Consider the following 57671-nt stretch of genomic DNA (forward strand, 5'->3'; position numbering starts at 1 on the left):
CCGCGTGAATTCGGCTTCCGGCACCATGGGTGTCGCGCTGACCAGCTGCATCGTGCCGGCCGCAGGCAAGCCGACGTTCGATCTGGGCGAAGGCGAGATCGAGATGGGGGTCGGCATCCATGGCGAGCCCGGACGCCGCCGCGAAGCGCTGAAGCCTGCCGATGCGATCGTGGGAGAATTCGTCGAGACGATCCTTGCGGACCTGAAGCCGGCCTCGGGTGAGGAAGTTCTGGTCCTGGTGAACGGCATGGGCGGAACGCCCTTGATGGAGCTTTACCTGGTCTACGATGCCGTCGCCCGGCAATGCGCGGAGCACGGGCTCAAGATCGAACGTTCGCTGGTCGGCAACTACTGCACATCGCTTGAGATGCAAGGCTGCTCGGTGACGATAACCAAGCTGGATGACGAGATGAAGTCACTGTGGGACGCGCCCGTCAGGACCGCCGCGTTGAACTGGGGCAATGGCTAATCATTTTGCCGGGTCCGTGACCTGACGCTTGTGATGGGCGCGTCGGGTCAGGCCGGCCTCCACTCGAGCGAAGGCGAGGCTCTTGCGGTCATAGGCTGAAAGGTCGATGCCATACGCCTCTGCGGTCTTTACGACTGCGGGAAGCGGAACGGGGTCGGCCTTTCGCCAGAAGGGGCGCAATTCGCGCAGGAAAATATTGGCGGTAACCGGGCCGATGCCGTGAAACGCGCAAAGGCGTGTTTCGAGCTCGGCGCTGTCGGCGGCAGCTTCCTCAATCCGGGAAACCTGCCCACCGTAATCCTCCATCAGCCTTGCGCAGTTGCGTAGGAGTTGTCGTGATTTGCTTTCGTCATAGCGCACGTAACTGCCCTCGCGCATGACCGGATCGACGAGAAAATCCCACCCGGCGGCGATGATTTTTTCGGGCGTCAGGAGTTTGTGACGCTCGAATGAACGGTAGGTTTTTTCCGCGATAGCGCCGGATATGCGGCCACCGTAAAGCTGGCTCGCCAGGAACCAGCGGAAATATGCATCCTCGCTGCCCGCACTCAGATCGATGCCGAGAGCTTCTGAATAAAGCTCGCTCTCTTCCAGCGCTTCGAGATCGATTTGCCCCTTGGTTTGCGTCATGTCGATGCTCTCGGGGACGTAGGAAGCTTCAGCCGGCGTTCCTCGCTCTCGTGTGTGCGGTCAATGCGAAAGCAGGAGCGGCACGTTGCTGTTTTCCAGCATCTCCCTGGTCGTGCCGCCTAGAATATTCTGGCGGAACCTGGAGTGACCGTAGGCACCCAAGACCAGCAGGTCGACGTCGAGGTCTCGTGCCTTTTCGAGAAGGACCTGCGAGACGGGCCGGCCCGCGGAGGCGACGCTCGATACGCTGACATTCAGCCCATGCCGGGAAAGGACTGCCGCGATATCCGCACCGGGTTCTTCCCCATGATCGTCGTCTCCGACAACCGGATCGACAATCAGGACATTGACAACCCCGGAGCTCATCAGGAAGGGCAGGGCGTCGGAAGTCGCGCGTGCGGCCTCGCGATGGGCATTCCAGGCAATCAGCGCGCGTTCGCCCAAGGTGATCGGGCCATCGGTTTGCGGGACGAAAAGAACGGGTCTGCCGGATTCGAACAAGGCACCGTCGATCGCCTTGGCTTCCACCGAATTCAGTTCGCCCTTTCGGGAACGCAGGACGATTGCTAGATCGCAGTAGATCGCATGGCGTGCGATGAGGTTGTCTTCAGATTCGGGATGAGACAAATGGGGGCGTATGTCGAAGGACAGGCCTTCGCGGGCAAGCCTCGTGTTCATCTCTTCGGCGGCGGCCTTCAAAACCGCCTCGCGCTGCTTGCACTCTTCAGCCCATATATCGACATATCCATGCCCGCCATAACCGTAGAACGGCAGATGCGGGACTTCGCCCACGATCAAAACCGAAAGATGCGCGGCATTTTCCCTTGCGATCGAAATGGCGGGTTCAAGGTGGGCCGGTCCGGTTTCGATCTCCGTCAGCGCCAGCAGGGTCTTGAACGGCATCCTCGTAATCTCCGGAAGGTAAAAGCTCCAGAAATGCAGTATCGCGCGCATCCCATGCTTCAAACAAGATGAATTGAGGTCGCCGGATCAGGCGGAAATGCGCTCTTTCCAGCGGCGCATATAGTTTCTCCCGCCGCTCAGCGGCGTCACCGGCTGCTGCGAACCGGTGACGATTGATTGCGAGGCCGGGAGAATCAGCAACGCAGCCCCCACGCTCGTGCCAGTTGCCGAGACGGACGCATGAACCGGCGCATCCGTCGCGGCGGCGAGCATCGCCAGGTAGGCGTCGTTGCGCGAGAACGCGCCTTCGACCACGATCTCGCCCCGATGGCCGATCAGATCCAGGCAATGCGCTGTCATCAACGCCAGATAGAAGGCAAGCGCCGCGGAACGCTTGCCCGAACCTTGTGCCGGTTCCTCCGGGGCCCATGATGCCGTCCTTCCGATGAAGGGGCCAGATCCGGTATCGACGGAGGGAAGCAGCATGATGTCGTTGTTCAACACCTCCTCGATATCTGCCGGGGTCGGTTGGACGTTCGCGTCCCCTCCCATCAGCTCGTATTCGCGCCCGCCCATGAAGCGGGCGGATGGAACCGGATCGCCGAAAGCGTTGATGTTCATCAGGCAGTCGCGCGCGGGGTCGAGGTGGACGGTCCGCCCGCCGATCGCCATGGCGATCACCCAGGTGCCTGTCGAAACGACCGAGAAAGGTGCTTCCCGGCTCTTGAGGTGAAGGAGCAGCGAAGCGTTGGAATCGTGAATTCCGCAAAAGACAGACGTATCGGCGGATAGGCCCGTCTTCCCGGCAACACCCGGCAGGACCCGGCCCAGGCGGTCGCTGGCCCTGCGAAGCGGCGCCATCTTTTCCTCAAGCCCAAGCTTCGCGACGATCGAGGAAAAGCGCTGCTCCCGGTGGTTCCAGAGGTCGGTATGCGCGCCGAGCGGCGTCATCTCGTTCGCCGGCACGCCGCAGAGGCGATAGGCCCAGTATTGCGGATAGGTCATCACCGTCGCGGTTCGTTCCCGCAGGGCGGGAACCGTGGCGAGAAGCCAGTGGAACTGTGCCGCGAGATTGAGGCCGAGCGGCAGGCGCGGAGAGCCCGTCTCGGCGAAATCGGGGCGTATCGCGTCATACTCGGCGGCCAGATCGTCGGGGCCTTCATACTCGTAGTCGAGAACGGGGGTGGCCAACTCTCCGGCCTCATCCAGCATCACGCCGGATGCGCCGTGGGTCGTGACGGTGATCGCATCGATCCGCCCGCCGCTGTTGAGTTCGCGCAAGCCTTCCAGGATGAATTGCCAGATGCCTTCGGTGTCGTAGTGGGGGTAGGGCGGGCCGTTCAACACGGTGTTCGCCCGCGTGATGACGCTCGTCTCCTCAAGGTTTTGGAGGTCGACGGCCGCAAGCTTCACGTTTGTCTTGCCGATGTCGACAACCGCGGCATGGCGGATTTCGGAAAGTTCTTTCATTGCATATGAAACATCGTTTCGAGCGGAATCGCGACAGGCTCGCCATCCGGTTTCGTTTCCATGATATCCGCCATATGGTCCCACCAGCGCCGCATGACCGGATCGAGCGGCAGCCGATCCATCGTGTGACCGTCCCACCGCCACAAGACGGCGAAAAGGGTTCCGGTTTCCCGGTCGAGGTGGATGGAATAGTCGGATATGCCGGCTTCTTTCAGGAGCGTGACGAGTTCAGGCCAGATCTCGTCGTGGCGCTTTCGATATTCGTCCTCGCAGCCTGGACGAAGCTTCATCTTGAAGGCGTATTTCTCCATCGTTCAGGCCCTCGTGCCCTTGGAGATGCGTCTCCAGATGCGCGGCAGTGCGATGACGGCGATCAAAAGCGCGCCGATGAAGATCGACATGACGATGCCCGGTACGTTGAGAAGGCCGAAGCCGAAGGTCACCATGCCCATGACGATGGCCGCGAGCACGACGCCCGGGATGGTGCCGGATCCGCCGAGTATGTTGATGCCGCCGAGCACGACCATGGTGACGACTTCCAGTTCCCAGCCAAAGGCGATGGATGGTCGTGTCGAGCCGAGCCGCGAGGTCAGGCAGATGGCGGCGATGCCGGACATGAGCCCCGTCAGCAGGAACAGGATGAATTTCACGCGGCCCACGCGAATGCCGGAAAAGAGCGCTCCGGTCGGATTGTTGCCGATTGCGTAGACGGCGCGGCCGAAGTTCGTCTTGTGAAGGAGGACCGCGAAGATCACGGCAAGCGCCGCGAAAAGCGCAAGCTCGAACGAGAACACCCACCAGACATAGCCTTGCCCGAAATAGGCGAAGCTCGAGGGGTAGCCGGTATAGGCCTGATCGCCGAGCACGATATAGGAAATGCCCCTGAAAAGGCTCATCGTGCCGATGGTGACAACGATCGACGGCAGGCCGAGGCCGGTCACCAGCGCGCCGTTGAAGGCGCCGCAAACAAGGCCGACTAAAAGGCCTGTGGCGACAAGTGCCGACGTATCGAAACCAAGCTGGACGGCAAAGCCCATGGCGGTGGAGGCAAGCGCGATGATCGAGGCGACGGAAAGGTCGATCTCGCCGGAGATGATCAGCAGCGCCATGGCGAAGCCGATCATCGCCTTTTCGGTGAAGTTGAACGTTGCGTCGGAAAGGTTCCACGGATCGAGGAAATAGGGCGACGCCATGGTGTTGACGAAGAACACCGCGATGGCGACCGCCAGAAGCAGAGTTTCCCAACTGCCGGTGAGACGCTGAATGGGTGAAGAAAGGCGATCGGGAATCTCGCGGGGGCCGGCGGCGGTTTCGCTCATGTCGCGTGCTCCGCTGTCTTGAGGATGACGCGGCCCTTTTGCCGTTGGGCGCGGGCATTGAAGGCGATGGCGATGATGATCGCGGAGCCCGAGATCGCCAGTTGCCAGAAGGGTGAGATGTTGATGACGGGAAGGGCGTTCTTGACGACACCCAGGAAAAGCGCGCCCAAAACCGCCCCCGCGACGGAGCCGATGCCGCCGGCGATCGAAACGCCGCCGATCACGCAGGCCGCGACGACCTCAAGCTCGAACCCGCCGGCGATATCGACATAGGCGACCGCGTAACGCGCGACCCAGAGATAGCCGGTCAGGCCGGAAAGGGCGCCCGCGAAGACATAGGCCATGAAGCGGGTAAAGCCGACGTCGATGCCCGTATAGACGGCGGCATTGGGGTTGCCGCCGACGGCGAAGAAAGCACGACCCAGAGGCGTGCGGGCGACAATCACCGCAAACAGCGTGATGCACAGGATCGCGATCCATGAAAGCACGGGCAGGCCGGCTATCGTCGCGCGGGGAAAATGCTTGAAGGGCTCGCTCATTTCATGGGCGTTGATCCATTGGCCTTCCGAGACGAGGAATATGATGCCCCGGTAGATCGTCATCGTTCCCAGCGTCACGACGATCGGCGGAATATCGAGCTTCCATACGAGGATGCCGTTGAAGGCGCCCAGCAACGCGCCGAGAGATATTGCGATCGCGATGATGAGCCCTATCGGGATGTCGGGCGCGACGGTGTTGATGGTGGCGACGATCATGCCGGTAAGTGCTAGGTTCGCGGCAACCGAAAGGTCGATGCAGCGCGTCAGGATGACCACCATCTGGCCGAGCGCAAGGATGATCAGCGGTGCCGTGTCGTTGAAGACATTCGCGAGGTTGGCGGGACGAATGAAACCCGGAAAGCGGGTCGCGATCAGGCCCGTCATGGCGAGGATGGCGAGCGCCAGGATAGCCTCGCGCGATTTGACGGCGTTTTGGATCATTTCGCGGCCTCCGCAATTCCCGCCGCGGCGCGTACGAGGCTTTCCGGGTTCATGCCCTCGCCCGTCAGTTCGGCTGCGATCCGCCCTTCCTTCATCACGATCACCCGGTCCGACATGCCGAGGATTTCCGGAATTTCGGAAGAGACCATGACGACCGCGAGACCGCTCGCCGCCAGTTCGCTCATGAATTCGTGCACGGCGGCCTTGGAGCCGATGTCGATGCCCTTCGTCGGCTCGTCGAGGATGATGACGCTCGGCTCCGTGGCGAGCCACTTGGCGATCACCACCTTCTGCTGGTTGCCGCCGGACAGATTGCCGACGTCCTGATCGAGCGAGGCCGCGCGAAGGTCGAGCCGCGAGGTGTATTTGCGCGCGAGGCTGAATTCCTCGGCGAGGCGAATGAAACCGTGCCGCGATGTCCTGGAAAGAGAAGGCAGCGTCACGTTCTCGAAGATCGGTAGGCCGATGACGGTGCCCTGCCTTCCGCGATCCTCCGGAACGTAGACGATGCCTTCACTGATCGCATCGGCAGGCGAGTTGATCGTGATATTCCGTCCTTCGATCGAAACGGTGCCGCGCGAAGGTTTCGTAATGCCGAAGAGCGCCTGCATGAACTCGCTGCGCCCGGCGCCGACGAGCCCGTAGAAGCCGAGGATTTCGCCCTTGCGCAGGGAAAAGCCGATGCTGTCGAACTCGCTCGGGTGGCAATAGTCGCTGACCCGCAGCACTTCCTCGCCAAGCGCCACCTGCTGCTTGGGGAAGATCTGATCGACGGAACGGCCGACCATCATGCGCACCAGTTCGTCTTCGCTCACATCCGCCATCGTGCCCGACCCGGCAAGTTCGCCGTCGCGGAACACCGTGTAGCGGTCGGCGATGCGGAATATTTCGTCGAACTTGTGGGAGATGAACAGGATTGCCTTGCCGTCCGCCTTGAGCTTCTCGACAAGGTCGTAGAGTTCCGAGATTTCCTTGTGGGAGAGGGCTGCCGTCGGCTCGTCCATGATGACGACGCGCGCATCGACCGAGAGCGCGCGGGCGATGGCGACGAGGTGCCGGTTTGCAATGCCGAGGTCGCGCAGGCGCGCGCCCGGATCGATGGTCGCGCCGATGCGTTCGAGCAGGGATTTCGCGTCGCGGTGCATCCGCGCGGTGTCGATCAGGCCGAAGCGTCCCTTCGGCGCATGACCGATGAAGATGTTTTCGGCGACCGTCAGTTCGTCGAACAGCACGGTTTCCTGGTGGATGGCGGTAATGCCGGCGTCGGACGCCGCGTGGGCGGTTGGAAAGAAAACCTCCTCGCCGTCTATCGTTATCGTTCCGCCGTCGGGTTGATATATGCCGGTCAGTATCTTGACGATCGTCGATTTTCCGGCCCCGTTCTCGCCGACCAGAGCCGTCACTTCGCCCGGATAAAGATCGAGCGAAACCTCCGACAGCGCCCTGACGCCGGGAAATTCCTTGGAGATGCCGCTCAGCGACAAGAGCAGCTTGCCGGGCACGGCCGTGGCGTTGCCATCCTCTGCGGCGATGGCCTGCGAACTGGCGAGCATAACCTCCCCCCGGCGCAATTCCTGATTTGGTCTTTTCGCTTCTCCGGCGCGTCAACCTGTCGACGCGCCGGATTTTTTCACCGATGTGGCAGGGTCAGAAGATGTCCTTGAACTCGTCGATGTTCGACGCGTCGTAGACGAAGGGATCCGCCATGGCGCCCTCGTTGTTGTCGTCGAGCTTCACGCTGCCCATGCGCCCCATCGGGATTTCGGCGCCGGGCTCGGCTTTCGCCTTATCCGTCGCGAGGTTGTAGGCGATCATCGTTGCCGAGTAGCCAAGGTCGATGGGGTTCCAGATCGCGAAGGACTTGGAAGCGCCCGATTTCACGTGCCCCGCCATTTCGGAGGGGAGACCGAGGCCGGTCACGTTGATTTCGCCTGCCTTTTCGGCGTCCGTCACGGCCTGTGCGGCGGCGACGATGCCGACCGATGTCGGAGCGATGATCGCCTTGAGGTCCGGGTACGTCTGCATCAGGCCCTGCGCTTCGCGGTAGGACTTGTCGGCAAGGTCGTCGCCATAGACGGTCGCTACCACGTTGATGCCGGGGTAGTTGTCCTTGACCTTGTTCATCTCCTCAATCCAGGTGTTCTGGTTCGTGGCGGTGGCGGAGGCGGATAGTACCGCGACATCGCCGCCATCGGGCAGGTGATCGGATGCAAGCTTGATGATCATGTTGCCGATCAGCGCGTTGGACGACGGGTTCAAGTGCATCTCGCGGCCTTCCGGCGCGACGCCCGAATCCCAGGAAATCACTGTGATGCCGCGATCCATCGCCTTCTTCAGGGCGGGGACAAGCGCATCGCGGTCATTGGCGGATATCGCGATGGCATCCACGCGCTGGGCGATGAGCGAGTTGATGACCTCGATCTGCCCTTCGGCCGTGGTGTCGGTCGGGCCGGTGTAGATGATCTCGACGTCGCCCAGTTCCTTGGCGGCTTCCTCCGCGCCTTTCGCGGCAGCCTCGAAAAAGCCGATGCCGAGCGCCTTGACGACAAGGGCGATCCTCTTGTCTTCCGCATGGGCGGAACCCGCTATCGCCGTAGCGGTGGCCGCGATGACGGCCGATGTCAGCAGTTTCTTCAGAATGCTCATATCTTCCTCCCTTGAGCGTTCATCCGGACTTTCAATTCTTCGAACGGTGTCAGCCGGCGGCCGGCGCCTGCGTTTCCCGTTCCTGCCCGATCCCGCTTTGAGCCACGATCAGGCGAACTTCTGCATCTTCCAGCATCTGCGCCGCGCGATCGGGGATGCCTTCGTCGGTGATGACGGTCGTAATCCTCGTCAGCGGGCACAGGATCAGGCTCGAGCGTTTCTTGAATTTCGAGGAATCGACCAGCACGACCAGTTCGTCGGCCTGTCCGATGAGCTTCTGCTCCGCCTGGATCAAAAGCGGGTCGGCCTCCATCAGCCCGAGGGGGCCGAGCCCTTGCGCGCCCATGAACATTCGCTTCGCATAGAAGTTCCGCGTCACGTCGTTCTCGAACGGGCTTAGGATGATGTTCTGTTCGCGGTAGATCGCACCGCCCGAAAGCATGATCGTGTTCTTGGAGTGCTTCAGCAGGTGTTCTGCGATCGGGAATGAATTGGTGAAGATCTGCATGCGCCGGCTGGCGAGAGGATGCACCATCTGGAACGTCGTGGTGCCGCCGTTGATGATGATCGCCTCGCCATCCTCGCAAAGTTCGACGGCCTTGCGGGCTATTGCGCGTTTTTGAGCAATGTTGATCGCTTCATTGACGCGGAAGGGGCGTCCGGCGAGGCCGACGAACTGCGGCGGATTGATCGATTCTGCGCCGCCTCGAACCCGGCGCAGCTTCTTCTGGACGTGGAGGGTGGCGATGTCACGCCGGATCGTGGCCTCGGACGCGCCGGTCAGCGACACGAGTTCGAGAACCGTGGCGACCGGCCTTTCCTGAATGGCCGACAGAATGATCCTGTGACGTTCCTTCTCGTGCATTTCCGTCCTCCCGGTCGCCGAGACTTCCACTCAATTCAAGCAGTGTCAATCACAAATGATCATTTTCAATCGTGCACTGCGATATGTTGATCAAGTATGATCGAAAATGATTGACATCCTGACGCATATTCGCGAGCTTACGGGCAAATGCGAAAGCGCCCGGGCATTTTTCCGAGGTAGGTCTCGCGTTCGGCAGCGTCGCAAGCGGGATGCGCCGGGGCTTTGAAAGAAATCGGCTTATGGCGTTCGGTTGCACATGCGAATGCCAGTCGATGCAGGGAGGACATCATGCTGACGACCGCCGCCGCTTCCCGCCTGAATATCGCGTGGGATGAAGCAAGGGCCGCCGGAATGAGCGAGCCTGAGTTGCTGCTCTACCGTTCCAATCTTCTGGGCTCGGACAAGCGGGTTACCAACTACGGCGGCGGCAATACTTCGGCGAAGGTCATGCAGAAGGATCCGCTGACGGGCGAGGACGTCGAAGTCCTCTGGGTCAAGGGATCGGGCGGCGATGTCGGCACCATCGCGATGGACGGCTTCGCGACGCTTTACATGGAAAAGCTGAGGGCACTGAAGGGTATTTACCGGGGCGTCGAGTTCGAGGACGAGATGGTGGGCTATCTGCCCCACTGCACCTTCAACCTGAACCAGCGCGCCGCTTCCATCGACACGCCGCTACATGCCTATGTGCCGAAGGCGCATGTCGACCATATGCACCCGGATGCGATCATCGCGATTGCGGCTGCCGAAAACAGCCGCGAACTGACGCGGGAGATTTTCGGGCGGGAAATCGGCTGGCTGCCGTGGAAGCGTCCCGGCTACGAGCTTGGCCTTTGGCTGGAAAAGTTCTGCCAGGAAAATCCGGATGCGCGCGGCGTCGTGCTTGAAAGCCACGGGCTGTTCACTTGGGGCGACACGGCGCGCGAATGCTTCGAAACGACAGTCGAGATCATCAATCGCGCGATCGAATGGTTCGAGGGCAAGGGCGAGGGCAAACCGGCGTTCGGTGGCGCGAAGCACCAGCCGCTCGATGCCGCTGCACGGCGCGAAATCGCGGGTGCGCTGATGCCGGCCATTCGCGGCATGGTCAGTTCCGACCAGCATATGGTCGGGCATTTCGATGACGGCGAGCGCGTGCTGGAGTTCGTCTGTTCCAGCCGGCTTAAGGAGCTTGCAGCACTCGGCACCAGCTGCCCGGATCATTTCCTGCGCACCAAGATCCGCCCGCTCGTGATCGGCTTCGATCCCGCAAGGCCTGACACAAGCGCGACCCTTAAGGAGCTTTCGCAGGCGATCGCCCGCTACCGCGAGGATTATGCGGCCTATTACGAGCGCTGCAAGCGCCCGGGCAGCCCGCCGATGCGTAATCCCAATCCGGTCGTTTTTCTCATTCCCGGCGTTGGCATGATCACTTTCGCCAAGGACAAGGCGACGGCGCGCATTTCCGGCGAGTTCTATACCAACGCGATCAACGTCATGCGCGGTGCTTCCAGCGTGTCGACCTACCGCGGACTGCCCGAGCAGGAAGCTTTCGACATCGAGTACTGGCTTCTGGAGGAAGCAAAGCTTCAGCGCATGCCGAAGCCGAAAAGCCTTGCCGGGCGTATCGCGCTTGTCACGGGTGGCGCCGGCGGTATCGGCTCGGCGATCGCCGACCGGCTGTTGAGGGAAGGGGCCTGCGTCGTGCTCGCCGATATCGACAGGCAGGCGCTTGGCGAAACGGCGGAACTGCTTTCCGGCAGATATTCGAATGATGTCATGCGCGCCGTCGCCATGGACGTGACGCGTGAGGACGCCGTGGAAGCGGCCTATCTCGCGGCGGCCGTGGAGTATGGCGGTGTCGATATTCTGGTCTCGAATGCGGGTATCGCATCCTCCGCGCCGGTGGAGGAAACCTCGCTCGACCTTTGGAACAAGAACATGTCGATCCTTTCGACCGGATATTTCCTGGTCTCAAGGGCGGCTTTCAGGATCATGAAGGCGCAAGGGATCGGCGGTTCGATCATCTTCATCGCCTCCAAGAACGGCCTTGCCGCCTCTCCGGGCGCAAGCGCCTATTGCACAGCCAAGGCGTCCGAAATCCATCTGGCAAGGTGTCTCGCGCTCGAAGGCGCGCCGGAGGGTATCCGCGTCAATGTGGTCAATCCCGATGCGGTGCTTAAAGGCTCCAAGATCTGGTCGGGCGACTGGCTGAAGGAGCGTGCGGACGCCTACGGCAAGGACACGTCGGAACTTGAGGAGCACTATCGCCAGCGCTCGCTCCTGAAACGGTCCGTACTGCCTGAGGATATCGCTGAGGCAACCTATTTCTTCGCCTCTGAGGCATCCGCCAAATCGACCGGCAATATCGTCAATGTCGACGCTGGCAACGTTCAGGCCTTCACCCGCTAGAAGTCACTCAGGCGGCTATGGCCCGAACGAAAACCAATCCAGGGAGGCGGATATGGCGATGATGGACAGGGGCGTGATCGCGCGCGAAAACGAGACGCGCATCGCGGATCTGAAAAGGGACTACGAGACGCTTGGCGAGCGGCTATCCCGGCGCGGTATCGAGATCGGGGAGATCAAGGAAAAGGTCAAGGCTTACGGCGTCGCCATTCCTTCATGGGGCGTGGGCACCGGCGGAACGCGCTTCGCGCGCTTTCCGGGCGAGGGCGAGCCGCGCGATATCTTCGACAAGATGGAAGATTGCGCGGTCATCCAGGAACTGACGCGGGCAACGCCTCGCGTTTCGCTCCATATCCCGTGGGACAAGGCGGATCCGGGGGAGCTTCGCGCCAAGGCCGCCGAACTCGGCCTCAATTTCGATGCCATGAACTCCAACACATTCCAGGACCAGCCGGGACAGGAGCATTCCTACAAGTTCGGATCGCTCTCTCACACGGATGCCGCCACCCGCAGGCAGGCAGTGGAGCACAATCTGGAGTGCATCGAGATCGGCAAGGCGATCGGCTCGAAGGCGCTGACGGTCTGGGTAGGGGACGGGACGAACTTTCCGGGTCAAGCCCATTTCACGCGCCAGTTCGAGCGTTACCTGGACTCCGTCAAATCGGTCTATGCCGCTCTGCCGGACGACTGGCGCCTGTTCACCGAACACAAGATTTACGAGCCGGCGTTCTACTCGACGGTCGTTCAGGACTGGGGCACCAATTATCTGGTCGCCCGTGAAGTCGGCGACAGGGCCTATTGCCTTGTCGACCTCGGCCACCACGCGCCCAACGTGAACATCGAGATGATCGTCGCCCGCCTCATCCAGTTCAAAAAGCTAGGCGGCTTTCATTTCAACGACAGCAAGTACGGCGACGACGATCTGGATACCGGAGCGATCGATCCTTACAGGCTGTTTCTGGTCTTCAATGAGTTGGTCGACGCGGAAAAGCGCAATGCTCCGGGCTTCGACCCGGCGCATATGCTCGATCAGTCGCATAACGTGACGGATCCGGTCGAAAGCCTGATGTCGAGTGCGATGGAGGTTCAGCGCGCCTATGCGCAGGCCCTCATCGTCGATCGTGACGCGCTTGAAGGCTTCCAGCAGGACAACGACGCGTTGATGGCGTCAAGCACCCTCAAGGCCGCCTACCGTACCGATGTCGAGCCCATACTCGCCATGGCCCGGTTTGAAAAAGGCGCTGCCATCGATCCGGTCGGCACATACCGGGCATCCGGTTATCGGGCGAAGGTCGCGATGGAACGGCCTGCGGTCACCGGTGCAGGCGGGGGCATCGTATAGAGCGTATTCCCGGACTGGGAAATAGCCCCGGAACCAACGTCCTGAGCATATCCTTTTCGCCGGATCTGAACCGGATTTCGTCACAAGGAAATTATTTAAGATATTGAATTAAAGTCATTTTCTACGATGTCGGCATTTCGTCGAAGCATCGGCGGCCGGATGATCGTTCATTCGACGGGCGGAGTTTTTCTGCCCCCTAAAGCCTGACCTCTCTAATTCCCTGCCGAATATTTTTCGTAAGGTTCATCGCCCCGCCGCGCCCCTGCGGGCAAGGCCGGCCCGGGTTGGCCGCTCGAAGGCAAAATGGTTATCCGAGATAATAGTTATTGACTATAACTATAATTCGAGTATTGTTCACCTAACGGGAGGATGATGATGTCGTTCGATGCAATGCCTCGGAATGGCGATGGCGAGCTACCTCTGGACGAAGGCGCCGTTCGCGAGTTCGTCGGCTACAACCTCAAGCGGGCCTATATGGTTCTCTACCCCGCGGCCCAGGCTGCGGTGGCGGAACTCGACCTTCGCATTCCCACCTTCAGCGGCCTGTCGGTGATTGTCCGCAATCCCGGCATCGCGCCTTCGGAGCTGGCGGAACGGCTCAGCATGGAGCGTTCGAACATCGTCGTCGTGATCGACGAACTGGAAACGCGGGAGCTTGTCACCCGTACCAAGTCGAAGACGGACCGCCGCAGGTTCGCGTTGACCGCGACGATGCGGGGCAAGCGTCTGCTCGACAAGGCTGTAGCGGCCATACGCCGCTCGGAGGAGCGCCTGCTTCAACGGCTCACTGCCGAGGAACAGGCAAAACTGGTCGAACTGCTGAACAAGATAGAGGCCGCTTCGACTGACTAGCCCAGGAGGGCCATCCGCGCAAAGGCGGGACTTTTCTCAGGGAGGAAAGCATGATTAGCAGGATTGCTGCGCTGGCGATTGCCGGCACGATGGCGCTCGCCAACTCGGAGGCCGGTGCCGAAACGATACGCGCAACCAGCGGCTTCGGGCCGTCGCACCCCATTGCCGTGCACGTCTATCCGGAAATCAGCACTAGGCTCAGCGAATTCACGAATGGCGCCTGGGACCTGCAGGATACGCCCTCGGGCCTTGTCGCGCCGAACGAGATGAGCTCGGCCCTGCGCGATGGCGTGACCGAGTTTGGCGCGCTTCTGATGCCGTATTTCCCGGCCGAATTTCCCGACGCCGCCTTGCCGTCGGAGGTCTCGATCATCGGCTCCAACAATCTGGTGATCTCGTCGGCGGTAACGGAATACATCGCAACTTGCGCCGAATGCCAGGCGGAATTCGCAGCGAACGGGCAAGTCTATCTCGGTACCGACGCGACGCCACCTTACAACCTGCTGACCGTGAAGCCGGTGCGCAGCGTCGCCGATATGGCGGGCATGCGAATCCGGACCGGGGCGCCGCTCTACGCGGGGCTGGTCGATGCGCTTGGTGGCGAGGCCACGCAGATCCCGTCGTCCGAACTTTTTGAATCGCTCAGCCAGGGCGTGATCGACGGCACCTTCAGCGCCAACCACGAGATCATCGCCAACCGGCTCGGCGACGTTGTCAAATACGTCACCGAGATGGAAGAGGGCGTATTCAACGGCGCCGCGATAACCACCGCGAGCCGCATTCTTTGGGATCGCATGTCGGCGGAGGACCGGGCCGCGCTTGCCCGCGCTTCTCAGTACGGCGTGGCGAAAGGCCTTTTCGGGTTCATTGATGATGCCGCAAAGGCACGTGAGACGGAAGGCATCGAATTCATCGCGATGGACGAAACGCTTTCCGAAGCCAAGGCCGCCTTCAACAAGGCGCAGCTTGCCAAGGCGGCGGAAACCCTGAGCGGGCGCGGCGTTGCCGACGCGCAGGCAAAGATCGACCGATACACGGCTCTCGTCGAAAAGTGGGAAGGCCTCATCACCCCCGGCATTACCGCCGAGGAACTGGGCGAGCTTCGCTACAACGAAATTTTCGCAAAGCTTGACATGAACGCCTACGGGCAGTGACAGCGGCGCGCCCCGGTAGCGGGGCGCGTCCCCATCAAAGCATTTTGAATCCGGAGCGATTTCCGATCGCGAAAACGCTCCAGGGCCCAGGGGAGCCGGTCATGAGATCGCTCGAAACATGGATCAGCCGGATCAGCATGGTGCTGGCCTCGCTCGTCCTCCTCGCCATGATGCTTCAGGTCGTCGTCGACGTCTTCATGCGCAGTTTTCTCGGCGCGGGCTTTCCGGCGACCGCCGACCTTGTCGGGCGCTACTACATGGTCGCGATCAGCTTTGTGCCGCTTGCCATGACCGAGATAGGCCGCCGCCATATCGAGGCGACGATCTTCACCGACGGCCTTCGTGGAACGGCAAGGCAGGCCGTGGCACTCGCCGGCTTTTGCATCGGGCTCGTCGTCTTCGGGTTTCTCACCTGGGGATCGGCCGTGGAGGCGCTCTCCCAGACCGGGCGTGGCGCCTATGTGGAGGCGGGAACCATGCACTTCCTGACTTGGCCGAGCTACTGGATCCTGCCGGTTTCCTTCGCGCTGATGGAACTGGTGCTTGCGATCCGCGTCATTGAGGTTCTCACGGGCCGGTTCGAACTGAGCCTTCACGATCCCCTTGAGGAAATCGACTCTCACGCCGGGGAGGCCATGTGATGGACCCGATCGTCATCGGGCTTCTCGCCCTTGCCGGCCTGCTCTTTCTGATCGGCTTTCGCGTGCCGATAGGCATCAGCCTGATTTTCGTTTCGTTCCTCGGCATCTGGGGCATCGCCGGCGTGCGTCCCGCGATGAGCATGCTGTCGACCATACCCTACACCTCGTCGGCGAACTGGACGCTGAGCTCGATCCCGATGTTCCTGCTCATGGGCTATCTTGCCTATCACTCCGGGTTGACGCGCGGCCTGTTCGAGGCGGCCCGCGTCTGGTGGGGCTGGCTGCCCGGCGGGCTCGCCATCGCATCGCTTGCCGGGGCGGGCGGGTTTGCCGCCGTGTCGGGGTCGTCCGTGGCCTGCTCGGCGGCGATCGGGCGCATCGCCATCCCCGAGATGCAGCGGCAGGGTTATGATCTGCGCGTCTCCACCGGTTCGGTGGCGGCGGGCGGTACGATCGGCGCGCTCATCCCGCCGTCGATCATCCTGATCCTCTTCGGCATCCAGTCGAACAGCTCGATCAACGCGCTTTTCGCAGGCGGGCTGATCGTCGGCCTGGCGTCGCTCTTGTTCTATGTTCTCGCCGTGCTGGCGGTCTGGTTGCGCGCTCCGGAGCGGCTGCCGCGCGCCGAGCCGTACACGATGGGCGACCGTTGGGCCAAGACGCTGGAAATCTGGCCGGTCCTGTTGCTTATCGTTGCCGTTCTCGGCGGCCTCTTCGCAGGCTTCTTCACGGCGACGGAGGCCGGTGCCTTCGGTGCTTTCATGGCCCTTGTGCTCGGCATCCTGCGCCGCTCGCTCACGTGGTCGGGCTTTCGCGAAAGCCTGATCGACACTCTGCTCGCCTCGGGCGCGCTCTTCATCATCGCCATCGGCGCGAATCTTTTCACGCGCCTTGTCGCGATGTCCGGCCTTTCGGCCGAGATCGGCGGCCTGGTCGAGGGGATGGGGCTCGGCACCACGGGCCTCCTGATCGTCATCACGCTGATCTACCTCGCGCTCGGCATGTTCCTGGAGCCCATCGGCGCGCTCTTGCTCACACTTCCGCTGTTCCTGCCCCTGATCGGCGTGCACGGCGTGGACAAGATCTGGTTCGGCGTCCTTGTCGCGAAGCTTCTGGAGATCGGGATGATCACCCCGCCGGTCGGATTGAACGTCTTCGTCATTCACTCGGTCGCGCGCGATTACGTTCGCCTTGAACAGGTCTTTGCCGGGATCGTGCCGTTCCTTCTCGCCGATCTGGCGCTGGTCGTCGCGATGTTGCTGACGCGTGGGTTTTTCTGAGGAGAGCGAAAATGGAAATCGACGGACGGATTGCGCTGGTCACGGGCGGCGGCAGCGGCCTTGGCGAAGCAACGGCCCGGCGCCTTGCTGCCAAGGGTGCGCGCGTGGCGGTGGTCGATCGCAGTGCGGAGGCGGGCGAACGTGTCGCGTCCGAGATCGGCGGGGTCGCGCTGTCGGCGGATGTGACCGACGCGGCTGCGGTCGAAGCCGCGTTCGACCGGTGTGCCGGGGTGTTGGGCGGCGCGCCGCGCATCGTCGTCAATTGCGCGGGGATCGGCACTGCCGCCCGCATCCTGTCGCGCGATGGCAGCCTCTCGCTCGATGTTTTCGAGCGCACGATCCGCGTGAATCTCATCGGCACCTACACGGTAATGAGCCTTGCCGCCCGCGCGATGTCCGGCCTCGATCCGCTCGATGCGGATGGCGCGCGGGGCGTGATCGTGAACACGGCCTCGGTCGCCTATCAGGACGGGCAGATCGGGCAAGCGGCCTATGCGGCCTCCAAGGGCGGCGTCGCTTCGCTGACCCTGCCTGCCGCGCGTGAGCTTGCCCGGTTCGGCATCCGGGTGATGACGATTGCCCCCGGCCTGTTCGAGACCGCGATGAGCGCCGGCCTTGCGCCTGAAGTTCGCGCGTCCCTGGAAGCGGGCCTTCCGTTCCCCTCGCGTATGGGCAAGCCCGGGGAGTACGCGCTGCTGGTTCAGCAGATCGTCGAGAACCCCGTCCTGAACGGGGAAGTCATTCGTATCGACAGCGCCGTTCGCCTGGCGCCGAAGTGAGGAGGTTGTCGTGAAAGGCAGCTACACCGAAGCCTCTTTTGACGGTCAGATCGCGGAACTCGCGCTGATCCGGGAGGACAAGCGCAACGCCATGTCCGACGGCCTTCTTGCCGAGATCGAGGCGTTCTACGCCGATCTGCCCAGGGACGTTCGCGTCGTGATCCTGCATGGGCGGGGCGGGCATTTCTGTTCCGGCCTAGATTTGGCCGAGCACGTTTCGCGCAGCGCCGAAGCCGGCGTCTACCACTCGCGCAACTGGCACCGGGTGATGGACATGATCCAGTTCGGCGGTCCGGTCACCGTCAGTGCCATGACCGGCGCGGTGATCGGCGGCGGACTGGAAATGGCGACGGCGACCCATGTGCGTATCGCCGAACCCTCGGTCATCTTCCAGTTGCCCGAGGGCCGGCGCGGCATCTTCGTCGGCGGTGGCGCGACGGTCAGGGTCGGGCGGATCATCGGCCCGGACCGCATGACCGAGATGATGCTGACCGGGCGCAAATACAATGCCGAAGAAGGGCTTCGGCTCGGCCTCACGCATTATGCCGTGGGCGAGGGCGAGGCTCTGCCGATGGCGCGCAAACTCGCCGCGAAGATCGCCGAAAACGCGCCGATGTCGAACTATTTCATGGTGCAGGCGCTGGCGCGGATCGGGGATATGCCGCGCGCCGACGGGCTTTTCACCGAAAGTCTTGCCGCTGCACTCGTGCAGACGACGCCGGATGCCGAGGAGGGGCTGAAGGCGTTTCTGGAAAAGCGCGAACCGAAGTTCCGCTGAGACGGGAGGAATGAGATGACCCCGACGGACCTGCCGAATGCGCCGAGCGGATCTGCCGAACGCGCGGACTGGGCGCGGGCAAACACGCTGACCCGCTTCGTCCCGCACAAGGTGGTGCGCGAGGACCGGGCGGACGGAACGATCATCCTGAGTTCGGGATACGACATGCCGTCCGTCGCGCCGAACACCGGTGCATGGCTCCACGATTGGGCGAAACGCGCGCCAGAGCGGATCGCGGTATCGGAGCGCTGGAGCGATGGCGAAGGCTGGCGCGATGTGACCTACGCCGAGCTTCTGGCGCAAGTGCGCGCAGTCGCCTCGTCGCTTCTCGCGAGGGGTCTGGGCCAGGCGGATACCATCGCGATCATGTCCGGCAACGGTGTCGATCACCTGATCCTATCGCTTGCCGCGCAATACATCGGTGTTCCGGTCGTGCCATTGGCCGAGCAGTATTCGCTCATCGTCGAGGCGCACCCCCGGCTGACCTTCGTGCTCGACAAGGTGCGCCCGAAGATGGCCTTCGTCGACGATGCCGCCCGCTATTCGGCGGCCCTTGCACTCCCCGAACTCGATGGCGTGGAGGTCGTCGCGGCGCGTGGCGAAGGTCCGCGCAAGGTGACGCCGATGGCGGAGCTTCTGAAGGGCGATCCTTCGGTCGATCTCGACGCGGCGCATGCGAAGGTCGGACCGGATACGCTGGCGAAGATCCTCTTTACCTCCGGCTCCAGTTCGGACCCCAAGGGGGTGCTGACTACGCACCGGATGATGTGCGTGAACCAGGCGCAGATGGGCGTCGTTCTGCCGTTTCTCGATGATCGGCCGCCCGCGACGACCGACTGGCTGCCCTGGAATCACGTCTTTGGCGGCAGCCACAACGTCAACATGATGCTGAGCCACGGCGGCACGCTGATTGTGGATAGCGGCAAGCCGACAGGTCCGGGCTTCGCCACGACGCTGAAAAACCGGACCGACCGGCCCGGCACGCTCGTATTCAACGTTCCCGTGGGCTTTGGAATGCTCGTCGAGGCGCTTGCCGACAAGCGCGAGCAGCGAGAGAAAATCTTCGGCGATCTGGACCTGATCTTCTATGCCGGCGCTTCTCTGCCGCAGGAGGTGTGGGAGGGGCTGGAACGCTACTGCCTGGAAGTGCGCGGGGGCTTGCCGTTGATGATCTCGAGCTGGGGCCTGACGGAGACGGCGCCCGCCTGCCTCATGGTGCATGAACCGATCGGCCGTTCCGGCGTGGTCGGCGTGCCGTTGCCCGGCGTTTCGGTCAAGCTGATCCCCGATGCGGACATGCGCTGCGAAATCCGGGTGAAGGGGCCGAACGTGATGCCCGGTTATTTCAACGATCCCGACAAGACGAAGGCTGCCTTCGACGAGGAAGGCTTCTTCATCACCGGCGATGCGGTGCGGTTTGTGGATCCGCAGGATGCAGAACGCGGCCTGATCTTCGACGGGCGCGTGTCGGAGGATTTCAAGCTCGACACCGGAACCTGGGTTCAGGCGGGCAATCTCAGGATGGCCGCCTTGAAGGAACTGACGGGCCTTGCCCAGGACGTTGTGATCTGCGGTCATGACCGGGGCGAGGTGGGGCTCTTCGTCTTTCCCGCCCCCGGAGCGGCCAATCTGGACGAAGTGGCCGGCGGCGCGGTGGCGGATGCGCATTTGATGGCGCGCATCGAGGAGCGGCTGCGCGCGATGAACTCCCGCGTCACCGGCTCTGCCAAGCGGATCACCCGCGCGCTGATCCTCGCCGAGCCGCCCTCGCTCAAGGATCACGAGATCACCGACAAGGGCTCGCTCAACATCAGGAAGGTTCTCACCCGCCGGGCCGATCTGCTGGAGCGGCTCTACGACAATGAAGACCCGGCGTTGATCCGGGTCTGAAGGGGGAAGACATGGTCGACTTTTCCAAGGTCCGCGCGATCGACTTTCACACCCATGCCGAAGAGCCCTGCGGCTGCCATGCCGATGACGGCTATGACGATCTGCAGACCACGATGGCGAAATATTTCGGCGCGCCCTGGGTCCATCCGCCGACGGTCGCCGAGACCGCGGCGCATTACCGCGAGATGAACATCGCTGCCGTCATCTTTCCCGTCGATGCGGAGCGCGAGACAGGCTACCGCCGCTACAAGAACGAGGAGGTGGCCGAACTCGCCGCCGAGAACGACGACGTCCTGATTCCCTTCGCCTCGATCGATCCGGCCAAGGGCAGGCTCGGCGCGCGCGAGGCGCGAAACCTCGTGGAAAATTACGGCGTGCAGGGTTTCAAGTTCCATCCGACGATGCAGGGCTTTTATCCGAACGACCGCATGGCCTACCCGCTTTACGAGGCGATCGCCGAAACGGGCAAGCCGGCGTTGTTCCATACCGGGCAGACGGGGGTCGGCTCTGGCATGCCGGGCGGCAACGGGATGCGCCTGAAATACTCAAACCCCATGTATATTGACGATGTGGCGGTGGATTTCCCCGATATGCCGATCATCCTCGCACACCCCTCCTTCCCCTGGCAGGAAGAGGCGCTGGCGGTCGCGCAGCACAAGCCGAACGTCTACATCGACCTTTCGGGCTGGTCGCCGAAATACTTCCCGAAGATCCTTGTCCAATATGCCAACACGATCTTGAAGAAGAAGATGCTCTTCGGTTCCGACTGGCCGATGATCGCGCCCGAGAAGTGGCTCGGCGCTTTCGAAAAAGCCGATTTCCGGGACGAGGTGCGCCCGCTCATCCTCAAGGAAAACGCCATGCGCCTTCTGGGGGTGTCATGAGCGATTTTCATGCTCCTGTCGACGATATCCTGTTTTCGCTTCGCCATGTCGCGCGGGCCGACCGCCTGGCGGATTGGGACGATGAGCTTGCGGGTGAGATCATCGGCCATTTCGCAAGCTTCGCCGAGGGGCGCATCGCGCCGCTCGATGCAAGCGGCGACGCGCAGGGCTGCAGGCTTGAAAACGGCCGCGTGCGGATGCCGGACGGTTTCGCGGAAGTTTATGCGGAACTTGCCGGGCAGGGCTGGCAGGGGCTGTCCGCGCCGGAGGAATTCGGCGGGCAGGGCCTGAACGGCGCGGTTCGTGCTGGTGTCAGCGAAATATTCTCCGGCGCGAACCATTCGTTGCAGATGGTCACCTCGCTGGTGCCGGGCGCGATCAGCGTGCTTATGCGTTTTGGAACCGATGAGCAAAGGGAAGCATATATCCCGCCCCTGGCCGTGGGGCGTTGGCTTTCCACCATGGCGCTGACCGAGCCCGGCGCAGGGTCGGATCTTGCCGCGATCCGCGCACGCGCCGTGAAAGACGGCGATGCCTGGCGGATCGACGGCGAGAAGATCTTCATCTCGGGCGGCGATCAGGACATGAGCGAAGGTGTTTTCCATCTCGTTCTCGCCCGTACGGGCCCTGCGGATTCCGGTGTGCGCGGTCTTAGCCTGTTCGCCTGCCTGTCGGACCTGCCGGACGGATCGCGCAACGCAATCGGCGTCACCCGGATTGAGGAAAAACTCGGCCTGCACGCTTCACCGACCTGCCAGCTCGCCTTTGACGGGGCGGTCGGCGAGTTGATCGGCGAAGAGGGCGGCGGGCTGAAGGCGATGTTCGCGATGATGAACCACGCACGCCTCGACGTGGCGCTGCAAGGTGTCGCCCATGCCGCCCGTGCGGCTGATCTGGCGCGTAGCTATGCCGCCGAGCGCAAGCAGGGGCGTGATGCGAACGGCAGGGAAATCACCATCGATCAACATCCCGACGTTGCGCGCATGATCGAGGAATGCGATGCGCTGGCCATTGGCGGCCGGGCACTTTGCCATATCGCCCTGGTCGCCGAGGAACTGGGCGCCGCGCATGACTTCGTCGAGTTCATGACGCCTGTCTGCAAGTATTTTTGCACCGAGGCCGGGACGCGTGCTGCCGACCTCGCGATACAGGTCATGGGCGGTTACGGGTATCTGCGGGAATACGGCGCGGAACAGAATTGGCGCGATGCTCGGATCTGTTCGATCTACGAAGGCACGAGCGGCATTCATGCCCGCACCACGGCAACACGTTCGCTCTCGATGAATGGCGGCGCCGGCGCGCGCGCCTTCGCCGGTTTCCTGCGCGAAAGCGGTGGGGACTTCGCCGGACTGGCCGAAAAGTGGGAGGCGGAGGCCAAACGTGTCGCAGCCAGCGACGATGCCGCCGCCGAAGCTCACGGCTTCATGGAACTGACCTGCGATTTTGCCTGGCGCGCAGCGCTCGCCCGGGTCGCACGTGCCTCGGAAGCCGCCCCCGCGATTTCGGATCGGATTGATCGGGTATGTGAACGTTTTGGAATTGCCACATGATCTGAGGCCGGGCTCTATTCGAGCTCCTGCGACAGAGCCTGCCTCGCAAAAGCCAGGAACTGCTTGCGCTCCGCATCGTCGAGGTTTGATAAAATCTCCGTCTGCAGCATGCGCACGACGGGCAGGGCGCTTTCCACGACGCGGCGTCCGCTTTCGGTAAGGTTGAGGATGCGCGCGCGGCGGTCGCTTTCGCTGACGGCCCTTTCGACAAGGCCCTTGTGCTCCAGCCGGTCGATCACGCCGCCGATCGTTGCGCGGTCATAGGCGATCATCGCGGAAAGGCTTGCCTGGTCGATGCCGGGGTTTGTCCGCAGCACCTCAAGCGCTGCGAACTGCACGGGTGTCAGGTCGAACCCCGCCTTCTGCATCTCGCTCTGGAACACCTGAGTGGATCTTTGATGCAGGCGCCGGATCAGATGGCCTGCCATTTGCTCGAGCATGGACCTGCTTCCTTCTTGTTGCCGCAGCCGGCATATCATATCGATTGACAACATACTATATGTATACATATAATAAGTATACATACTTTAAATACGAATGGGAGGATACGAAGATGCAGTTCCACCTCAACGGGTTCCGGGCAGGCAATCCTGAAATCCTGCCGGCTGAAGGGCGCGAAACGACGGGCGATACGCTTCCGAAAAAAGTCGATGTGCTGATCGTCGGAAGCGGGCCGGCCGGCCTGACCCTTGCCGCGCAGCTCTCCTCCTTTCCCGATATCACCACCCGCCTGATCGAACAGAAGGACGGGCCGATGGAAAAGGGGCAGGCGGATGGTGTGTCCTGCCGCTCGATGGAAATGTTCGAGGCTTTCGGTTTTGCGGACCGGATCAAGAAAGAGGCCTATTGGGTCAACGAGACGACATTCTGGAAGCCGGACCCGGCCCGGCCCGAACACATTGCCCGCAACGGGCGGGTGCAGGATGTCGAGGACGGCCTGTCCGAAATGCCGCATGTGATCCTGAATCAGGCGCGGGTCCATGACATGTACCTGGATTTCATGCGGAACTCACCATCGCGGTTGGTCCCGAACTATTCGTGCCGGCTGGTTGATGTTTCGGTCGACGAAGATGCCGGCGAATATCCTGTCTCTGTCAGGATCGAGCGGACGGACCCGGAACACGAAGGCCGGATCGAGCATGTGCGCGCACGCTATCTGGTTGGCTGCGACGGTGCCCGCAGTGCCGTGCGCAAGGCTATCGGGCGTGAGCTTCGCGGCGATTCCGCCAATAAGGCCTGGGGCGTCATGGATATTCTCGCCGTCACCGATTTTCCCGATATCCGGCAAAAGACGCTGATCCAGTCCAAGGACAAGGGAAGTGTGCTGATCATCCCGCGCGAGGGTGGCTATCTCGTGCGGATCTATGTCGAGATGGACAAGTTGGCTGAGAACGAGCGTGTGCGAAGTAAAAACATAACCGTGGAGAATTTGATTTCCGCCGCGCAACAGGTCTTTGAACCCTACAGTCTCGACGTGAAGGACGTGGTCTGGTGGTCGGTCTATGAGATAGGCCAGCGGCTCACCGACAAGTTCGACGACGTGCCCGAGGATATGGTCGGCAGCCGCCTGCCGCATGTCTTCATCGCGGGCGATGCATGCCATACCCACAGCCCGAAGGCCGGGCAGGGGATGAACGTTTCCATGGGCGATACGTTCAACCTCGGCTGGAAGCTCGTGTCCGTGCTTCAGGGTCGCTGCCCGCCGGAACTGTTGCACAGCTATTCAACTGAGCGTCAGGCGGTCGCGCAGGCTCTGATCGATTTCGACGAGGAGTGGGCCCGGATCATAAGCGCCCGTCCCGCCGACGGCGGCGCGGAAGATGCACCGAAGTTCCAGAAATACTTTATCGAGCACGGCCGCTACACTGCGGGGGTATCTGTCCGCTATGAGCCGTCTTTGCTCACAGGGCCGGACACCTGGCAGGGTCTTGCGCGCGGTTTCGAGATCGGAATGCGCTTCCACTCCGCGCCCGTCGTTCGCCTTGCCGATGCAAAGCCCATGGAACTGGGCCACACCGTGAAGGCGGATACGCGCTGGCGCCTCTTTGCCTTCGCGCCGGATGAGGATCAGGCGAAACCGGAAAGCAGGCTTGCCGCTCTATGTGAGTTTCTGGAGCGCGGCGAGGCGTCTCCGATTTTGAAATACACACCGGATGGGGCGGATATCGATACGGTCATCGATTTTCGCGCGGTGGTGCCGCAGGACTTCCGCGATGTCGAGATCACGGCCCTGCCGTCGCTTCTCAGGCCGCAAAAGGGCCGGTTCGGATTGATCGACTACGAGAAGGCCTTTTGTGCGGATCGGAAGGCAGGCGCCGATATCTACGATATGCGAGGGATCGACCGCGCCAACGGTTGCCTGGTGATCGTCCGCCCGGATCAATACGTGGCCCATGTGCTGCCGCTGGAAGCCTTTGACGAGCTGTGTTCGTTTTTCGAGCGCATAATGCTGCCGGCGGGACGCAAGGCCGCAATTGCTTGAGCCTTTACGCTGATGTGGCCATACACCGTGCTGAAGCCATGCGATGCGATCAATTCGATCGTCATGGTTTTGGCGCAGTGGCTGTTTCGGTGTCAGTCGTCGGTTCCTTCGGTCAGGCTGATGAAGCGTCCTTCGCCGGCCGCACGATAGATTGCCTCTTCGATCTCCATGTTGCGAAGATAGGCCGAGGCTTCGTTTTCAAGCGCGGTCCCTTTGATCAGATGATCCGTAACATGCTTTTGCAGTTCGAAGACGCAGTCGCCGCCGAAACCTTCTCTGGACGGCGGCGAAAAGAGGGGCTCCCCACGCTGAGTGCCCTTGGCTCTGAAGGAAAGGATGCCGTTTCCGTCCAGCGACAGCACGCCCTTCGCCCCCTCGACGAGGCATTCGCCCATGGTAAGGCGCGGATTTTCGGCCACATGGTCGACAAGCCGGTTTCCGTCGAACACGGCGCGGCGCCCATCGCCGTAGCGATAGATGAACAGGCCGCTGTCTTCGCCCGCTATCGCAGGGTTGAGCCGGCGCAAGTCCGCGAACACCGCGTCCGGTTCGCCAAGCAGATATCTGAACGTGTCTATCCAGTGAACCGCCGTTTCGTGGATGAGAAACCGCTCCATCGTCTGGAAATAGGGCTGGCGGGACAGATAGGCGTCCTTTCCCTGTCCGTCGCCCGGCCTGAGCCGGAAGGTTATCTGGTAGACCTCGCCGATGCGTCCTGCGTCCATTTCCCGCCTGATCGCCCGGTACCATGGCTGGAAGCGGAAATTTTCGTGCACGATAAGTTTTATCCCCGCTTCGGATGCGAGTCGGACCGCCTCGCGAGCTTCCTTTGGGGAAGTGCAGAATGGCTTCTGACAGATTATTACCGTAGCGGAATTTTGAAGCGCCTCGCGGATGAGACCGAGATGCGCGGAAGGCGGGGCGGCGATATCGACGATGTCCGGTTGGAGGCGTCGGAGGATTTCTATGGCATCGGAATCCACCGCGATGGAATTTAAATCCGCCCCGTTTGCCACGAGCACGGCGCGCGCCTTTTCGGTGTCCATATCCACAAGGCCGACGAACTCGGCGTCTGTATTCCTGAGCCATCCATTGACATGAAACGCGCTGAAATAGCCCGCTCCGATTGTTATTATTCTTAGTTTTTTCAATCGCTTGCCGGGGTTTTTTCCACTGAGACTCATGCCGGCGACCCGTTTCGATAGGCGGCCAGAACGGCCTCGGCGACCTCCCCGGTCGTGGCGCTGCCGCCAAGGTCGGGCGTCAGGCATTCGCCCGAGGATAAGACCGTGGTCACGGCTTCGTTAAGCGCATCGGCGGCCGTCACCATTTCTTCCAGGCCGTGTTCTCGTCCGAGCCAGTCGAGCATCATGGCGGCGGACAGGATCATGGCGAGAGGATTGGCGATATTCCGCCCGGCGATGTCCGGTGCTGTGCCGTGGCAGGGCTGGAATACGGCGTGTTCGGAGCCGATATCGGCGGATGGTGCGAGGCCCAGGCTGCCCATGATACCGGCGCCGAGATCGGAGAGGATATCTCCGAACATGTTCTCTGTAACGATCACGTCGAACATCTGTGGCCGCTGCACCATCCATAACGCTGCGGCATCGACATAGGCGCATTGCGCCTCGATGTCCGGGTTGAGTTCCGCGCGCTCCAGAAAGATCTTGCGGAAGAACGCAAATGCCTGAAAAACATTGGCTTTATCGACGCAATGGACGCGACCTGGCCCCTTGCCGCTTTCCTTTCTCTGGCGCGCCAGCGCGAAGGTGAAATCGAATAGCTTTTCCGACACCCCGCGCGTGATCACCATCGTCTCGCGCGCTTCCTCATCGCGGATAACTTCGCCTTTTCCGTGCGAGGCGAACAGCCCTTCGGTCGACTCGCGGATGATGACGAAATCGACCCCGCCCTTGTCGGCGATGCGCAGCGGCGATCCCTGGCCCGGCCTCAGGTAGACCGGCCGCACGCCCGCGAATAACTCAAGCGCGAAGCGAAGTTCGATCTGCGGTGCGATCTCGGTTCCATCGGGATAGCGGATATCCGGCAATCCCATGGCGGAAAGCAGGATGGCATCCGCTTCTCTCGCTGCGTCGAGAGAGCTTTGAGGCAGTGCGATCCCGTGGTCCCGGTAGTGTCCGGCACCTGCCGGCAGCGACTGAAATTCAAAGCCGAAGGTGCCGCTGGAACCCGCGACCTCGCCGAGGATATCGAGGGTCGGACGCATAATCTCCGGCCCGATCCCGTCGCCATCGAACACGGCAATTTCGAACGTCTTTTCATTGGATGTCGGGCGCTTTTGTGCGCCTTTTCCGGTCATCGCCTTCTGCATCGTCTGCTGGTTCTCCGTTCGATTCGAGAAACGGTTCAAATCGGATGCGCGGATAAAGTATGATTTAATGTATACGATAAAGCCTGCTCAATGCGTGAATGTGAATTTTTGAGGCATTCAACGGCAGGGCTGCCGATATGCTTCACAGAAAGAAGGCCCGGACAGGGGACGGCAAACAATGGCGAAGCTTGAAAGAAGGCGTTTGTTCGAGAGCGGACCGGAGGTATCGAACCTCTGCCTCGGCACGATGATGTTCGGCGATCAGACGGACGAGGCGGAATCTGCAAGGATCCTCGACGCCTATTTCGAAGCGGGCGGCAATTTCATTGACACGGCGGATACTTATGCGAAAGGGGAATCCGAGAAGATTCTTGGGCGTTTGCTGAAGGGAAGGAGCGGGGATTGTTTTCTTGCCACCAAGGTCGGCAACCCCGTTCCGGAGATCGCCGATGACGGAGGCCTGGCGCCGGAGCGTATCCTTCGTGCCGCCGATCTTTCGCTGGAACGCCTCGACCGCACGACGATCGACCTCTACTACCTGCACCTCGACGATGACCGTGTCCCGCTTGACGAGATCATTTCCACGTTGGGCCGGCTAATTGGCGAAGGCAAGGTCCGCCACTGGGGCTTTTCGAATTTCCGGCCCTGGAAAATCGCCGAGATGATCCGGATTTGCGACAAGCTCGGCGTTGCGAGGCCGGTGGCCGCGCAGCCCTATTATCACATGCTCAATCGCGTGGTGGAAACCGACTACATCCCTGCCTGCCGCCATTTCGGCATCGGCATTGTTTCCTATTCTCCGCTCGCGCGCGGCGTGCTGACCGGAAAGTACCGCGGCGGGGCGCCGGAAGGTTCGCGAGGCGCGCGCGGGGATGCGCGCATTCTCGAAACCGAATTCTTCCCAAGAACGATTGAGCTTGCGAACCAGGCGGCAGACCATGCGGAGCAGTCGGGCCGCAGCCCGGTCGCGCTTGCGCTCAACTGGGTATTGGCAAACGACGCCGTTTCGAGCGTCCTGATCGGCCCCAGGACGCTATCCCAGGTCGAAGCTTATATTTCAGCGGTCAATACTGACTATACGGCAGCGGATGAGGAGTTCCTCAGCGGACTTTGCGCGACTGGACATACGCCGGTGCCCGGTCACAACGATCCACGCTACCCGATCGACGGCAGGCGAACACCTTTCGGGAGCAAGGCCGGTGGATGAGGTCTACGAAGTTTTCGCCCTGAAGTATGCCGAACGGGGCGGGAGGATACGCGGCGATTCATTTCTCTTCGACGACGACCATTCATCGCCGCATGACATCGACTACTACATCTGGCTCGTCCGCAACGATAACCGGACGATCGTGGTCGACACCGGCTACGACGGCGAGGAAGGAAAAAGGCGAGGGCGGCCGATCTTGAGCGATCCCGCAAGCTGCCTGGCCGGTTTCGGCATCGATCCGGCATCGGTCGAAACGGTGATTGTCACGCACCTCCACTACGATCATGCCGGGTCGCTCGACCGTTTCCCGAATGCCTGTTTTCACCTGCAAGCTGCCGAGATGGCTTATGCGACCGGCCCCTGCATGTGCCATGGTTCGTTGAACCATCCTTTCAGCGTCGATCATGTGTGCCAGATGGTGCGTAAGGTCTATTCAGGCCGTGTCGTCTTCCATGACGGAACGGGGTTGGTCGCACCAGGCATCGAGGTGCATGCCCTTGGCGGTCACTCGCGCGGGCTTCAATGCGTCAGGGTGAAGACGAATACGGGTTGGCTCGTCCTTGCCTCCGATGCTTCGCATTACTACGAGAATTTCAGGCAGGGAAAGCTCTTTCCGATCGTGGAGAACGCCGAAGCCATGCTTGAAGGGTTCCGGCGCCTGCCAAGGCTTGCAAGCGATACGAAGCTTGTCGTTCCGGGACATGATCCGCTGGTCAGGCAGCTCTTTCCGTCTGTTGCGGAAAGCTGCGACGGGACGGCGGTGCATCGTCTCGACGTCGGGCCGTCGCCCACCCATTGGGAGCGCCTTGTCACATGATCCTCGGCTGTATCGGCGACGATTTCACCGGTTCTTCCGATCTCGCCAACACGCTGGCAAAGAGCGGCATCCACACGGTCCAATACTGCGGCGTGCCCAAAGGCGATGCGCATGGCGATGTCGCGGCGGGCGTTATTGCCCTTAAGTCGCGGACCATTCCAGCCACGGAGGCGGTAGCCCAATCGCTTGAAGCGCTCGAATGGCTGAAGCGGCAGGGCTGCCGCCAGTTTTTCTTCAAATGCTGCTCCACATTCGATTCTACGGACGAAGGCAACATCGGCCCTGTATCGGAGGCATTGCTCGATGAGCTCGATGCCCCGGTCGCCATCGTCTGTCCGGCATTTCCCACGACCGGACGCACGCTCTACATGGGGCACTTGTTCGTCGGCGATCGGCTGTTGTCGGAATCCGGCATGGAGAACCACCCGCTAACACCGATGCGCGATGCTGATATTCGCCGCGTGCTTGCGCGCCAGTCGAAGGGAAGGGTCGGCCATGTCCCCTGGCCGATCGTTTGTGAAGGGGCCGGGGCCATTCGCGAAGCGCTTGCAAGCGAAGCGGACAATGGCTGTCGGCTTGTTGTCGTCGACGCGATCCGCGACCAGGATCTGATGGAAATTGGCGTTGCGGCAAAGGATATTCGGCTCGTTACCGGCGGTTCGGGCATTGCGCTTGGTCTGCCGCGAAATTTCCTCGACGTTGGCCTTGTGAAATCGACAACCGCCTGCTGGGCTGGTGTCGAAGGGCCTGTCGTCGCGCTGGCCGGGTCCGTGTCAACGGCTACCCGCACCCAGGTCGCGCGTCATCGTCAATGCGGGCTTCCGGCATTCGAAATCCGCGCGGACGACGTCATGACCGGCCGTACGACGGCCTCCGAACTTGCCGCGTGGTTGCTTGCGCAGGATGGCATTCCGCTCGCCTATTCAAGCGCCAAACCGGAGGTCGTGGGTCGGGCGCAGCAGCGTTTTGGCAAGGCGGAAACGGCGGCAGCAATCGAGTCTCTATTCGCCGAGACCGCCAAACTCCTTTCCAAACAGGGCGTTACGCGCTTTGTCTGTGCCGGTGGGGAAACATCTGGGGCGATCGTCTCCGGCCTTGGGATCGAAGCGCTGGAAATCGGCCCCGAGATCGATCCGGGCGTGCCTGCGCTAAAGGTCGTGGGGCAGGAAATTGCCGTTGCCCTCAAGTCCGGCAATTTCGGTGCAGAGGATTTCTTCGAGAAAGCGGCGGTTGTCCTTGGGGGTGGGCAATGAACGAGGAAGCGAGGCTTCTTTCCTTCTTTCTGCCGGGAGATGCGGCAATGGGCAAGGCGGCGAAGAGGCCTATCCATCTCGATGGTTGCTAATGAATTCGCTTGAGGGTTCCGGCGCAAAGCGCGGACGTCAAATGCCTTGCGACATCCTGGCTTTCCGCTTTGAGGAAAGCTTCATGCCCGGCGTATTCAGGCGATTCTCCGGCCCGATCCAGGCATAGGCCAGCAGACAGGGATCCATTTCGGCCGTGGTAATGCGATGCTCTGCTCCGGACCTGTTCAGGATGAGGGACCCGGGCGCATGAACAGCGAGGTCATTCTCCGACCAGGCGCCGGCGACCGAGATATAGCTTTCCTCTATGTCCTGATGACTGTGCTGCGGATACGTCGTTTTCGGAGCGAAGAGAACGAAGCCAAGTACAAGGCGGTCCGCTTTCACAGGGCCGCGGGGCCCAAGTATCTCACAATAGGCATATTTCTTCGCAAGAGCCTTCGGGACGCGCTCGTAGCCGTATTCCCACGTCAGGTCCTGGGATACCCGCGATAAAGCCCGCGCCATGCCGCGCACCGCCCCTTGCTCGCCCAGATCGAGAGCGCGGGGAAGGTGAGCGGCCACCGGTTTGGCGACGGGTGAGCGCGAGGAGACTTCCGGGTTGTCGTCGATAATCGACGACAGCGTGTCGCGGACGCGCTTTCGGTGCGCGCGGATCAATCGGCTTCCGCCTGCCGATCCGTGTCTATACAGCATATCGAACTCCCGCAGGAGGTAGAGCCAATCAGGACAATCAACCAGATGAATGGTTTGCAGTTGGGTATTTTCGGCCGTATCGACCGGAGCGATGCTCGTCATGGTGCAGACTCTGGCTACTCTATGGTTTTGTGATCTCGGTTAGAGGCAAAATATTTTGTCCGGCGATGCGGTCCCAGTCCCAATCGATGCCAAGGCCGGGTTCGTCCGACGGAATGGCTCGCCCGCCCTCAACCCGCATGCCCGTGGGCGCGATGACATCGAGCTGGGGGATATATTCGAGCCAGGGCGCGTTTTGGACGGCGCAGACGAGGCTGACGTGAAGCTCCATGAGGAAATGCGGGCAGATCGGCACGTTATACGCCTCTGCCATCCCCGCGATCTTGAGCCAGGGTGTGATGCCGCCGACCCGCGCAACATCGGCCTGAACGATCGAGCAAGCGGACGCTTGCAGGTAGTCCTTGAACTGGGAGAGCGAATACATGCTCTCCCCAACTGCGATCGGCACCGATGTGGCGGCAGCGAGCCGCGCATGGGCGGTCACGTCATCGGCAGGCATCGGTTCCTCGAACCAACTGGCGCCGACGGTCTCCAGCACCTTCGACCGGCGGATCGCTTCGGGCAAGGCGAAGCTCTGGTTCGCGTCGGTCATGATCTCGTAGGCATCTCCGACCGCGGCACGAACGGCGGATAGTTGGGAGAGGTCCTCGCTAATGTGTTGGCGGCCGATCTTGATCTTCGAGCCTGCAAATCCTCTTTCCTTCGCTTCAGTTGCGTCATCGACAAGCGCGCGGGTTTCGATATGCAGCCAACCGCCTTCGGTCGTGTAAAGCGGAACCGAGGGCTTTGCGCCGCCCGCCATCTTCCAAAGCGGCAGTCCCGCCCGCCGGCAGCGAAGGTCCCAAAGTGCCGTGTCTATTGCCGCCATCGCAAGGGATGTGATCGCGCCAACCGCCGTCGCATGGGTGCGGAAAACCATTGCATTCCAGATTTCCTGGATGCGGTCCGCATCGCGGCCGATGAGCAGGGGCCCCAGCGTGCGTTCCACGAGGGCGACGACCGATGGGCCGCCCGTGCCGATCGTATAGCTGTAGCCCGTGCCCTGCGCGCCATCGCTGTCGGTTATTCGAACGATTGGCGTTTCCTGGCTTTCAAAGCTCTGGATCGCGTCTGCTCGTCTGACCTTGGGTTCAAGGTCGACCATGAAGATTTCGACTTTCTCGACGACGGCCATGGCGGATAACTCTTGCAGGTTTTCAGTCTCGAATGACTCAAGGCAAGTATCTTGTCCCAAGTCAAACTATCCCGCGAAGCCAATGGATTCATAGCATCCTTGAGCATCCTGGCTCGTCCGTGCCGACGCCCAACAACCACCGGGTGGATCACACGGCATGTTTCGTGATCACGATCATCCAAATTGGTCGATCGGATCGACAAGAAAACGGCTTTAAATCAATATCTTGGGCTATCCTGCCACGCCAGGTTCCACCGCACGCCTTCGGTCGTGGCAGAAATTCGATGAATTATGACATTTCGGCCAGATCGTTTCCTCGTTATTTCAGACAAGGATGCGTGCGGACCTCGCGAACGCAGTCGCTTTTGCGCGTGGCGACTTCGTTCAAATCTACTGGACTTGCGGGTTTTTCGAGATCCATAGCGCAAGGCACCTCGGAGTTGGCGGTGGCCGGTCCCTCTAACATGAAAGGTCTTTCGCTTGGATTCGATAACCACGATCGAGGGTTCGTCACACATCGTACTGTCCATTCCGCACGCGGGCCGCGTTTCGCCCGATGGGCTGGAAGGCCGCTTGCATTCCCTCAGACGTGCCGAGCTGGAAACCGATATCCATCTGGAGCGTCTGGTTCCGCTCGCGGCGGAAGCGGGAGTTTCGGTTGTGATGTCGAACGTCCTGCGAAGTGTCGTCGACGTAAACCGCCCCCCGAATGGCGAGGCGCTCTACCCCGACAGGCCGCCTAGCGATCCGCTCCTGCAGAGCACGTTCGACGGCTTGCCGATCTGGAGGCCGGACCAGGCTCCCGACGCGCAAGAGCGGGGCATGCTGATGCGCGACGTGTTCTGGCCGTACCATGAGGCTTTGAAGCTTGCGCTCGACCGTGCCCGGCGCGCTCACGGCACCGCATTGCTTCTGGACGCACACTCGATAAGGTCGCTGGTTCCTTCGGTCTCACCCGATCCGCTCCCGGATGTTTGCCTCGGCTCCAACAGGTACGCGAGCGCCGACATGAGAACAGTGACCTGCATCGCGAATGTCGTTCGCGCGCATGGGCTGGAATGCTCGACCGACGAGCATTTTCTCGGTGGATACGTAACCCGAAACGCCGGCGAACCTCAAAACGGTGTCCACGCGGTTTGTGTGGAAACCGCCAAGAGGGTCTATCTCGATGAAGCCGATCAGTGGGCGGAGCCTGTGCGAATGAATGTGCTGCTCGAGCTTTACCGCGCCTTCCTTGAGGCTCTTGCCACGTTGAAGCCGGTTTCTCCTACAAGCGTAAATGAAGGTAAAAACATATGAAATCCGTCGCTTTCCTTGTCTTTCCGAATGTAGAGGATCTCGATCTTGTCGGTCCCTGGCAGGTTCTGACGACCGCTGGCGTGATGACTGAAAAGCTGAAGTGCTACACCGTTGCCAAGGAAGCGGGAACGCTGCAGTGCTCGAAAGGATTGCGGATCATCCCCGACAAGACACTTTCGGAAATGCCGAAGCCGGACATCCTGTTGGTACCCGGTGGCCGGGGTGTCGACGACGCGCTGAATGACAGCGCCACGATGGAGTGGGTCACCGAAGCGGCAAAGACGGCGGAGTGGGTAACGTCGGTCTGTTCGGGTGCTCTTATGCTGCTGAAGGCGGGACCTGCGCAGGGTCGCCGGATCACGACCCATTCCAACCGGATTGCGCAGGCGCGCGAGATGGGCGGCGCGAAAGAGGTGGTCGAAAACATCCGCTACGTCGACGACGGAAATGTCGTGTCTTCCGCGGGCGTGTCCGCAGGAATTGACATGGCATTGTGGTTGACGGGTCAGATTTTCAGCCCGGACTTCGCCATCCAGGTTCAAAAACGAATGGAATACACGCCTTTGCCTCCTTATCAGGATCTCTGGACCGACAAATGACTTTGAAGCCAGTTTGCTTGATCCTGGACCAGATACACCCGGCCGGTGTGGAGTGGCTTGAGCAGGCCGGGATTGAGCCGGCTCTGGCCTGGCGTGGAGAAACGGCGCCGCGGGACAGGGTCCGCGCGATCATCACCAGACGGTCGGAGGTTGGCTCTGGCCTGATGGCCGCCTATCCAATGCTGAACGTTGTCGTCGTTCACGGATCCGGAACGGACGGAATTGACAAGCAGACCGCCCGGCAACGCGGAATTGCAATCGACAATACCGCGGGCACGAATGCGCAAAGCGTAGCGGAACACTGTCTGGCATTGGTTCTGGCCATGCTCCGGCAGGTTCCGCAGGCAGACGCGGCCATGCGCCAGGGAGACAAGGACTTCCGAGACCGGGAAAGGATCGTGTCGCTTTCCGATATCCAGTACGGGGTCTACGGATATGGAAACACGGGCCGGGCAATGGCCTCTCTGGCAAGGGCGGTCGGTGCAAGTGTCGTCGTGCACGCGCGCGAAAAAGCTTTGGCGGATGCAGCGAAGGACGGATTTCGGGTCGCATCCGATGTCTGCGGCTTTCTCCGTCAGATTGACGTCTTGTCCCTTCATGTTCCGCTCACGCAGGAAACCCGGGGCCTCATTGGCGGCGAAGAGATCTCCCGGATGAAACAGGGCGCGTTTCTCGTGAATGCGGCGAGAGCGGGGATCGTCGATGAAGCGGCTCTGGCACGTGCCCTGAATGAAGGAAAATTGGCGGGAGCGGCTGTGGACACTTTGTCCGGCGACGAAAGAATGGCCACGGGCCCGCTGGCGCAGGCGCGAAACTGCATCCTGTCTCCGCATCTGGCGGGATCGGGAACGCTGGAGAAGAAGGTGACGGCCCTGGAAGCGGCCAAGAAGGCGTTGGCGCATATCGAGGATCTGCACGATCTGGTTCCGTGAATTCGCGCAGGGTCTGTCCCGCGAAGATGTCTCGTCCGCATGCATTTTGAAACGCTTGCAAATTACCGCTGTGGAAAGCTCCCGCGCAGCTGGCGTTTCCATGCCTGCACCAGATGCGTTCGCGACGCGAAGCCGCAACGGGTCGCAATCTGCGGGATGGACAGGGACGTTTCGCCTATGAGACGGGCCGCTGACTCGATTCGCAGCGCTTCGATCGCCTTGGCAGGGGTGCGCCCGGTCGCGTCCTTGTAGCGCCGGGCAAAACTGCGCGGCGACATGCAGCATTGCGCCGCGAGCGTTTCTACCGTCATGCGCTGATCCAGCCGCTCCAGGATCCATGCGTGCAGAGCGTCAAACTCCCCCTTGTCGGTAGCGCCCTGCCTGAGCAGCGCAGCGCTGAATTGTGCCTGGCCGCCGTGACGGCGCAGGAAAACGACAAGCTCGCGCGCAACGGCTATGCTCAAAGACCGTCCGTGATCTTCTTCGACCAGCGCAAGCGCCAGGTCGATACCTGCTGTAACACCGGCAGACGTCCAGAGTTTGCCGTTTATGCGCGAAAATATCGCATCATGATCGACATGGACTTCCGGATGTTCTTGCGCGAGCTTTTCACACCAGCGCCAATGTGTCGTGGCGGTGCCCCCGTCGAGCAATCCTGTGCGCGCCAGCAACAAGGCGCCGCTGCATACCGACACAATCCGCGCGCCTTCGGAAGCCGCTCTGCGAATAACGGAACACATCTCATCCTGAAATTCAGCCTGCATGCGGTGTATTCCGGGACCGCCGGGGATGAGCACGGTCGCGGCCTCAAATGAGGCGATGTCGCTGGCCGGACTGCTTTCAAGAACGATACCCGCGCTGCTGCGAACCGGGCCGCCGGATAGAGAGACAATTTCCGTTTCATAGGTTGCCGCTTCGTCCAGTGAAGAGGCGGACGAGAACACCTGGAGCGGGCCGGTGATGTCGAGAAGCTGAACGTCCTCAAAGGCCAATGCGATCACTTTTGTCATGTCTGGTCACCTCTGGCAGAAAACTAACCGATTATGGCATTTCTGCCAATTCCTTCCGATGTTAGATATGGCGTTATCGGAAGGAATTTCGTGAGCACGGATGTTCCTGCAATCGGCGTTTAAGTGCCTTCGCATGACGCGCGACGTGGTTCTTGCGCCGTCATGTTCAGGCTTGCGGGCATTCGTTCGGCCGTTCCGCTTTTCGCAAGGGAAACTCGTTGGGCGAGAAAAGCGTGCTCGAAGGTTCCTTTCAACCGGCTCATTCCGTGCTTCAGCCGGGCGCGGTTCGAGGGGGAGCTTTGGTGTAGGCCCCGGCTTGGTCCGGGGTTTGCGGGCCCGGGAGGATGTGTTCGACCCGCTCACAGCGGTTCGCATGGCGTCGAAGCGCAGAATCGTGCATAAGCACGCATTAGAACGTAAGGCGCCAAAGACGCAAGAATCCAATGTAATCAAAGGGAGATACGAAATGTTGTCCAACATCAAGTGGTTATACACCGCAGCGGTTGCGGCCACACTTATGGCCCCCGCAGCAGTGGCGGCAGAGGAATTCATAACCATTGGCACAGGCGGCGTGACCGGCGTCTATTACCCGACGGGTGGCGCGATTTGCCGCCTGGTAAACAAGGGCCGCAAGGAACACGGCGTGCGCTGCTCGGTCGAGTCGACCGGCGGATCGGTCTACAACATCAACACGATTCGTGCCGGCGAGCTTGAATTCGGCGTGGCTCAGTCGGACTGGCAGTACCATGCCTATCACGGCACGTCGAAATTCGAGGAAGCAGGGGCCTTTGAGGGACTGCGCGCCGTTTTCTCCGTGCACCCGGAGCCTTTCACGCTCGTGGCGCGCGCGGATGCCGGCATTTCAAGCTTCGAAGACCTCAAGGGCAAGCGCGTCAACATCGGTAACCCAGGCTCGGGCCAGCGTGGAACCATGGATGTCGTGCTTGAGGCGATGGGCTGGACCGTCGACGATTTCGCCGTAGCCAGCGAATTGAAGTCATCGGAGCAGGCAGCAGCGCTTTGCGACAATCAACTGGATGCGATGATCTACACGGTGGGGCATCCGTCCGGTTCGATCAAGGAAGCAACGACTTCCTGTGACTCGGTCCTCGTCAATGTGACCGGAGAGGCAATCGATAAGCTGATCGCCGACAACAGCTTTTACAGGACGGCTACCATCCCGGGCGGGATGTATCGGGGATCCGACGAGGACGTCACGACATTCGGTGTTGGCGCGACCTTCGTTACATCGGATGCGGTCTCGGATGAAGCCGTATACCAGGTCGTGAAATCGGTCTTCGACAATTTCGAGGACTTCAAGAAGCTTCACCCGGCCTTTGCCAACCTGAAGCCGGAAGAAATGATTTCCGATGGTCTGTCTGCGCCGCTGCATCCGGGCGCTGCAAAATATTACAAGGAAAAAGGCTGGATCCATTAAGGCCTGTTAACCTCGGCGGGGGCGGGAAATCGCCCCCGCCAATCGGCATTTCTCCTCGGGCTTTTTCCGCCAACTCCGAATCGGATTTGGCAACGGGGATCAACTCAAGACATTCATGCAGTGCCGATTTCAGATCAGGAAAGCGACTTCGCTTTCCTGATCTGAAATTGCTCTGGACGACATTTCCAGAAAACCAGAAGACATTCGATCGGGAGGGATCAAAGGATGCCGGAGAAAGCGGCAGGCACGTCTGCGCTCAGCGAAGAAGAGTTTCAGGAACTCGTAGCATCTTCCGACACAGGAGCCCGGAAGTTCTCGGGATCGCTGGGGATGCTTTTTCCTGTGACAGCCATTGCCTGGTCCGTATTTCAGTTGATCCTGGCGTCGCCGTTTTCCAACTACATCCTGGCTGGAAGTCTTATAAACAACTCGCGACAGGTTCACCTGGCCTTCGCGATATTCCTGGCATTCATGGCCTATCCGGCGCTCAAATCCAGTCCGCGAAATCACGTCCCGATCCAGGATTGGTTTATTGGCCTTTTCGGCTCGTTTATGGCGCTCTACGGCTTCTTCTTCTACGAAAAGATCGTGATTGCAGGGGGAGTGGCCGATGAAGCCGACAAATGGTTCGCATTTTTCGGGATTATCGTGCTTCTCGAAGGCGCGCGCCGCGCCTTGGGGCCTCCGATGGTCGTCGTCGCAACCGTCTTTCTCGCTTATGTATTCTTCGGCTCCGCGGACTGGGTGCCGGAAGTCATCCAGTGGAAAGGTGCGAGCCTGAAGAAGGCGATGAGCCACATGTGGATTACGTCCGAGGGCGTTTTCGGTATCGCGCTCGGAGTTTCGACCAAGTTCGTTTTCCTGTTCGTGCTTTTCGGCGCACTCCTGGACAAGGCCGGCGCCGGCAACTACTTCATCAAGATGGCTTTTGGCGCGCTCGGTCATCTACGGGGCGGCCCGGCCAAGGCCGCTGTTGTCGGTTCGGCCGCGACAGGGCTCATTTCCGGCTCGTCCATCGCCAACGTCGTCACCACCGGAACCTTCACCATTCCTTTGATGAAGCGGGTTGGTTTCACCAGCGAGCAGGCCGGCTCGGTTGAGGTAGCGTCTTCGGTCAACGGCCAGATCATGCCGCCGGTGATGGGCGCAGCCGCCTTCCTGATGGTTGAATACGTGGGCATCTCCTATGTCGAGGTCATCACGCACGCCTTCCTGCCGGCGGTGATTTCCTATATCGCGTTGTTCTACATTGTTCATCTGGAGGCCTTGAAGCGCAACTTGCCTACACTCGGCAATCGCGTTGTCTCGATTGGACGTACCATTGGTGGCATGGCCGCATTCTTCGGTGGTTTCGCGCTGCTTTGCTACGTGCTGCAGTATCCGGTGGGCTGGATTACGGGAATGCTGCCAGCATCTGGACTGTTTCTCTCGGCCGCGATCTTTCTCGCCTATGTCGGGTTGCTTTGGCTTGCCGCGCAAGCTCCGGACCTGGAACCTGACGACCCGAACGCCCAGGTCGTGGAATTGCCCGTTGTAACGGACATATACAAGACCGGCCTCTATTACCTGCTGCCGATCGTGGTGCTGGTTTATTTGCTGATGATCGAACAGAAGTCCCCTGGCTTGTCGGCCTTCTGGGCTTCGGCACTGCTCCTGACGATTTTGGTCACTCAACGTCCGCTGAAGGCGTTCTTTCGTGGCGAAGGGGATGCTTACGCGGCCTTCCGATCCGGCGTGCAGGATCTGGGCGGTGGCCTGATGGACGGCGCCCGGAACATGATCGGGATCGGTTTGGCGACGGCCACCGCAGGGATAATCGTAGGTACCATCACGCTAACCGGCGTCGGGCAGGTCATGGCCGAACTGGTCGAGTTTCTCTCCGGCGGAAATCTTCTTTTGATGCTGGCGATGGTCGCTCTGCTCAGCCTCGTGCTTGGAATGGGGTTGCCGACCACCGCAAACTACATTGTAGTCAGTTCGTTGATGGCAGGCGTGGTGGTGGAACTGGGCGCGCAATCGGGCCTGGTTGTGCCGTTGATCGCGGTGCACCTTTTCGTCTTCTATTTCGGCATCATGGCTGATGTCACGCCTCCGGTCGGTGTAGCGAGCTTTGCTGCGGCGGCCGTATCGGGAGGCGATCCGATCCGCACCGGCTTTACGGCATTCTTCTATAGTCTGAGGACCGTGGCGCTTCCGTTCCTGTTCATCCTCAACACCGACCTTCTGCTGATAGACGTTACCTGGGTGCAAGGGATCATCATTTTTGCCGCAGCCACCGTCGGCATTCTGGTTTTTACCGCCGGGACCATGGGCTACTTCATGACGCGCAATCGTATCCATGAGAGTGTGCTGCTGATCCTGATTGCATTCGCATTCTTTCGGCCGGACTTTTTCATGGACAGATTGCAGCCGCCATTCCGCTCGCTTGCACCGACGGAGCTGGCCGCGGCCCTGGAAGAGGTGGATCCCGGTTCAACCATACGAATGGTCGTTAGCGGGCCAGACTTCGATACCGGCAAAGCGAAGGATATTACGATCGACGTCGAGTTGGGCGACGAGCCGGGCGGTGCGGCGCGTCTCGAGGGCATGGGTCTGGTCGTTGCCGAGGAAAACGGTGTGCTCCTGCTTGATGAGCCGCTTTTCGGAACACCGCTTGCGAACAAACTGGCTGAGTTGGACTTCTACGCCGACGATGCGGTGCATGTATCGGTTGCCAAGCTGCCGCAATACCAGCTTCCTGCGGAACTCGTCTATTTCCCGGCAATGTTACTGCTTGGCCTGGTCATGATGCTGCAAAAAAGCCGCAGAAAAAGAGAGGAGACCGCAGCATGACAGCCAGGCCTGTTCTGTGTGCCGTCGACGTCAGTAACAAGGATCGCGATATCGGCGTCTTGAAACAAGCGGCCCGTCTTGCGGCGAATGAAGGCAGTCGGCTGGATGTAGTCACCGTTGTGCCCGACTTCGGAATGAGCATAGTGGGAACCTTCTTCGGCAAGGACCATTTGGACATGGCTATGAAGGAGGCTCGCAAGCTCCTGGATGACCTTGTATCGACATCGCTTGGCCCAGATGCCAACGCTCAAGTCCGACACATAGTGGTTTCCGGTAGCGCCTATGAGGAAATCTTGCGGATTGCCGAGGCGGACAATGCATCGTTAATCGTGATCGGAGCGCATAAGCCGGATTTCAAGGACTATCTGCTTGGCCCCAATGCCGCCCGCATTGTCCGCCATTCGAATTGCTCGGTACTCGTCGTGAGATAAAGTGGAAAATTGTGTCTGCGCATTTTCGCAATGCGCAGGCAACGCTATCACAGCGCGTTTTTTTGGCCGGCGCAGAAATCGACAAACGCATTTACGGCAGCGATTTGAGCTGTCGATGAATTCCATAATATTCCGACTTCCCGGGCTTCGCCATCTGACAGGATCTTCTTTTCCAGCGGCAGGCCTTCAGGCCACGGCGGCGCCCAGTCCGGTACGATAGCAACGCCCAGCCCACGACCGACGAGTGCGGCTATAGCGTCCAGTGCGTCCAGTTCCAGCCACTCCCTTACCGCCAGTTTGTGCGTGCGAAGATATCGGTCGATGATTTGGCCACCCCATTGGTTGCGGTCATACCGGATGAATATTTGTTCCGACAAAACACCATGCGGGTCATTCAGGCGCGTACCCGCAGGTGCGATCAAAACCAGCGGTTCTCTGCGCAATGCAAGCCATCCAATCGATTTTGGAATGGCGAAATGCGGGCGCACGATCACAGCCGCATCGAGTTCCCCGGCCAGAACGCCGTGATAAAGGTTTACCGAGGAATCTGGACGCAGGAAGAACTCAATTCGCGAATGACGCTTTCGCAATCCCGCGACAATTTCGGGTATCAAGCCGGTCATGGCGGTGGCCGTGGCTCCGATGCGCAGCCTGCCTGCGGGTTCGTCATTGGCGGCGATAGCCTGAAGATCGCGAACACCTTCGATCAGCGGGCGCGCGTGGCGCAGAACCGCCATCCCCGAGGCGGTGGGCCGCACGGTTCGCCCGGCACGTTCAACCAGCTTGTGGCCCAGATCCTTTTCCAGCGCACGCAAGCGCTGAGCGAGTGCCGCCGGAGTGACGTTCAACCGCCGCGATGCTTCGGCTATCGAACCGCAATCCGCTATGACGACGAAACTTTCAAGGAAGCGGGTATCCATAGATAGATTGTCTATCTTTTGAAAATATCAAAAGCAATATTTTCCACCTTTCCATTTCACTCTAATACCAACCAGAACCAGAATATGATGCCTTTTTGCGAGGAACCGACATGGCGATTGAAGCAAAATTCAGCAAGCTAGGCGCTGACGATGCGCCTGGCCAAGAGGTGCGGCAGAACGCCAAAGACGTAGAGCTTCTGCTGAGAGGAGACACGGTTCCCGGGCGCAAGGTCGACTTCTCGCACGGGGATGTCGACGCTCATGAACCGACGCCGGGCGCATTCGACCTATTCACTACGGGTGTGGAGCGGGGAGGGTGCCAAGCCTATACCGAATATCGCGGCAATCTCGATATTCGTGCGCTCATTGCTCCAAGACTGGCCGACTTCACCGGTGCGCCCGTAGATGCCGATGACGGCTTGATCATTACACCCGGCACCCAGGGGGCCCTGTTTCTCGCTGTCGCTTCCACCGTCGATCAGGGCGATAAAGTTGCAATAGTTCAGCCCGACTATTTCGCGAATCGAAAATTGGTCGAGTTCTTCGGCGGCGTAATGGTGCCGGTGCAGATGAGGTACGATCAGTCTCCGGAAGGGGAAGCGGGCCTCGATCTCGATGAGCTCGAAGATGCATTCAAGGCAGGAGCGCGGGTGTTCCTGTTTTCCAACCCCAACAACCCGACGGGCGTCGTCTACTCTGCCGAAGAGATTTCGCGGATCGCTGCCCTCGGCGAAAAATACGGCGCCACTGTCATCGTCGACCAACTCTATTCACGCCTGCGCTACACGGGCGCGTCCTACACGCATTTCCGTGCGCAGGCCGTTAATCCGGAAAACGTCATCACGATAATGGGACCATCGAAGACCGAGTCGCTGTCGGGATATCGGCTCGGCGTCGCCTTTGGGTCGGCCAGGATCATCGCGCGGATGGAAAAGCTCCAGGCGATCGTCAGCCTTCGGGCGGCAGGCTACAGCCAGGCGGTCCTGCGTGGCTGGTTTGACGAGCCGGCAGCCTGGATGGAGGAGCGCATCCGCAAGCATCAGGCTATTCGCGATGGCTTGGTCGATGCGCTGCGCGGCATAGAGGGCGCGTTCGTTCGACCCTCGATGGCAGGCAGCTACCTGTTCCCGCGGTTGCCTGACCTTTCGGTGAGTCATTCCGATTTCGTCAAAATCCTCCGCCTTCAAGCGGGCGTCATTGTAACGCCCGGGACAGAGTTTAGTCCCCATACCGCAAACAGCGTGCGATTGAACTTCTCGCAGGATCACGCCGCTGCTGTCGCGGCAGTTGAGCGGATGGCCGTTCTTGTCGAAAGGTACCGGACATGAGTAATTCAATGCCAATTCCGCAGGGCAACTATGTTCCGGCCCAACGCGTGGGTAACATGGTCTACACGTCCGGCATGACCCCGCGGCAAGACGGCGAACTCAAGGTGACCGGGCAAATACCTGCGAACGCGAATATCGAGGAATACCGATTTGCCGTGGAATTGGCCTGCGGGAATGCGTTGACCGCGGCTCGCGGCCAAATGCTAGAAGGCGAATTTATCGACCAGATCGTGAGCATGTCAGTTTTCATAGCAGCCGAAGCCGGGTTTACGACACATGCGAAGCTGGCCGATTTCGCCTCCAACTACCTTTTCGCGGAACTCGGGGATAGGGGCATTGGAGCCCGCGCTGCCATAGGAGTTGCAACGCTGCCTGGAAATGCTCCGGTGGAAATTCAGCTGACCGCAGCGGTGAAATCGGGAGAATAGCCGGTTTCTTAGTATCTCCCGCCAAATCCTGCTCGGATTTGGTGGGGGGCTCAACGCATTGATTCCTGGTAAATTTCTTATCGATTGGACGACGCCATCCGGTAGGGCAAGCGCTCTAAGTCAGCACAACTTTTGTCCCAAACCCTTGGCGAAGCACACCTTTTACCCACGCTAAATCTCAGGCTGACTCGAATCTGTCTCCGAAACAAAGAATTGTTGGTTCCGCGGCAGCAGAATTGCGACGTCGAATGCGCATATGCCTGCTACTGCACGGGGAATGCCCGAGAGCGCAAAATCGTTCGAGATCATTGGAATAAATCAGGAAAGTGGCTGGGGAACCTGGATTCGAACCAGGACTAACGGAGTCAGAGTCCGTGGGTCTACCGTTAACCTATTCCCCAGTGTGAACGACAGCGCGTGGGAAGAAGCCGTCCACGTTGCCGTTGGCATGTTTATATACAAACCCGCAGGGAGGATGCAACACCGTGAGGAGAATTTTTCGCCTATCCGCAACGCCTGTGCAAAAGGTGGCGCGTCCAAGCTGAACAAGCCTGCTCAGCACCCGGCAGGCTTCTGTCCTTTAGCCTCATGTTCGATTTGCTCAATGAGCGCAAGCTGCTACACTCGCGTCAACTAACGATTGGAGGGCGGCGCCTTGATGGGGCGCTGCCGAGGGCTTGAAGTGAGCGACACGGGCGAATTCGGGCCGGAGGCATTCCGGGCCGTGCCCGATACGGCGGAGAGTTCGGATGATGGACGCAAGTCTTCCTGGCGCGGGCCTCACAAGAGGCGAAAGGATGTTGACGGGCGTCTGAACGGATCTTCGCAACCCGCTTCCGTGGATGGTTCGTCCGTCCATGCGGTTGCGGGCGGATCGGGCATTAAACAGTCGAAGAAGAAAAAGCGTCGGCGCCGCCCGAACCGGGCTGAGCGTAGAGCGGAGCAATTCTCGGACAACAATCAGGTTGAAGCGCCGCCCCAAGATTCAGGCAATGCCACGCTTCCATGCGCTGAAATTTCGAAGACAGATGCCTCAATAGACGCTTCGCGCTCCGGGGAAACGGGAGGCGGGCATGCGGGCGGCGAACGGGCAGGCCGGCAGGATGAGCGTGGCGGCGGCGCAGGCAATCCCGCAGTTTACAAACCGGCGTATCTCAACGGCAAAGGGAACGCATACGCTCCCTCCGTTTCGTCGCAAGACCTTCGCGCCGAAGAAGGCCGCCAGCAGGACACCCTTTATGCGGCACTTGATCTGGGGACGAACAATTGTCGTCTGCTTGTGGCGCGCCCCGAGACGCGCGGCTTCAGGGTTGTCGATGCATTTTCGAAAATCGTTCGCCTTGGCGAGGGGCTGGGGCGCACACGAAGGCTTTCCGATGATGCGATGGATCGTGCGGTCGAAGCGCTCGACTGCTGCCGCGACAAGCTCATGCAGCGCGGGGTGGAAAGGTTTCGCCTGATTGCGACGGAAGCGTGCCGGGCAGCCGAAAACGGCGAGAGTTTCATAGACCGCGTGCGCGATCAGACCGGGCTTTCCCTCGAAATCGTTTCGCGTGAGACCGAAGCGCGTCTGGCCGTTGCGGGCTGCGCTTCGCTGGTCGATCCGGAAGCCGATGGTGTTGTGCTGTTTGATATCGGCGGTGGTTCTTCGGAAATCGTGTGGCTGGATCTGCGAAACCGCTGTGGCGCGCGCGGATATGCGCTGACGAAATTCATACGCGCGTGGATTTCGCTTCCTGTGGGCGTGGTCAACCTGGCCGAGCGCCACGGGGGACGGAATGTCACTTTGGACGTCTTCGAAGCGATGGTCGCGGATGCGGCGGGCCATCTTGAATCCTTCGCCCTTGGCGAACAACTGACGGATGCGATCTGCTCCGGCAAGGTTCACATGCTGGGCACTTCGGGTACGGTAACGACGCTGGCCGGCGTTCACTTCGGCCTGAAGCGATATGACCGTCGCAGGGTGGATGGTGCCTGGCTCGGTCATGAAGACGTTTCCTCCATGATAGACCGGCTGCGCTCGATGCCTTACGAAGAGCGGGTGAAGAACCCTTGCATTGGCGCGGATCGTGCCGATCTTGTGCTTGCGGGCTGCGCGATACTCGAAGCCATCCGCCGACGCTGGACATGCCAGCGGCTGAGGGTTGCCGACAGGGGCTTGCGCGAGGGTATCCTCATGGAGTTGATGTCGGCCGATGAAGTCTGGCGCAGATCGCGGCACGGCAAATGGCGCGGCAGACGCAGGCAAAGATAATCAGGCAAACCGGAAAGGTTCCATGGCCACTTCAGGGCGGGGTCGCGGTGAACGCGGCCTTTATCAACGCGTCAAGACGGCAGGCAAGCGCAAGGAATCCTCCACGCGCTGGCTTGAGCGTCATCTGAACGACCCTTATGTCCGCCGGTCGAAGATCGATGGCTACCGGTCACGGGCAGCTTACAAGCTGTTGGAAATCGACGAGAAACACAAGCTTCTGAAACCCGGGATCCGCATTGTGGACCTTGGTGCCGCGCCCGGCGGCTGGTGCCAGATCGCGGCCGATGTGACGGGCTCGACCGACGAAAATCCGCTTGTCGTCGGTATCGACTATCTGGACGTCGAGCCGATCCCCGGTGTCGTGCTGTTGAAGAAGGACTTTCTGGACGACGATGCGCCGCAGGCGCTGATGGAGGCTTTGGGCGGGCACAAGGCGGATCTTGTCCTGTCCGATATGGCGGCGCCGACGACGGGGCATCGAAAGACGGATCACCTGCGCACAACGCACCTGTTCGAAGTGGCGGCGGAATTCGCTCGCGAGAACTTGGTGACGGGCGGTAATTTTCTCTCGAAAGTCTTTCGCGGCGGAACGGAGAACGAACTGCTTCGTCAGTTGAAGCAGGACTACCATTCTGTCGTCCATGTGAAGCCGCCGGCGAGCCGCCAGGAAAGCCCTGAACTTTACGTTCTCGCAAAGGGTTTTCGTGGGCGCAATGACAATGAGCCCATGACTTAGGGGCTGTTGAGATTCAGGATTTGGTGCGTGGTATAAGCGAAAATCGTTCAGCTTCAGAAGCAGGACCGCAGGTAGGACTGCCCCCTTTTCAAGGTCCTGCGACGCAAAGATGGACGCTTTTCGCCATATCCCTTCGGGACGCGACGAATTTCGGCCCTGAATGCGTTGAAGAGCCCTTTTGATGGAATACACCACAGCGGTCTCTTCGCCTGTTCAGGCCCGAAATTCGCATTACGCCACGCTCGAAACCTGATTCTCAACAGACCCTAAACTCTGGTATCTGACGGCGGGCGCGACGCTCCGCCCACAGTGGCCGCGTGGCCGGAAACCGAAGCCCCGGCATCGCGGTCAAGGGTCAGGAACGAAACCGCCGAAACAAGCACGATTCCCGTGACGACGAGGAAAGCGATCGCATAGTCGGTGGGGCCGGCGCTTTGGGCGCCGCGCAACATCGTGGTCGCCGAAAGCGTCAATGCGGCAATGCTCACCCCTATCGAGAGCGACAATTGCTGCGCCATGGACGTGAAGCCTGTGGCCCGGCTCATCTGGGTGTCGCTCAAATCCGCAAATGCGATCGAATTCAGCGCCGTGAATTGCAGGGACCGGAAGAACCCGCCGATAAACAGGATCATTATCATCACGAAAGCGGGCGTAGCGGGCGAGAAAGCCGCGCAGGCGCCGATCGATATGGCGGCAAGCAAGGCGTTGAGGCTGAGGACGTTTCGGAAGCCGGCTCTTGCCAGAATGCGTGGGGCCGCGAATTTCATCGATATTGCTCCGGCTGCCGCCGCGAAAGTGATCAGCCCTGAAGTGAGAGCGGTCTTGCCGAAGCCCTGCTGAAGCATGAGCGGGAGGAGGAAAGGTATCGCGCCGATCCCGAATCGGAAAAAGGAACCTCCGAAGAGGCTGACGCGGAATGTGGAAATTCGAAGGAGCGAGAGGTCGAGGATCGGCGAGGCTGCCGAAATGGCGTGACGCACATAAACGAGACCGGCCAGAAACCCGGCTGCGATGAGCAGATGGCCCGTATAGCCGGCGATATTGGTATTGGGCGCCAGTTCGAACCCGAAAAGCAGCCCGGCAATGGCAACAGAAGAAAGGCAGAACCCTTTCAGGTCGAAGGGCGGCCTGTCTTCTCCGCGGATGTCCTCGAAATAGATCGTGGCGAGCGTAATTCCCAGCAGGCCGACCGGAACGTTTATCCAGAATATCCAGGGCCATTCGGCATAGGTCACGAGAAACCCTCCGAGCGGAGGGCCTACGACCGGGCCGATGAGCGCGGGAACCGTTACCCACGTCATCGCCTGAACGAGTTGCGATTTCGGCACCGCGCGCAGAAGCGCGAGCCGTGCAACCGGCACCATCATCGCCCCGCCCAGCCCCTGGACGATACGCATGATAATGAGCTCGGTAACCGAGGACGCCGCACCGCAGCCGATCGACGCGAGGACGAAGATCGCAACCGCCCAGCGGAAAACGTTGCGCGTGCCGAAGCGGTCCGCGATCCACCCGCTTGCCGGCATGAATACCGCAAGCGCGATCAGATAAGACGTCATTGCCAGGTGCAGGCGAACGGGATCTATCGAAAATGATCGCCCGATCGCCGGCAGTGCGGTGCCGAGGATCGTGGAATCGAGCGTTTGCATGAAAAGGGCGCAGGCCACGACAAGCGCGACCAGTCTTTGACGAGGAAGCACTGGAAACTCTGAAATGCGAGGGTTTTGAAGCCTTATAGCAGGATTAAGTGTTGCCGGATCAATCACAAGGCGTTTTGTATGATAAAAATTCCCCGATTTGCGCGGATATTGCACGGCTAAGCCGCTTCCCATCCTGTCACGGTCGTGTTATTGACCCGCGCCAACTTCTCCGGCACAGCCTGAGTCGCACATCGTTCGCCAAATTGTCCGGCGCGCGACCGGTCGGTGCTATTTCACAAGCAGGGAGAACTGGCCCATGCCGTCCATCTACGAACCGACTTTAGGTCGCGAAGCGCTGACTTTCGACGACGTTCTCTTGCTTCCCGGTCATTCGGAAGTTCTGCCGGCTGAAGCCGATCTCCGCGCACGCGTTACCCGCAATCTGTCGCTCAACTTGCCTATCCTGTCGTCTGCCATGGATACGGTGACGGAGGCACGCCTCGCCATTGCCATGGCGCAGGCCGGCGGCATCGGGATCTTGCACCGCAATTTCACGCTCGATCAGCAGGCCGAACAGGTTCGCCAGGTCAAGAAGTTCGAGTCCGGCATGGTGGTGAACCCTCTGGTGATCGGACCGGACGCGACGCTTCAGGACGCGCTGGATCTCATGAAGCATGCCGGCATCTCCGGTATCCCGGTTGTCGAGAACGGCGGCAAGGGAGGGCAGGTGACGGGCCGTCTCGTCGGCATCCTGACGAATCGCGATGTGAGGTTTGCATCCTCACCGACGCAGCCGGTACGGGAACTTATGACCTGCGAAAATCTGATCACTGTCCGTGACACCGTGAGCCAGGAAGAGGCCAAGCGTCTGCTGCACCAGCACCGGATCGAAAAGCTCGTCGTCGTGGACGACGACTACAATTGCACCGGCCTCGTCACGGTAAAGGACATCGAAAAGGCCCAGCTTCACCCGAATGCGTCCAAGGACGATCAGGGCAGGTTGCGGGTTGGCGCGGCAACCTCCGTCGGCGCCGAAGGTTTCGAACGGGCGGAGCGTCTTGTCGATGCCGGTGTGGACCTCGTCGTTGTCGATACGGCCCACGGCCATTCGCAGCGCGTTCTGGAGATGGTCGGCAGGGTGAAGACACTTTCGAATTCCGTTCAGGTCCTGGCCGGCAATGTCGCGACGCGCGACGGCGCCAAGGCGCTGATCGATGTCGGCGCGGATGCGGTGAAGGTCGGCATCGGGCCGGGCTCGATCTGCACGACCCGCGTCGTTGCCGGCGTCGGCGTACCGCAGCTGACCGCCATTCTCGAAGCTTGCGACGAAGCTACCAAGCAGGACATTCCGGTGGTCGCGGACGGCGGTATCAAATACTCCGGCGATCTTGCCAAGGCGCTTGCGGCGGGCGCGTCTTGCGCCATGGTTGGCTCCCTCCTTGCCGGCACGGAGGAAAGCCCGGGCGAGGTTTATCTCCATCAGGGCCGGTCGTATAAGGCCTATCGCGGCATGGGTTCCGTCGGCGCCATGGCGCGCGGGTCCGCCGACCGTTACTTCCAGGCGGAAGTTCGCGACACCCTGAAGCTCGTACCCGAAGGTATCGAAGGTCAGGTGCCCTACAAGGGGCCGCTTTCGAGCGTGCTCCATCAGCTTGCCGGCGGCTTGCGCGCCGCAATGGGCTATGTCGGCGCGAAAACCATTCCGGAACTTCAGGAAAAAGCGCGCTTCGTGCGGATATCCGGTGCGGGCTTGCGTGAAAGCCATGCCCACGACGTAACGATCACCCGCGAGTCGCCGAATTACCCCTCCAACGTCTGACGGTAATAAAAGAGGCCGACCGCACTGTGCCGATCGGTCCAAGTGGAGTGCTACTGGAATGAAGGATGGCGGACGTATCGCCGCGGCGATCGATGTGTTGACCGACATCGAAAGCCGCCGCCGCCCGGTGCAGGACGCGCTCAAGGACTGGGGTATCAGCCACCGTTTTGCCGGCTCTGGCGACCGGGTTGCGATTGGCAACCTCGTGTTCGACGCATTGCGGGCGAAAGCGTCGCTTTCCTACATGTTGGACGATGCGGGCCCGCGTGCGCTTGCCATCGGCGTCTACGCGATTTCCTGGGGCAGGGGCGTGGAGGGTATAGCTACTGCATTCGATGCGGACAAGCATGCTCCGCCCGCCTTGACGGATAAGGAAACTGAAAGGCTGGCAGCCGCCTCGCTTGAGGGCGCGCCGGATTGGGTTCTCGCCGACGTACCGGAATGGCTTTGGCCCGAGTTTTCTTCCGCTTTTAGCGCAGATGCGGTCGCGGAGGGCAGGGCGCTCGCGAGCCGCGCGCCGATCGACATGCGGGTGAACCGGCTGAAGGCTACCCGCGAAAAGGTGTTGAAACGGCTTCATCATCTGGGTGCGGAAGTGACGCCGATATCCCCCCTCGGCTTACGTATCGCGCCGGCTGAAGGTGCCGGCCGGATGCCGCATGTCCAGGCGGAGGAGGGATTTCGCAAGGGCTGGTTCGAGCTCCAGGACGAGGCAAGTCAGACGGCTGCTCTGCTTGCGGGCGCAAAAGGCGGCGATCAGGTGCTCGACTATTGTGCCGGCGGCGGTGGCAAGACTTTGGCGCTGGCAGGCGAGATGGAAAACCGCGGCCAGATCTACGCTTACGATGCTGATCGTTTGCGGCTTGCGCCTATACATGATCGTCTGCGCCGTGCCGGCGTGCGAAATGTTCAAATTCGTGACCCCCAGACCGGCGGCTTGGAAGGGCTTGAGGGGCGGATGGATCTGGTTTTCGCCGATGTTCCGTGTTCAGGCACAGGCGTGTGGCGCAGGCGGCCCGATTCGAAGTGGCGTCTTTCTGAAAGAGCGCTCGGCGAGCGGATGACGGAGCAGCGCGAGGTCATTCGCGCGGCAAGCAGGTACGTGCGCCCCGGGGGGCGCCTTGTCTATGTCACCTGTTCGCTGCTCAGCAGCGAAAATCGCGAGCAACTTATCGGTTTTCTCGGTGAAAATCGGGATTTCAGACCGCTCGACTTGAAGGCGGATTGGACTCGGGTTCTCGGGGATACGTCCGATCGCTCGCGTTTCGACGACGCTGGTTTTGCGACGTTGTCACCTGCAAAAAGCGGCACGGATGGCTTTTTCGTAAGTGTTTTGCAGCGCGCTGACGGATAGAGGCTCCTAAGGAGCCTGTTGGTATCCACGTGAGGAGCGCAGCCGCAGTCTACCCGCGTCGCTGCGCCAACTCATCATCCTCGGCAAGAGGCTGTGAATCGTCGTGTTCGAGACGGTCTGGACTGGTGTCCGCCTCATAATCGTTTCCGCCGTTCGAAGGTGGCTGATTATCTTCGTCCCCATGAATGTGCGAAGGCGTTTCCGGTTCGCGCGCTGGTTGCGCCACTGTAGGGATTATGCCTTCCTCCCCGGCAGAATTTCGGATTTCTTCCGCAAGTTTTCGGACTTTGACCAGCGTTTCCGCCCTGACGTCCGCTCGTGCGCCTCCCGTGAGCAGTATTTCCCGGGCAAGCGAGTTTTTCCCAAGGGCGGAAAGCGTGGAGCCGAGAGCCTTCCCCGCGTGTTTGTTGGTCTGATCGAGCGTCCAGGCACGTTCCGCGTAGATCAGGGCGCGCCTTGCCTTGCCTGCTTTGCGGGCTGCCTCGGTCAAATGGATCAGGATCCTGACATCGTCGGGAGCAATTTCGAGCGCTTGCAGATAGGCCGTTTCCGCAGCTTCATAGTCTTGCATCTCGGCGAGAATTGCGCCTTTCAGGTCATGTCCTGCCGGATTGAAAGGTTGTCGTTCGATTACCGCACAGGCGCAGTCGTAGGCTTCCTTGCTGCGCTTGCGTTGTTGCAATGCGCGTCCGAGGCCGAGATACGCGGGAACATAATCGCTGTCGATCCTGAGCGCTTGTCTGTAGCGCGCGATGGCTACGTCAAGCTGGGGATAGAGTGACCCCGCGTCGGCTGCGATGGTAAGCGCCGCCGGACTGTTCGGCAGTTCGTTGACCAGCCGTTGCGCAAGCGGCAGGGCTTCGCCGTGCCGATTTTGCCTGATCAGAATCGTTGCCAGGCCGAAGAGGGCGTTTTTGTTCTTCGGATCGAAATCAAGGACGGCGCGAAACGCTTCCGTCGCATAGTCGTATTGTTCAAGCAGCAAATGCGCGTTGCCGAGGTTCGAGCGCGCCTTCGTATGGTCCGGGTCGTTGAAGACGACCTGACGCAAGACCGGAATGGCTTCCTCCAGCCGCCCCACGCGAAGCATCGCGGTTCCCGTGCGATATTTGAGGTCGATGTCCGTTGGATGGCGTTGATGTAGATTTTCGTAAATCGTCAGGGCTGCGTCGTAATCGCCGCTTTGCTCAAGACGGGCGGCTTCCGCGACAGCCGCGTCGATGGAGATTTTATCGTCGAACACTGCCATATCGAGCGTCATCCCGTCCGTGAAGACCGAAAATCGCTTTTGTCCTGCACCTACGGGCATGCCCGGTGCGGGTTCTCGGCCGAATCGTCCCCAATCCCCACCGCGAAGAGTAGGTATCAGGCCGTCTGTGGTCAAAGCGCCAATTGAATGTCCTTTGGATTATGGACAGCTTTATGTCGAAACCCGTTGCATGGCCGGTTCGTGTCGTTTCATATGAAGCAATTTTGGTCCTCACGTCCTCGGATCGTGACTTCATGGCACGTCATAAAACGCAAGCTGCCAATCAGATCCCGCTGTTCGGCGCCGAAGTCGAATCTTCGGAAAACTATCTTCCGTTTCGCGTATTACATGCCGCGCGGCTCGTTGAGCGCAGGATCGCCCGGGCGCTGACAGCGGAATTCGATCTTTCGCTGGCGGAGTGGATAGTGCTAAGCGCGTTGCTCGATGCCGATCAGGTATCTGTGCGCGACCTCGTTCCGCTGACGGGGCTGGATACGGTGGCTGTTAGCCGCGCGGCGACCCGGCTTTCGGACAAGCGTTTTGTGAGAAAAATCGTCAACAAGCATGACAAGCGCCTGGTTGTGCTCAGCCCGTCGAAAGCGGGGCGTGCGCTTGCTGGTGAGGTCGATCGAAAGATGTTGGACCTTGAGACCGCCTTCCTCAAGGGGCTGGGCGTCCAGGAGCGTGTACGGCTTGGGCAACTGCTCGGCGCCGTTATCGACAGCGCATGAATATCTGCCACGAGAACGGGCGCTTTTTGGGTTTAAAACATAAAGGTAAGGGTCTAGAAGCGGCGCATGACAGATCGTGTTCTCATCATCGACTTCGGCTCCCAGGTTACCCAGCTCATCGCGCGGCGCGTGCGCGAATGCGGGGTCTATTCGGAGATAGTGCCTTTCCAGTCTGCCGGGAAGGCTTTTCGCGAGATGCAGCCCAAGGCGGTGATTCTGTCCGGAGGGCCTGCTTCGACCACGGACGTCGGCAGTCCCCGTGCTCCGCAAGAGGTGTTTGAAGCCGGAATTCCGGTTCTTGGCATCTGCTATGGCCAAATGACGATGGTTGCGCAGCTTGGCGGCGAGGCCGAGCCCGCCGATCATCGTGAGTTCGGCCGCGCCTTCGTTGAGATCAGGAAGGACAGCCGGATCTTCGACGGTGTCTGGAATGCGGGCGAGCAGCATCAGGTCTGGATGAGCCATGGCGACCGCGTAATCAGCCTGGCGCCCGGTTTCGAGGTTTTCGCAAGCTCGCCGAATGCGCCATTCGCGGTCTCGGCGGATGAGCAGCGTGGTTTCTATTCCTTCATGTTTCATCCGGAAGTCATCCATACGCCGGACGGCGCGAGGCTCTTGAGAAACTTCGTGCAGAAGATCGCGGGATGCTCCGGCGACTGGACCATGGCCTCTTTCCGCGAGGATGCCGTGGCGCGAATCCGCGAGCAGGTCGGTGATGGCAAGGTTATTTGCGGTCTGTCGGGCGGTGTCGACAGCGCGGTTGCCGCCGTCCTGATACATGAGGCGATCGGTGATCAGCTGACCTGCATTTTCGTCGACCATGGATTGTTGCGCATGAACGAAGCGGAGCAGGTCGTTACGCTTTTCCGCGAGCATTACAACATTCCGCTCGTTCATGTGGATGCCTCGGATACCTTCATCAGCGCGCTGGAAGGCGAAAGCGATCCGGAAGCCAAACGCAAGACGATCGGGCGCTTGTTCGTTGAAGTATTCGAGGCCGAGGCGCGCAAGATCGGCGGGGCGGAATTTCTCGCACAAGGAACGCTCTACCCCGATGTGATCGAGAGCGTATCCTTCACCGGCGGTCCGTCGGTCACGATCAAGTCTCATCACAACGTCGGCGGCCTGCCTGAACGCATGAACATGAAGCTCGTCGAGCCGCTCAGAGAGCTTTTCAAGGATGAGGTACGTTTACTCGGCAAGGAACTCGGCTTGCCGGAAGCGTTCGTCGGTCGTCATCCGTTCCCGGGGCCGGGCCTTGCCATCCGCTGTCCGGGCGGCATCAGCCGCGAGAAGCTCGATATCCTGCGCAAGGCCGATGCGATCTATCTCGATGAAATCCGCAAGGCCGGCCTCTATGACGCTATCTGGCAGGCGTTTGCCGTCCTCCTGCCGGTGCAGACCGTTGGCGTGATGGGTGACGGACGGACCTACGAATATGTCTGTGCTTTGAGGGCGGTCACCTCGACCGATGGGATGACCGCGGATTTCTACCATTTCGACATGGATTTCCTGTCGAAAGCGGCGACCCGCATCATCAACGAGGTCAAGGGCATCAATCGCGTCGTCTACGACGTGACGTCCAAGCCTCCCGGAACGATCGAGTGGGAGTAGTTATTATTGTGTAAGTCATCTATTCAATTATCCAACAGCCCTCGCAATGGATTCCGAAAAACCCAATTTCCAGCCTATACGCCTCAGTTTCCGTTATCTAATCAACAGGATTTCTAACAAAATATACGGAAACCGCCAATAAATTTGCGGATTTATGCTATATAAGAGGTGCATTTTCATATTAGTATACTGACATAGAGAGGAATAGTTGAAAAGTTATGCCGCAAATACAAAGCAAGGCTGTAGGCGACGAGAAAGAATGATGAGTTTTAAAATGTATTTATTTTAGTTTAAATATTGAGGTTGAAAAAATACTCAGGGAATTGTTAGTGCGAAATTTCCGAAGAGCTGAAAGCTTAAATGGATTCACTACAACGGCAGATGGTTGAAGCGAAGAAGCGTAAATATGCAGAAGCGTTGAAAAATTGAAAGAGTTTTGCAATGGGTTTGGCTTTAGGGCTGGGATGTTGAAGGGCTCGTTAGCTGATAGCAGGGAGAAGGATTTAAGAGTATGGGGCGCTTAATTGATCAAGAATCTAACTACGCGGGGGATTTCGGTGCCGCTTTCCGTTCGTCTGCAATATTTTACAAGCCAAATGGCGTAAAAACGACAATCTCTTTTAGCAATTATTGGTATTTTAAAAACAGTTTGGAGGTTGGGCTTGTCGTTAGTTATCGCCGTATGAATGGAGAGTTGGTTACTCGGAAAGAATATAGATTTACTGCAGGAAATGTAATCAACATAGAAGTTTCGGAAATTGATGAAGGTTCGGTAGAGATTGAGGCATTCTCGAGCAAAAACCTAAAAATTCCCTACGCGGCAATTATGTGCGTTTACGAGACTGAAAATGGTGTTTCGATGGTGCACAGTTATGGAAGAAATCATTCGCTGATAGAATTAGAAGACGATAGGGCTATTACAGAAGCACGAGAGAGCTGCTGGACGCTGCGTGCATCGCCTGGAATTCGCAACCAAGCTATATTTCACAACGGGCATGTTGCTTTAGAAGCGCAAACTGGTTTGTTTGTGATTACTAGCTCAGACGGCACAGAAGAAAAGATAGAATTTAACATTCCTTCTCTCGCGCCGTTTGAGACGTTAGTGTTCGAAGCGGAGAATATTTTTCCCAAACTGCAAGACTTCTTGTCTGGAAATATTGGATGGGGAACGTTGCACTTTGAATCCTATTCAAGCTTCACTCGTTTGCTTATTGTTTGGTTGGATGAAAATAGCGATGAAATCCAAGTAACTCATTCGAATTTTGACTACAGTTCGCATCAAACAAACATGATTTCTTCTTCGAAGCCCGCATATATGGCATTACCATCCGTTTATGGCGAGCTTCCGAGTGTAATAGTGTATCCAAAATTTTCCAAGGGGATCTATGTCGTTAATGGTGATACCGAATTCACTAATGGCACTGTCTTGTCTGGTTCGAAATCGGAAATTACATTCACGAGAGAAGATGGACTACTACCAGCTCGCATTGTTACAGCTGCCAGTGCCAAACTATCGGAAGACGTCTCGTTACCTTTTGAATGCTCTTTGGGTATTATTCATGAAAAGCGGCCGCCGAAGCGGTTTCATTGGTTCTTAGTTTCTTCGGTTTTGCCTACTGTCATTCACTTGACAGCTTATGATAAAATATATCCGAGTGAAGGAAAATTGAGTTTAGTTGTTAGGCTATACTCACAATCAAACAAGGAAGTTAGTGAGGTTGTCCTGAATTACGACTCACTGGTTAATTTGCCTGGGGAAATTAAGCTCGAGGATATCTTCAATTTAGATAACCTCGAAGGGTTCGGTTATGCATCAGTCTTCTCTCACTACGGTGGGTTGATTATTTACTCCTCATTACGCAAAAACGACGTTGTTACAGTTGAGCACTCTTTCTAGGGGTATGATACTTCGAGTCAAAGCGGGAGTGGTGCGAAAGCCGAGGGATAACTAACGGTGACGATTGCAAGTTGTCGCAAGGGCGCATATATGCGGATCTGACGCCTTTTTAGTCGGCCTGTGGGTTACCCGTGAGTTCGGCGCGCTCATTCGTCGGCGCGCCAAACCGTCCACTATCGTCTCTGGCAGCGGAACCGAACTCACCTCGAATGCCATGCTTAAATAGCTTCAGGAACGCGGTGTTGAATACCGCTATATCGTACCGGGCAAC

At 59.9% G+C, this 57671-nt stretch carries 49 protein-coding genes, 1 tRNA gene and 1 pseudogene (2 of these 51 cut by a window edge); 32 read left to right on the forward strand and 19 right to left on the reverse strand.

Features of this window, described 5'->3' with window-relative positions:
• Nucleotides 1-469 carry the 3' end of a dihydroxyacetone kinase subunit DhaK gene (gene dhaK / locus GR183_RS05630; RefSeq protein ID WP_160774605.1) on the forward strand. The gene continues 527 nt to the left of window position 1, outside the view, so only the last 469 of its 996 coding nucleotides appear in the window; the start codon falls outside the window, past its left edge; its stop codon occupies nt 467-469.
• Here dhaK and GR183_RS05635 read toward each other — a convergent pair whose 3' ends face one another.
• From GR183_RS05635 to GR183_RS05675, 9 genes are all read right to left on the reverse strand, one after another.
• Nucleotides 470-1099 (reverse strand): HhH-GDP family DNA glycosylase, encoded by a 630-nt coding sequence (locus GR183_RS05635; protein WP_160774606.1) that lies wholly within the window; start codon nt 1097-1099, stop codon nt 470-472.
• Between the two features lie 60 nt (nt 1100-1159).
• Nucleotides 1160-2002: a universal stress protein gene (locus GR183_RS05640; RefSeq protein ID WP_160774607.1), complete on the reverse strand. Its 843-nt coding sequence runs from the start codon at nt 2000-2002 to the stop codon at nt 1160-1162.
• Between the two features lie 87 nt (nt 2003-2089).
• Nucleotides 2090-3472 carry an FGGY-family carbohydrate kinase gene (locus GR183_RS05645; RefSeq protein ID WP_160774608.1) on the reverse strand — a complete coding sequence of 461 codons (1383 nt, stop codon included), beginning with the start codon at nt 3470-3472 and terminating at the stop codon, nt 2090-2092.
• Nucleotides 3469-3783: an L-rhamnose mutarotase gene (gene rhaM / locus GR183_RS05650; RefSeq protein ID WP_160774609.1), complete on the reverse strand. Its 315-nt coding sequence runs from the start codon at nt 3781-3783 to the stop codon at nt 3469-3471. Before rhaM ends, GR183_RS05645 begins: the two co-directional genes overlap by 4 nt.
• Before the next feature lie 3 nt (nt 3784-3786).
• Entirely contained in the window at nt 3787-4791 is a 1005-nt protein-coding gene (locus tag GR183_RS05655) for an ABC transporter permease (RefSeq protein WP_160774610.1), read from the reverse strand.
• Nucleotides 4788-5771: an ABC transporter permease gene (locus GR183_RS05660; protein WP_160774611.1), complete on the reverse strand. Its 984-nt coding sequence runs from the start codon at nt 5769-5771 to the stop codon at nt 4788-4790. The genes GR183_RS05655 and GR183_RS05660 overlap by 4 nt, the downstream gene beginning before the upstream one ends.
• The gene (locus tag GR183_RS05665) at nt 5768-7324 is read right to left on the reverse strand and encodes a sugar ABC transporter ATP-binding protein (protein ID WP_160774612.1); all 1557 of its coding nucleotides are present in this window, start codon (nt 7322-7324) and stop codon (nt 5768-5770) included. Before GR183_RS05665 ends, GR183_RS05660 begins: the two co-directional genes overlap by 4 nt.
• Nucleotides 7325-7418: 94 nt before the next feature.
• On the reverse strand, nt 7419-8417 hold the full coding sequence (gene rhaS, locus GR183_RS05670) for a rhamnose ABC transporter substrate-binding protein (RefSeq protein WP_160774613.1): 999 nt from the start codon (nt 8415-8417) through the stop codon (nt 7419-7421).
• A gap of 49 nt (nt 8418-8466) precedes the next feature.
• Complete coding sequence (locus GR183_RS05675; RefSeq protein ID WP_160774614.1) at nt 8467-9282, reverse strand: DeoR/GlpR family DNA-binding transcription regulator; 816 nt, start codon at nt 9280-9282, stop codon at nt 8467-8469.
• A 288-nt stretch (nt 9283-9570) separates the two neighbouring features.
• On the opposite strand from GR183_RS05675, the gene GR183_RS05680 reads away from it, so the two are divergent.
• From GR183_RS05680 to GR183_RS05730, 11 genes are all read left to right on the forward strand, one after another.
• On the forward strand, nt 9571-11673 hold the full coding sequence (locus GR183_RS05680) for a bifunctional rhamnulose-1-phosphate aldolase/short-chain dehydrogenase (protein WP_160774615.1): 2103 nt from the start codon (nt 9571-9573) through the stop codon (nt 11671-11673).
• Between the two features lie 52 nt (nt 11674-11725).
• Nucleotides 11726-13012: an L-rhamnose catabolism isomerase gene (gene rhaI, locus GR183_RS05685; protein WP_160774616.1), complete on the forward strand. Its 1287-nt coding sequence runs from the start codon at nt 11726-11728 to the stop codon at nt 13010-13012.
• A 375-nt stretch (nt 13013-13387) separates the two neighbouring features.
• Nucleotides 13388-13864: a MarR family winged helix-turn-helix transcriptional regulator gene (locus tag GR183_RS05690; RefSeq protein ID WP_160774617.1), complete on the forward strand. Its 477-nt coding sequence runs from the start codon at nt 13388-13390 to the stop codon at nt 13862-13864.
• A gap of 50 nt (nt 13865-13914) precedes the next feature.
• Nucleotides 13915-15018: a C4-dicarboxylate TRAP transporter substrate-binding protein gene (locus tag GR183_RS05695; RefSeq protein ID WP_160774618.1), complete on the forward strand. Its 1104-nt coding sequence runs from the start codon at nt 13915-13917 to the stop codon at nt 15016-15018.
• A gap of 101 nt (nt 15019-15119) precedes the next feature.
• Nucleotides 15120-15659: a TRAP transporter small permease gene (locus tag GR183_RS05700; RefSeq protein ID WP_160774619.1), complete on the forward strand. Its 540-nt coding sequence runs from the start codon at nt 15120-15122 to the stop codon at nt 15657-15659.
• Nucleotides 15659-16939 carry a TRAP transporter large permease gene (locus GR183_RS05705; RefSeq protein WP_160774620.1) on the forward strand — a complete coding sequence of 427 codons (1281 nt, stop codon included), beginning with the start codon at nt 15659-15661 and terminating at the stop codon, nt 16937-16939. The genes GR183_RS05700 and GR183_RS05705 overlap by 1 nt, the downstream gene beginning before the upstream one ends.
• Nucleotides 16940-16950: 11 nt before the next feature.
• Nucleotides 16951-17718: an SDR family NAD(P)-dependent oxidoreductase gene (locus GR183_RS05710; protein ID WP_160774621.1), complete on the forward strand. Its 768-nt coding sequence runs from the start codon at nt 16951-16953 to the stop codon at nt 17716-17718.
• A gap of 10 nt (nt 17719-17728) precedes the next feature.
• Entirely contained in the window at nt 17729-18496 is a 768-nt protein-coding gene (locus tag GR183_RS05715) for a crotonase/enoyl-CoA hydratase family protein (RefSeq protein ID WP_160774622.1), read from the forward strand.
• A gap of 15 nt (nt 18497-18511) precedes the next feature.
• Nucleotides 18512-20386: a feruloyl-CoA synthase gene (locus GR183_RS05720; protein WP_160774623.1), complete on the forward strand. Its 1875-nt coding sequence runs from the start codon at nt 18512-18514 to the stop codon at nt 20384-20386.
• An 11-nt stretch (nt 20387-20397) separates the two neighbouring features.
• Nucleotides 20398-21270 (forward strand): amidohydrolase family protein, encoded by an 873-nt coding sequence (locus GR183_RS05725; protein ID WP_160774624.1) that lies wholly within the window; start codon nt 20398-20400, stop codon nt 21268-21270.
• On the forward strand, nt 21267-22820 hold the full coding sequence (locus GR183_RS05730) for an acyl-CoA dehydrogenase family protein (protein WP_160774625.1): 1554 nt from the start codon (nt 21267-21269) through the stop codon (nt 22818-22820). The genes GR183_RS05725 and GR183_RS05730 overlap by 4 nt, the downstream gene beginning before the upstream one ends.
• A 14-nt stretch (nt 22821-22834) precedes the next feature.
• Here GR183_RS05730 and GR183_RS05735 read toward each other — a convergent pair whose 3' ends face one another.
• Nucleotides 22835-23260, reverse strand: coding sequence for a MarR family winged helix-turn-helix transcriptional regulator (locus tag GR183_RS05735; RefSeq protein ID WP_244313626.1), 426 nt, complete (start codon nt 23258-23260; stop codon nt 22835-22837).
• A gap of 113 nt (nt 23261-23373) precedes the next feature.
• Here GR183_RS05735 and GR183_RS05740 point away from each other — a divergent pair, with 113 nt between their 5' ends.
• Nucleotides 23374-25302 carry an FAD-binding monooxygenase gene (locus GR183_RS05740; protein ID WP_160774626.1) on the forward strand — a complete coding sequence of 643 codons (1929 nt, stop codon included), beginning with the start codon at nt 23374-23376 and terminating at the stop codon, nt 25300-25302.
• Nucleotides 25303-25394: 92 nt separating this feature from the next.
• On the opposite strand, the gene GR183_RS05745 is transcribed toward GR183_RS05740, so the two are convergent.
• Together GR183_RS05745 and GR183_RS05750 are read right to left on the reverse strand one after the other, a co-directional pair.
• Nucleotides 25395-26486, reverse strand: a complete 1092-nt coding sequence (locus tag GR183_RS05745; RefSeq protein WP_160774627.1) for a Gfo/Idh/MocA family protein — start codon at nt 26484-26486, stop codon at nt 25395-25397.
• Nucleotides 26483-27634, reverse strand: coding sequence for an isocitrate/isopropylmalate dehydrogenase family protein (locus GR183_RS05750; RefSeq protein WP_376765748.1), 1152 nt, complete (start codon nt 27632-27634; stop codon nt 26483-26485). Before GR183_RS05750 ends, GR183_RS05745 begins: the two co-directional genes overlap by 4 nt.
• 178 nt (nt 27635-27812) lie before the next feature.
• On the opposite strand from GR183_RS05750, the gene GR183_RS05755 reads away from it, so the two are divergent.
• Genes GR183_RS05755 through otnK form a run of 3 tightly spaced genes read left to right on the forward strand, consistent with a single transcriptional unit; the run spans nt 27813 to nt 30911 of the window.
• On the forward strand, nt 27813-28841 hold the full coding sequence (locus GR183_RS05755; protein WP_160774628.1) for an aldo/keto reductase: 1029 nt from the start codon (nt 27813-27815) through the stop codon (nt 28839-28841).
• Nucleotides 28834-29658: an N-acyl homoserine lactonase family protein gene (locus GR183_RS05760; RefSeq protein ID WP_312846776.1), complete on the forward strand. Its 825-nt coding sequence runs from the start codon at nt 28834-28836 to the stop codon at nt 29656-29658. Before GR183_RS05755 ends, GR183_RS05760 begins: the two co-directional genes overlap by 8 nt.
• A complete protein-coding gene (gene otnK, locus GR183_RS05765; RefSeq protein WP_160774630.1) occupies nt 29655-30911 on the forward strand; it encodes a 3-oxo-tetronate kinase in 1257 nt (418 codons plus the stop codon). Before GR183_RS05760 ends, otnK begins: the two co-directional genes overlap by 4 nt.
• Nucleotides 30912-31040: 129 nt before the next feature.
• Here the strand turns inward: otnK and GR183_RS05770 are convergent, their stop codons facing one another.
• Both GR183_RS05770 and GR183_RS05775 read right to left on the reverse strand, forming a co-directional pair.
• Nucleotides 31041-31760: a dimethylsulfonioproprionate lyase family protein gene (locus GR183_RS05770; RefSeq protein WP_160774631.1), complete on the reverse strand. Its 720-nt coding sequence runs from the start codon at nt 31758-31760 to the stop codon at nt 31041-31043.
• Nucleotides 31761-31779: 19 nt separating this feature from the next.
• Nucleotides 31780-32892 carry a mandelate racemase/muconate lactonizing enzyme family protein gene (locus GR183_RS05775; protein WP_160774632.1) on the reverse strand — a complete coding sequence of 371 codons (1113 nt, stop codon included), beginning with the start codon at nt 32890-32892 and terminating at the stop codon, nt 31780-31782.
• Nucleotides 32893-33372: 480 nt separating this feature from the next.
• On the opposite strand from GR183_RS05775, the gene GR183_RS05780 reads away from it, so the two are divergent.
• Genes GR183_RS05780 through GR183_RS05790 form a run of 3 tightly spaced genes read left to right on the forward strand, consistent with a single transcriptional unit; the run spans nt 33373 to nt 35722 of the window.
• Nucleotides 33373-34191: an N-formylglutamate amidohydrolase gene (locus GR183_RS05780; protein ID WP_160774633.1), complete on the forward strand. Its 819-nt coding sequence runs from the start codon at nt 33373-33375 to the stop codon at nt 34189-34191.
• A complete protein-coding gene (locus GR183_RS05785; RefSeq protein WP_160774634.1) occupies nt 34188-34790 on the forward strand; it encodes a DJ-1/PfpI family protein in 603 nt (200 codons plus the stop codon). Before GR183_RS05780 ends, GR183_RS05785 begins: the two co-directional genes overlap by 4 nt.
• Nucleotides 34787-35722, forward strand: a complete 936-nt coding sequence (locus GR183_RS05790) for an NAD(P)-dependent oxidoreductase (RefSeq protein ID WP_160774635.1) — start codon at nt 34787-34789, stop codon at nt 35720-35722. The genes GR183_RS05785 and GR183_RS05790 overlap by 4 nt, the downstream gene beginning before the upstream one ends.
• Nucleotides 35723-35784: 62 nt before the next feature.
• On the opposite strand, the gene GR183_RS05795 is transcribed toward GR183_RS05790, so the two are convergent.
• Nucleotides 35785-36732: a GlxA family transcriptional regulator gene (locus GR183_RS05795; RefSeq protein ID WP_160774636.1), complete on the reverse strand. Its 948-nt coding sequence runs from the start codon at nt 36730-36732 to the stop codon at nt 35785-35787.
• A gap of 466 nt (nt 36733-37198) precedes the next feature.
• Between GR183_RS05795 and GR183_RS05800 the strand changes: the two genes are divergently transcribed.
• The 3 genes from GR183_RS05800 (at nt 37199) to GR183_RS05810 (ending at nt 41433) form a co-directional block, all read left to right on the forward strand.
• A complete protein-coding gene (locus GR183_RS05800) occupies nt 37199-38170 on the forward strand; it encodes a TAXI family TRAP transporter solute-binding subunit (protein ID WP_160774861.1) in 972 nt (323 codons plus the stop codon).
• Nucleotides 38171-38395: 225 nt separating this feature from the next.
• Nucleotides 38396-41002 carry a TRAP transporter permease gene (locus GR183_RS05805; RefSeq protein ID WP_160774637.1) on the forward strand — a complete coding sequence of 869 codons (2607 nt, stop codon included), beginning with the start codon at nt 38396-38398 and terminating at the stop codon, nt 41000-41002.
• On the forward strand, nt 40999-41433 hold the full coding sequence (locus GR183_RS05810) for a universal stress protein (protein WP_160774638.1): 435 nt from the start codon (nt 40999-41001) through the stop codon (nt 41431-41433). The genes GR183_RS05805 and GR183_RS05810 overlap by 4 nt, the downstream gene beginning before the upstream one ends.
• Nucleotides 41434-41480: 47 nt before the next feature.
• Here the strand turns inward: GR183_RS05810 and GR183_RS05815 are convergent, their stop codons facing one another.
• Entirely contained in the window at nt 41481-42353 is an 873-nt protein-coding gene (locus GR183_RS05815) for a LysR family transcriptional regulator (protein ID WP_160774639.1), read from the reverse strand.
• A 110-nt stretch (nt 42354-42463) separates the two neighbouring features.
• On the opposite strand from GR183_RS05815, the gene GR183_RS05820 reads away from it, so the two are divergent.
• Nucleotides 42464-43681 (forward strand): pyridoxal phosphate-dependent aminotransferase, encoded by a 1218-nt coding sequence (locus tag GR183_RS05820; protein ID WP_160774640.1) that lies wholly within the window; start codon nt 42464-42466, stop codon nt 43679-43681.
• 8 nt (nt 43682-43689) lie between these two features.
• Nucleotides 43690-44109: a RidA family protein gene (locus tag GR183_RS05825; protein ID WP_208999760.1), complete on the forward strand. Its 420-nt coding sequence runs from the start codon at nt 43690-43692 to the stop codon at nt 44107-44109.
• Nucleotides 44110-44436: 327 nt separating this feature from the next.
• On the opposite strand, the gene GR183_RS05830 is transcribed toward GR183_RS05825, so the two are convergent.
• A tRNA-Gln gene (locus tag GR183_RS05830) sits at nt 44437-44510 on the reverse strand.
• A 257-nt stretch (nt 44511-44767) separates the two neighbouring features.
• Here GR183_RS05830 and GR183_RS05835 point away from each other — a divergent pair.
• On the forward strand, nt 44768-46363 hold the full coding sequence (locus tag GR183_RS05835) for a Ppx/GppA phosphatase family protein (RefSeq protein ID WP_208999761.1): 1596 nt from the start codon (nt 44768-44770) through the stop codon (nt 46361-46363).
• A 22-nt stretch (nt 46364-46385) separates the two neighbouring features.
• A complete protein-coding gene (locus tag GR183_RS05840) occupies nt 46386-47099 on the forward strand; it encodes an RlmE family RNA methyltransferase (protein ID WP_160774642.1) in 714 nt (237 codons plus the stop codon).
• Nucleotides 47100-47365: 266 nt separating this feature from the next.
• Here GR183_RS05840 and GR183_RS05845 read toward each other — a convergent pair whose 3' ends face one another.
• On the reverse strand, nt 47366-48796 hold the full coding sequence (locus GR183_RS05845) for a DHA2 family efflux MFS transporter permease subunit (protein ID WP_202395850.1): 1431 nt from the start codon (nt 48794-48796) through the stop codon (nt 47366-47368).
• Nucleotides 48797-49052: 256 nt separating this feature from the next.
• Between GR183_RS05845 and guaB the strand changes: the two genes are divergently transcribed.
• Both guaB and GR183_RS05855 read left to right on the forward strand, forming a co-directional pair.
• Nucleotides 49053-50555: an IMP dehydrogenase gene (gene guaB / locus GR183_RS05850; RefSeq protein WP_160774644.1), complete on the forward strand. Its 1503-nt coding sequence runs from the start codon at nt 49053-49055 to the stop codon at nt 50553-50555.
• Between the two features lie 58 nt (nt 50556-50613).
• Complete coding sequence (locus tag GR183_RS05855; RefSeq protein WP_160774645.1) at nt 50614-51909, forward strand: RsmB/NOP family class I SAM-dependent RNA methyltransferase; 1296 nt, start codon at nt 50614-50616, stop codon at nt 51907-51909.
• 49 nt (nt 51910-51958) lie between these two features.
• On the opposite strand, the gene GR183_RS05860 is transcribed toward GR183_RS05855, so the two are convergent.
• A complete protein-coding gene (locus tag GR183_RS05860) occupies nt 51959-53218 on the reverse strand; it encodes a tetratricopeptide repeat protein (protein WP_160774646.1) in 1260 nt (419 codons plus the stop codon).
• Between the two features lie 113 nt (nt 53219-53331).
• Between GR183_RS05860 and GR183_RS05865 the strand changes: the two genes are divergently transcribed.
• From GR183_RS05865 to GR183_RS22335, 4 genes and pseudogenes are all read left to right on the forward strand, one after another.
• A complete protein-coding gene (locus GR183_RS05865) occupies nt 53332-53889 on the forward strand; it encodes a MarR family winged helix-turn-helix transcriptional regulator (protein ID WP_208999762.1) in 558 nt (185 codons plus the stop codon).
• A gap of 66 nt (nt 53890-53955) precedes the next feature.
• Nucleotides 53956-55503: a glutamine-hydrolyzing GMP synthase gene (guaA, locus tag GR183_RS05870; RefSeq protein WP_160774647.1), complete on the forward strand. Its 1548-nt coding sequence runs from the start codon at nt 53956-53958 to the stop codon at nt 55501-55503.
• Nucleotides 55504-56014: 511 nt separating this feature from the next.
• A complete protein-coding gene (locus tag GR183_RS05875) occupies nt 56015-57400 on the forward strand; it encodes a hypothetical protein (RefSeq protein WP_160774648.1) in 1386 nt (461 codons plus the stop codon).
• A 247-nt stretch (nt 57401-57647) separates the two neighbouring features.
• Nucleotides 57648-57671: pseudogene (locus tag GR183_RS22335) on the forward strand (integrase core domain-containing protein); its annotated part runs 78 nt beyond the window's last position; the annotation flags it as partial.

The organism is Stappia sediminis (genome assembly GCF_009826895.1).
In the GTDB taxonomy this organism is placed as follows: domain Bacteria; phylum Pseudomonadota; class Alphaproteobacteria; order Rhizobiales; family Stappiaceae; genus Hongsoonwoonella; species Hongsoonwoonella sediminis.

What these genes read in the sequence shown, in the direction of transcription:
- GR183_RS05820 (WP_160774640.1), top strand. Translation starts at nt 42,464, where the DNA reads ATGGCGATTGAAGCAAAATTCAGCAAGCTAGGCGCTGACGATGCGCCT.
- GR183_RS05680 (WP_160774615.1), top strand. Translation starts at nt 9,571, where the DNA reads ATGCTGACGACCGCCGCCGCTTCCCGCCTGAATATCGCGTGGGATGAA.
- rhaM (WP_160774609.1), bottom strand. Translation starts at nt 3,783, where the DNA reads ATGGAGAAATACGCCTTCAAGATGAAGCTTCGTCCAGGCTGCGAGGAC.
- GR183_RS05875 (WP_160774648.1), top strand. Translation starts at nt 56,015, where the DNA reads ATGGGGCGCTTAATTGATCAAGAATCTAACTACGCGGGGGATTTCGGT.
- GR183_RS05740 (WP_160774626.1), top strand. Translation starts at nt 23,374, where the DNA reads ATGCAGTTCCACCTCAACGGGTTCCGGGCAGGCAATCCTGAAATCCTG.
- GR183_RS05805 (WP_160774637.1), top strand. Translation starts at nt 38,396, where the DNA reads ATGCCGGAGAAAGCGGCAGGCACGTCTGCGCTCAGCGAAGAAGAGTTT.
- GR183_RS05745 (WP_160774627.1), bottom strand. Translation starts at nt 26,486, where the DNA reads ATGAGTCTCAGTGGAAAAAACCCCGGCAAGCGATTGAAAAAACTAAGA.
- GR183_RS05795 (WP_160774636.1), bottom strand. Translation starts at nt 36,732, where the DNA reads ATGACAAAAGTGATCGCATTGGCCTTTGAGGACGTTCAGCTTCTCGAC.
- GR183_RS05775 (WP_160774632.1), bottom strand. Translation starts at nt 32,892, where the DNA reads ATGGCCGTCGTCGAGAAAGTCGAAATCTTCATGGTCGACCTTGAACCC.
- GR183_RS05755 (WP_160774628.1), top strand. Translation starts at nt 27,813, where the DNA reads ATGGCGAAGCTTGAAAGAAGGCGTTTGTTCGAGAGCGGACCGGAGGTA.
- GR183_RS05730 (WP_160774625.1), top strand. Translation starts at nt 21,267, where the DNA reads ATGAGCGATTTTCATGCTCCTGTCGACGATATCCTGTTTTCGCTTCGC.
- GR183_RS05645 (WP_160774608.1), bottom strand. Translation starts at nt 3,472, where the DNA reads ATGAAAGAACTTTCCGAAATCCGCCATGCCGCGGTTGTCGACATCGGC.
- GR183_RS05810 (WP_160774638.1), top strand. Translation starts at nt 40,999, where the DNA reads ATGACAGCCAGGCCTGTTCTGTGTGCCGTCGACGTCAGTAACAAGGAT.
- rhaS (WP_160774613.1), bottom strand. Translation starts at nt 8,417, where the DNA reads ATGAGCATTCTGAAGAAACTGCTGACATCGGCCGTCATCGCGGCCACC.
- guaA (WP_160774647.1), top strand. Translation starts at nt 53,956, where the DNA reads ATGACAGATCGTGTTCTCATCATCGACTTCGGCTCCCAGGTTACCCAG.
- GR183_RS05750 (WP_376765748.1), bottom strand. Translation starts at nt 27,634, where the DNA reads ATGCAGAAGGCGATGACCGGAAAAGGCGCACAAAAGCGCCCGACATCC.
- GR183_RS05725 (WP_160774624.1), top strand. Translation starts at nt 20,398, where the DNA reads ATGGTCGACTTTTCCAAGGTCCGCGCGATCGACTTTCACACCCATGCC.
- GR183_RS05825 (WP_208999760.1), top strand. Translation starts at nt 43,690, where the DNA reads ATGCCAATTCCGCAGGGCAACTATGTTCCGGCCCAACGCGTGGGTAAC.
- GR183_RS05790 (WP_160774635.1), top strand. Translation starts at nt 34,787, where the DNA reads ATGACTTTGAAGCCAGTTTGCTTGATCCTGGACCAGATACACCCGGCC.
- GR183_RS05665 (WP_160774612.1), bottom strand. Translation starts at nt 7,324, where the DNA reads ATGCTCGCCAGTTCGCAGGCCATCGCCGCAGAGGATGGCAACGCCACG.
- GR183_RS05860 (WP_160774646.1), bottom strand. Translation starts at nt 53,218, where the DNA reads ATGCCCGTAGGTGCAGGACAAAAGCGATTTTCGGTCTTCACGGACGGG.
- otnK (WP_160774630.1), top strand. Translation starts at nt 29,655, where the DNA reads ATGATCCTCGGCTGTATCGGCGACGATTTCACCGGTTCTTCCGATCTC.
- GR183_RS05770 (WP_160774631.1), bottom strand. Translation starts at nt 31,760, where the DNA reads ATGACGAGCATCGCTCCGGTCGATACGGCCGAAAATACCCAACTGCAA.
- GR183_RS05700 (WP_160774619.1), top strand. Translation starts at nt 15,120, where the DNA reads ATGAGATCGCTCGAAACATGGATCAGCCGGATCAGCATGGTGCTGGCC.
- guaB (WP_160774644.1), top strand. Translation starts at nt 49,053, where the DNA reads ATGCCGTCCATCTACGAACCGACTTTAGGTCGCGAAGCGCTGACTTTC.
- GR183_RS05785 (WP_160774634.1), top strand. Translation starts at nt 34,188, where the DNA reads ATGAAATCCGTCGCTTTCCTTGTCTTTCCGAATGTAGAGGATCTCGAT.
- rhaI (WP_160774616.1), top strand. Translation starts at nt 11,726, where the DNA reads ATGGCGATGATGGACAGGGGCGTGATCGCGCGCGAAAACGAGACGCGC.
- GR183_RS05660 (WP_160774611.1), bottom strand. Translation starts at nt 5,771, where the DNA reads ATGATCCAAAACGCCGTCAAATCGCGCGAGGCTATCCTGGCGCTCGCC.
- GR183_RS05695 (WP_160774618.1), top strand. Translation starts at nt 13,915, where the DNA reads ATGATTAGCAGGATTGCTGCGCTGGCGATTGCCGGCACGATGGCGCTC.
- GR183_RS05720 (WP_160774623.1), top strand. Translation starts at nt 18,512, where the DNA reads ATGACCCCGACGGACCTGCCGAATGCGCCGAGCGGATCTGCCGAACGC.
- GR183_RS05800 (WP_160774861.1), top strand. Translation starts at nt 37,199, where the DNA reads ATGTTGTCCAACATCAAGTGGTTATACACCGCAGCGGTTGCGGCCACA.
- GR183_RS05675 (WP_160774614.1), bottom strand. Translation starts at nt 9,282, where the DNA reads ATGCACGAGAAGGAACGTCACAGGATCATTCTGTCGGCCATTCAGGAA.
- GR183_RS05635 (WP_160774606.1), bottom strand. Translation starts at nt 1,099, where the DNA reads ATGACGCAAACCAAGGGGCAAATCGATCTCGAAGCGCTGGAAGAGAGC.
- GR183_RS05705 (WP_160774620.1), top strand. Translation starts at nt 15,659, where the DNA reads ATGGACCCGATCGTCATCGGGCTTCTCGCCCTTGCCGGCCTGCTCTTT.
- GR183_RS05865 (WP_208999762.1), top strand. Translation starts at nt 53,332, where the DNA reads ATGTCGAAACCCGTTGCATGGCCGGTTCGTGTCGTTTCATATGAAGCA.
- GR183_RS05690 (WP_160774617.1), top strand. Translation starts at nt 13,388, where the DNA reads ATGTCGTTCGATGCAATGCCTCGGAATGGCGATGGCGAGCTACCTCTG.
- GR183_RS05855 (WP_160774645.1), top strand. Translation starts at nt 50,614, where the DNA reads ATGAAGGATGGCGGACGTATCGCCGCGGCGATCGATGTGTTGACCGAC.
- GR183_RS05835 (WP_208999761.1), top strand. Translation starts at nt 44,768, where the DNA reads ATGGGGCGCTGCCGAGGGCTTGAAGTGAGCGACACGGGCGAATTCGGG.
- GR183_RS05655 (WP_160774610.1), bottom strand. Translation starts at nt 4,791, where the DNA reads ATGAGCGAAACCGCCGCCGGCCCCCGCGAGATTCCCGATCGCCTTTCT.
- GR183_RS05815 (WP_160774639.1), bottom strand. Translation starts at nt 42,353, where the DNA reads ATGGATACCCGCTTCCTTGAAAGTTTCGTCGTCATAGCGGATTGCGGT.
- GR183_RS05735 (WP_244313626.1), bottom strand. Translation starts at nt 23,260, where the DNA reads ATGCTCGAGCAAATGGCAGGCCATCTGATCCGGCGCCTGCATCAAAGA.
- GR183_RS05840 (WP_160774642.1), top strand. Translation starts at nt 46,386, where the DNA reads ATGGCCACTTCAGGGCGGGGTCGCGGTGAACGCGGCCTTTATCAACGC.
- GR183_RS05640 (WP_160774607.1), bottom strand. Translation starts at nt 2,002, where the DNA reads ATGCCGTTCAAGACCCTGCTGGCGCTGACGGAGATCGAAACCGGACCG.
- GR183_RS05710 (WP_160774621.1), top strand. Translation starts at nt 16,951, where the DNA reads ATGGAAATCGACGGACGGATTGCGCTGGTCACGGGCGGCGGCAGCGGC.